The sequence below is a fragment of the Legionella cardiaca genome (assembly GCF_029026145.1).
Taxonomy (GTDB): Bacteria; Pseudomonadota; Gammaproteobacteria; order Legionellales; family Legionellaceae; genus Tatlockia; species Tatlockia cardiaca.
In genome coordinates this window covers 2,350,757-2,408,427 of record NZ_CP119078.1, presented here as the reverse complement: position 1 = coordinate 2,408,427, position 57,671 = coordinate 2,350,757, and the positions used below count along the sequence as shown (strand labels likewise).

The window sequence follows — 57,671 nt, the reverse complement described above, 5'->3', positions numbered from 1 at the left end:
TGATGAATATACAGAGCTGATGGAAGATGCCGCAAAAAAACCTGAACCCGATGAAGAATCACTCGAGCAGATTAGAAAACAAGCTGCAGCAGCTAAGGTAGGAGAATTAGCCCATTTTGCTTATGGAGCGATTAAGGCAACATGGAGTTATGGTGCAATAACGGAAGATGATCTAGGAAGCGGTACCTATAATGAACATATGGCGGAAATGCATAGTGATGAGGTAGAAGAAAGAGCAAGAGAGCAAAGTGCATTACTTGCTGCCAAGTCAGGAGCCTCTATGACGACAATTAAAGCCATGAAGCAAGCGCTTTGTGAAATGCGCCAAGAACACTCAACAACTCCTGAAGATGAACCACCTAGACCGCCACAGCTTGTTTAATAGCTTATTAGTTAAGTCCACACAGGTTTAGCATTTTTCGCGTTTAGGGGAAAATAACTCCTTGATTTTTACCGTGAGTGGTGTCCAGATCATATTGTTTATCCCAGATATTATGGCGATGGAGAATGTCACTCGCCGTTTTGTCAATGGCTTCTTTTAAAGCCTGACAAGTTGGCATAGGAGATATTTTAGATAAGGCAGCATCGATTTCTTCTGCTGCTTTTATACCATTCACCTCATGTTCTTGCTCATGATTCTCTAGAGCAATGAGATAGGTATTCCACTTTGCTTTTAATACTGGCGAAGCAGAATCTTGATTGAGCCATTGTGGTAAAAGCATCGTAATGTTAACAGTTACATTGGCTGCTGTCAGATAACAGGGGTTTTGTGTTGGATTATTATAATGCCAGGTATATTGCCAATTAATATGCCAGGTGGTTTTTGCATCAAAATGGGCGCCATAAACAATTGGTCCCAGACTATTCATTTGTTGGCGTAATTCTTCCGCTGTTATTCCATTAATAGAATAGAATGTTTTTGATTTAAAAATTGCTGGTGTTGAGAAGCCCGTAGTGGCTGAAAAAAATAATAGAAAACAGCTGCAGTAAATGATTTGTCTTATTGGCATAGTTTTCCAAATCAGTAAGAATTTATCACCGCATAATATAATCTATTCTTCACGTGGTGAGCGGCTCATTAAATTAATGGTAGCTTGAGCAGGGCTAATCGTTCCGTCTAAAACAGCTTGCACTTGTGAACAAATCGGCATCTCCACTTGTAACTGTTCTGCAAGTAAACAAACTTGAGCTGCATTATGTTTCCCTTCTACAACCTGACCTATTTGTTTTTCTGCCGTTAAAGAGTCAATTCCTTGACCTAAATATAAGCCAAAGCGCCGATTTCGTGATTGATTATCAGTACAGGTTAAGACCAAGTCGCCAATACCTGCAAGACCCATAAAGGTTTCTTCCTTTGCGCCCATCTTTATTCCCAAACGACTCATCTCTGCCAAACCACGAGTAATTAACGCGGCTTTGGCGTTGGCACCATACCCTAAACCATCACTTATACCACAAGCGATAGCTAATACATTTTTTATCGCGCCGCATACCTGAACACCAATAACGTCATTACTTAAGTAAACGCGTATGTTATTAGCGTGCAATAGCGATTGCATGGATTTTTGATAATCTAAATTATTAGAGGCAAGCGTCAGGGCAGTGGGTAGAAAGTTCGCTACCTCACGAGCAAAAGAGGGACCTGAAATAACTCCAATTGGAAAAGATTCTCCAAAGCGTTCAGCAACTAATTGACTTGGTAGCTTAAGGGTAATGGGATCAATGCCTTTGGTTAACCATGCCAAGCCGTGAATAGGTTTTGTAATTTTAGAAAGTAAGTTTGCGAAAGCATGAGAAGGGACTGCAATAATTACTTCAGTTGCCTGCTTCAAACATTGATCGAGTTCGACAACAGGAGTAAGTGATGCTGGAAAAATAACCTCTGGTAAATAGCGTTGATTGCAATGTTGATTAATCATTTCGCTAACATGCTGTGGGTTATGTCCCCACAGCATGACAGGATTGCCACAGTTGGCCAGATGAACCGCGACTGCAGTACCCCAGGAACCGGCACCCAAAATGGCAATCTTTTTATTCATAGTATCTTAGTGTGCTGTTTCAGTTTGATCTTTTGCAGCTTTTTGCTTTTCTTCCATTTGTTGCGCGTAAAGAGCATCAAAATTAATTGGCGCCAATACTAGTTGAGGGAAACTACCTCGGATGACTTGAGAAGTAATCGCTTCACGAGCATAAGGGAAAAGAATATTTGGACAAAAGCTATTCAGCAGATGATCAAGTTGTTCTTTAGAGGGAATTTGAATAGTAAAAATACCAGCCTGTTTAATTTCAATTAAAAATGCAGTTGTATTATTATTTTTGACTGTTGCAGTGACTGTAAGGACAACTTCATAAACATCTTTTTCTAATTGAGAATGTTGTGTACCTATATCCAACGATAATTCAGGTTCCCATTGTTGTTGAAAAATAGCTGGTGTATTAGGTGCTTCGAAAGATGAATCCTTCATGTAAATGCGCTGGATCATAAATTGCGCTTCTTGTTGCTGCACAGTGCTTGATTGTTCGGTCATTGCTTTTTATCCTCGTAAAAGTTTATCTAAATGCCCTGCTTTATCCAGTGCATACATATCATCACAACCCCCAATATGTTGGCCGTTTATGAAAATTTGTGGCACTGTACGTCTCCCGCTTTTTGTAATCATTTCTTCGCGCCTCATGGGCTCATCGTCGACACGAATGTCTGTATAGGTAACGCCTTTTTTATCTAACAGGTCGCGTGCCCGTGTACAATAGGGACAATATGCGGTGCTGTACATGATTACTTCAGCCATATCCTTCTTCCTTTCGTTATTTTCCTTTAACAATAGGTAAATCAGCAGTTTGCCATGCAGTAATTCCACCGGCTAAAACAAGCGGTTGTAAAAAACCATTCTCTCGTAATTTAGCGGCCAGTTGGGCTGATTGCAAACCCCGTGCACAAACTAAGATAATTGGTTTTGTTTTATATTTATCCATACGTTGTGCTTCAAAATCTTCAGCATTGGCACGGATAGCATCGATAATATGACCCTTGCGAAAAGCTTCGGCATCTCGCAAATCAATGACTATTGCTTCTTCATGGTTAATTAAATTAACAGCAGCTTGAGGGGATAATTCTTTAGCTTGCTTTTTTTGCGATTGAATTTCATTAATAAAAATTAAAAGCAAAACAATTAGTAATGCAAGCCAAAGTGCCCAATGATTTATAATAAATTGCCCTAGCTGCCCCATATCTTATCCAATTATAGCTGTGAATTGGCGAATTATCCTAAGAATGTTGTTCTAAAGCAAGTAATCCTCCAACCCTTAATAGGTTCGTTTGATAAAGAAAAATTTTAAAAAGCCGTTAGCTTTTATTGAATGATTCTCATATTTGTTCATGAATAAATCAGTTTGCTTATATTTATTGATCTACGGTTAATTTAAGCCTAGAATGGGGGCGTCTTGGTTATACAACAGGGTATAAAAAATGAAAAAAATTGGCTCTAGTGTAATTTTGGCTGTCGTGTTAGTAAGTGGGTGTGCATCAATTAAATTAGACCCTCAGGCCACACGTGTTATCGCCTCTCCTAATCCAGCTCCTCAGGGATGTAAATACCTGGGACAGGTAGTTGGTAATCAAGGTAACTTCTTCACGGGTGATTGGACTTCAAATAAAAATCTCGAAGAAGGCGCCATGAATGATTTAAAAAATAAAGCAAGTAGATTAGGAGCCAATTATATTCAATTAATTACCACACGTGCTGGAAACACAGGCTCAATGAGTGGTTTTGATGGCAATATGAGTGGTCATATGGCACAAACCAACGTGACTAATCTTGGAAATGCTTACCTTTGCCCGCCAAAGTCGATTGGTCTCTAATCAAAAAACGAATTGTTGAAGATGTTTCGTTAGCAATGAGTTAACGATACATCTTCTTTTATCTAGATAATTATTCTTCCCCTAATTTTATTCTTAATGTATTAGTAAAAATAATTGTGAAATATGCTACCACACTGCCATCCAGTTCTTTATACAATAATTTCGGGAAAATTAACTGTTTTTGAAATAATTCGTATTAAAAAACATAAAGGATTTTATTTTGCATAATAGGTTTCAGCAGGTTATTTTAATTAATTTTTTAAATAATAGTGGAGCTTTAGCAGACTTTGCCGATATAGAGAATAACCTAAAATAGGGAGCGGCAGTATGCTTACTGTCTATTTCAATAAAAAAGGGCTTGTTTCGCAAAAATTGAAAAAAAAAGACTTGAACTTAATTAAGGAAGCCCTATGGATAGACTTGATTTCTCCTACTAAAAGCGAAGAAAAAGCGCTTGCGAAGGCTTTTAATCTGAACCTCCCAACACGCGAAGAAATGCAATCAATTGCCTTATCAAGTCGACTGTATAAAAAAAATGAAACGTTGTTTATGACCGCTACCATGATTGCTGATTCAGAGTCCCGGCAACCGCTTCATGAACCGGTAACCTTCATTTTAACTCAAGGAAAGCTAATTACTTTACGATACATTGAGCCGCAGGCATTCCCCCAATTTATTTCAGAAATAACAAAGTATGATTTAGAACATGACAATGCCAATATTCTTTTCATTGAACTGCTGGAAGCAATTATCGACAGACTTACTGATCATTTGGAACTGGTTGGTAATGAACTTGATGAGGTTTCTAAAAAAATATTTGGCCAAGGATATCTGACTAAAAAGGCTAGTAAAATTAATTATCAAACAGTGGTACGGACAATTGGACTACACGCTGACCTTAACAATAAAGTTCGTGATAGTTTAATAACATTCAGCCGTTTGGTAAGGTTTTTTACTCAACTTATTATTGAAACAGATCCCCAAGAGGAAAAAAAAATAAGAATAGAAACGATTGCCAAAGATATCGATGCTTTAAGCGATTATGCGGCATTTCTTGCTAGTAAGGTAAGTTTTTTACTGGATGCAACACTAGGATTAATTAGTATTGATCAGAGCACAATTATAAAAATATTCTCTGTTGCTGCAGTAATTTTTTTGCCACCGACGTTAATTGCAAGCATCTATGGTATGAATTTTAAATTTATGCCAGAGCTTTCCTGGAAGTGGGGGTATTTATTAGCAATAATTTTCATGATTTTTTCTGCCGTCTTTTCCTATAAATTTTTTAAATATAAAAAATGGTTATAGGAAATAGACTTGATATGAAAGTACATTCTCCAGGTTTCAAATTAACTACCTAGTGCTGCGCTTAAGTATTGTTCGCTGTTAGATGGCCATAAAAGTGACACTCTTTCTAAGGCGTGTTCCCTCTCTATAGATAAAGAGGTAGTTTTGGTATGAATGGCCCAATAAGCCAGCATCTTCATTGCTTGCGTATCGAAAATATTTGCATGCTCCGTTGCTAAATGGGCATAGAGATTAATTTCATCGATAAGCTCGCTTATCACTTCAACTTTAATATCAAAGTTATGAGGAATCCTGAAAGGTAGATCTTGTTTGTACCAATGCATTAATAAAGGTAACTTGGAAAGATCGCCAGCAAAGACGCTTTTCTGTAAAGAGGTTACGGTCTCTTGCATAATCGGTTTTAATATTGCCATGTTTTCTAAACTGGCATTAATTAGCAATCTTTCATCATCAGTTACCTCGATGCGAATGTCATTTTTTCCAGTTCTTCCAATGGCTTTTTCTAAATTTGTCATTTCTTCTTTTCGGAGATCGAAAACAGGTTTTGTGTTTGCATTAATATAATCCATAATGAAGTTATTAATTATTTCCTCTTCCGAGAGATAATTCTCTTTCCTATTCTGTAACATCGTAAAAAATTTAGGGGAAGATATTAAGGTCGCATCTTGTCGTACAACCTTCACATCAATGATGGCTTTTAAGAAGAAAGTTTCTATAAATTGCTTAACTGTAGGTTCATCGTGATGCCAGAAAATCAGTTTAAGCGTTGAGTTAGTATCCAGAATACGATGCAATGTTCTTTCTAACTGCCTCGTTAAAGGAAGAAAGGATAAATCAATGGTGGTATTTGTTTGCAAATAAGATTTCATCATTATAAGCATATCGACTGCATAAGGCGAAAGCGATAAATCCAAGAAATTACTTTTCACAAATTTGGCAAATTTTCCTCTTTTAATTTCTTCCTCAGATAGATGTTGATAAGAAAAAAAGTTATGACTATTGGAGGAGGAGGAAAGTTGATTTTCTTTGTATCCAAGACGCTTAATCATGCTTGCGGTAACAAGTGGCTCTCCTACGCCGCCACCTATTAAATAATCCACCTTACTTGCTGAGGCTAACATCAATACCTCTGCTGCTTGAAATCCATCTTTTAAAACAAGACGAGTTAGTGAGCCAGAGAGAGTTAATATGATTGGCCAATCGGAGCATAGCCATCCTTTCGCTGTGGCGGTAGCGATAATCTGATCGATTTCCAACAAATTGCCCTGAAAAAATTGACAGCTCCCAGAATAGCCTTCCTGACAAGCTGCAACATTAGTGGTATTAAAATCAAAGCCCATTATATTAACCGGTATTGCTAATTCGGCTTTAAATCTGTTTTCCATTTTTTTTACAAGTTGGCCATCACCACAACCGCCATCAATAATATTTAATCCTTTGTATTTAGTTTCTTGAGTAATCCCCACAATGCGAGACATGATTTTTTCGTGTAACTCAGAATAGTATTGTGTTGGATTTGTTTGTTGCTGTTGATAGTAAATTCTCATTGAATGGTCTTGCCAATTTAAAGACCGTTGATTCATTCTTAAAAAAGTTTGGATGCTATTAGAACAATGCAGTGTAAAATGACCCCGTACTTCTTCTATTTTTTCAGGAGCAATTGATTGTACTGATTTGCTGCCATCTTGATAGGTGATACAACAGGCTCCGTTAGCAGGAAGAGGGCTCTTATCAAGAAAAAATTTTTTTGCTGTTGGCTGATAAAGCAATCTTAGCTTTGTAACTTGTTTGCCATTGAGCAAAAAGCTGGTTGAGCTGGGATCAATTTTAACATCAAAATAAGAAAACGAATCTGGAAAAGGATAGAGAAATGAGTCTTTTCTTTCTGGAAGCAAAGCTTGGTTGAGTAGTTTTTCAAATTCTTTCACGTGGACTCACCTTCAACTAAAATGGCCTAAGTTAATAACAAATAAATTGGCTATTAATAGTACAGTTTTATTATTAAGAAAATCTTAAACTAACACCGGAAACAGGAGCGTTATAGAGTATAAGCTATAGGCCAAATCCTCTCACTGCTCTTAAAAAAATCAATGCCTGAATTTCGGCTACGTCAATTTAATTGACTTGCTATAGTTGAATTAATACACAAAAATTAGATGATCTCTTATGTTTACTACTGAAGTGAAAGGTGATTTTTATCAGGCTTTACTTGATAAAAATACAAATTACGATGGCGTTTTTTATGTTGGCGTTAAAACGACAGGTGTTTTTTGTCGGCCATCTTGTCCCGCTAGAAAGCCGAAATTTGAGCATTGTGAGTTTTATCGCACGGCTCAAGAAGCATTATTAGCCTCCTATCGTCCCTGTAAGCGATGTAATCCACTCTCTCATCCAAATCAAGTATCCGAGACCGTGCGTGCACTGGTTGAAGCCGTTGAATTAAATCCAGCAAAACGATGGCGAGATTGTGATTTTGATGCTTTAGCGATTGATGCCTCAACGGCACGGCGCCAGTTTAAAAAACGTTTTGGCATGACCTTTGTTGAATATGCGCGCGCGAGACGTTTAGGGTTGGCGTTGCAACAAATTCGTCAAGGGGAGTCCATTATCGAAGCGCAACTGGATGCTGGATTTGAATCAAGTAGCGGATTTCGTGATGCATTCACAAAAATCATGGGTGCACCTCCATCTTCCACTCAAAAACAACATCAAGTCTTGAAAGCGGCCTGGTTAGATACCTGTCTTGGCCCTATGCTGGCCATTGCAAATGATGATGCTTTGCATCTTTTAGAGTTTATTGATCGTCGCGGACTTGAACGCGAGGTGGATCGCTTAAGGCAGCGTTTAAAAGCGACAATTATTCCCGGAACAACGAAACCTATTGCTTTAATCGAGCAGGAATTAAAAGCCTATTTTGCAGGCACACTGCAACAGTTCAAAACCCCTTTATTTTTTCTGGGAAGTCCTTTTCAAAAAAGCGTCTGGGAGGCCTTATGTCGTATTCCTTACGGTGAAACGCGCAGTTATGTGGAGCAGGCGACAGTGGTGGGTCGTCCCACTGCTTATAGGGCAGTGGCCAATGCAAATGGTGCCAATCAACTTGCTATTGTAGTTCCGTGTCACCGCATTATTAACAGTAATGGTGAATTAGGTGGTTACGGGGGTGGTCTCGCACGTAAGCACTGGTTAATTAGTCATGAAAAGCAACATAAGGCCTAAGAGTATGCGTTAATTTGATCCCCAATTTTTCAGCATTGCCAGAACAAATTTTTTGTAATGTTTTATCAGCTATCGGCAGCTACGAGTGAAATCCATGCTTTGATTGAGATCTTCATAAGGATGCTCTGTTGCTCCGATAAAAAGACTGAATAGTAAAACAATTGATAGCAATGATATAGGAGTATCCCTGTGCAATGATCCCCTACGTGACTTCTTACCCTGGCATTTTTGTTTAGCTAAAGCCAAGTGAGGCAAGCTGTCTTGAAAGCAATCTTACTATTGCGAGTCTGCGATATCGCCAGTCTATTTATAATTTTCTAAAACGACTTTTTTTCCTTGCCATAATGTGCGATCACCCCATAAATGCGAGCGCCAGGCATTAAATTCCACGACATTTTTCGCATTCATCATGAGATTAATATCAGGACTTACATTTTTTAAATACCATTTAAATGTTTGGCGTGCTTCCTCATCTTCTGGAGAAATCTCAAACATCAATTTCTCGTGTCCAAATTTTTCAATCAGCGAGAAAATAACATCGCTGCGCCAATTTTTCGAATCCTCTATTCCTTCGGTGATTCCTTCCGATTCAACCATCAGCATGGCAGCGCCGGCTTCAAAAAAACGCTCACCTTCTTCAATTAAATGGGCTAATGTTTTTGTTGATTTTATCTTTTCCTTATAATGGATTTCTTTTGTTCCACCGCCAACGCCGCTCATAATGGTAATTTCAGGCTTAGCCTTTAAACCTAACTGTTCAATTTTTTTGACAATTTTAATCTGATCCTGAAGCTTAAAATCATTGGGATGGGCAAACATGCCACTGGATACCTCAACGACATCAAATCCTAATTCTTTTGTTTCATTAAGATAGCGATCAAGATTGTTACTATCCTGAATTACAATACGCTCTATAAATCCTCCCGTATTCACATAAACTTGATGTTCATGAGCAAGATTAATAAATGATTTTATTGTTGTTGCATCAAGTAGGGCTTGGGTGCCTCCGGCAAATTTAAAGCCGTCGATATAATAGCCCCAGGTAGTTAACAATTCTTTTAGTTGACCAAGAGTAAATGCTTCATAATACGGACCACGAATTTCAATGAGGCCAGTTTGACGTGGCTTAGGAGGAAGTTGTTGTAAATCGACAAATGCAAATGCTCTTTGAAAGTGTGGGCTATCCATTGCAGCTCTCCTGATAAATAATCGTTAGCTTACCGTGTTAATTCTTGTCCTCAGGTAACACAAGATTGGATTTGTTAATTTTTGCTATTGAAGTCGCACCCGTTAGTGCCATGGCAATACGTATTTCATTGGCAAAAATAGTAAGGAGATTTTCAACTCCTGCCTGACCTTGAGCCGCTAAAGCATAAATCATCGAGCGCCCTAATAAAACGGCTTTAGCCCCTAGAGCTAACATACGTACGACATCAAGCCCAGAGCGGACACCTGAATCAACCAAAACGGTTAGTTCATTTCCTACGACATCGGCAATGATAGGAAGGGCTTTGGCTGTGGATAGCACACCATCTAACTGACGTCCGCCATGATTAGAAACAATGATACCGTCTGCCCCAAATTTTATGGCATCCCTGGCATCCTCAGGATCTAAAATTCCTTTCAATATCATTGGACCTTTCCAGAAATCGCGAATCCATTCAAGATCTGTCCAACTGATTGATGGATCAAAATTTTTAGTCAACCAACCGATATAATTTTCTAAGCCAATGGTTTTTTTTAAATATTTTGAAATGTTCCCAAGATTATGGGGTCTGCCCATCAGGCCAACTTTAAAAGCCCACGAGGGTTTGCACATCGCTTGTAACAGTCGCCTTGGCATTCTGAATGGTCCTGACATCCCTGAGTGCGCATCACGATAACGTGCACCGGGTAAAGGCATATCCACTGTAAATACCAGATTTTTAACACCAACAGCTTGTGCTCTCTCAAGCATACTCTTCATAAAACCACGATCTTTGAGTACATAAAGTTGAAACCAAATAGATTGGGGGCTTTGCTCGGTTACTTCTTCTAACGAACAGACGGAAACGGTGGATAGTGTAAAAGGGATTTTTTTATTTGCAGCAGCCTTTGCAGCTTGAACCTCTCCACGACGTGCATACATGCCTGTAATCCCGACAGGCGCTAATATAACTGGCATGGCCAGTTTTTCTCCAAACAGTTCTGTCTCGAGATTTAAGCTGTCTATTTTTCTTAAAACACGTTGTTTTAATGTTATTTCGGCTAAATCGCTTATATTGGTTTTAAGTGTATGTTCAGCGTATGAACCACCATCGATGTAGTCAAATAAAAACCTTGGAAGCTTACGTTTTGCAATATCACGGTAGTCAGAAGCTGCGGAAATGATCATTACTACACTCCAATGAATTTTTTATTAGAGCTCTTTCTAAATGCGATGCCACAGCGAATTCGGGAAGAGGTCTATTGCGGTTACTGAAGCAGTGTTAATTAATAAATCCATGGAGTCAATTTTTTTGCTAGCGGGAAGAGCCTCTGGCCATTTCTTGCAAACGTTGAATGCGATCATTAATAGGAGGGTGAGTAGAAAACAAGCTCGATAAGCGTTCACTGCTTAGTGGATTCACGATAAAAAGGTGGGCTGTTGTTGGATGTGCTTCTGCTTGTTGAAAATTCCCTTGTTGATTGGCCATTTCAAGTTTACCTAAGGCGCTAGCCAACCATAAAGGATGTCCGCATAGTTCGGCTCCTCCAACATCTGCCTCATATTCACGTGAACGAGAGACAGCCATTTGCACAAGACCAGCAGCCAAAGGTGCTAATAACATCATTAATAAGCCAGCTATCGGGTGAGGCCTGTCTTCTTCTGAGTTACCGCCAAATGCTGAAGTCCACATAAACATGTTGGCAAAACTGCTAATAGCTCCCGCTAATGTTGCTGCAATAACACTAATTAAGGTATCACGATGAGTGACATGAGACATTTCATGCGCTAAAACGCCCGTCAACTCCTCCCGCGTTAATCGGCTTAAGATACCCGTTGTTACAGCAATGCTCGCATGGCTGGGGTTACGTCCAGTAGCGAATGCATTTGGAGTAGGACTATCAACCACATAAACTTTCGGCATGGGAGTTTGAGCTTTTTGCGAAAGCTCTCTAATGATTTGATAAACTGGATGGTTTTCATCTAACGGTTGAGCATTATACATGCGTAAAACGATGGTGTCTGAAAACCAATAAGCACCAAAATTCATAATAAGAGTAAAGACAAGAGCAATCATTAGGCCGGTATGCCCGCCCAAAACATTACCAATAAAAAGAAATAAAGCAGTCAAGGCTGCTAATAAAACAAAAGTTTTTACATTATTCATGGTAATGTCCATTTTAAGATGCTCCTTTATAAAAAGTAGGAGCATCTTCTGTTAATTTCAAGCCCGTTTAAGCGCTTTGACTACTTCTGGCAAGGGTTGTCCCACCGCTGCTGAAGGAGATTTAATTGATAGAATGATGGCTAGCGTAGGAGCAATGTCAGTTGTACTTACCGGGTTAGTAATACGTTGCGCTTTAAATGCTGGATTGACAAATAACAAGGGGACGTAGCTATCGTATTGCCATGGTGTGCCATGGGCTACCCGTTCATCACTTTTATCAGCTAACGCCTGATAGGGAGGGGATACAAGATAAAGGTCACCAGAACGCTCAGGGAATGCCATTTTGTCGACTTTGGCACTTAACCAATCATGTTCTGTATTGGCTAGCGGCAAGGTATAAGCTTGAAAAATACCAGGTTGCTGACGCAGGGTCTCAGCTAAGTAACTGCTTACTTCATGAATTGATAATTGGTGTTCATTAATAATTTCATGATTAAGGTAAACATAGGGCAACGTAATGGCTTGCAGGGTGTTTTCTGGAAGCTTAAATTGTTTAGCCAGCGTTTGCTCGATAATCTTTTGCATTTGCGGGATCTTCAAAGAGTGATTTTCTTTGATGTTATGTGATGCAAGATAGATAGGGGAATCACTGACACCATGATCAGCAGTTAAAACAATTAAAACATTATCCAAACCTACTTGTTTATCAAGCGCTGCAAATAATTTTGCAAGCGTTTTATCAAGCCGTAACAAGTTGTCTTCTGATTCAAGGCTATTAGGACCAAATTGATGACCGATAGCGTCAACGGCAGAAAAACTTATTGCAAGATAATCAGTTTGTTTATCACTCGTCCCCAATTTTTCATTGGCTAATAGAGTCATAGCGAAATCAGCGGTTAACTCATCTGCAAAAGGACTCATCGACAGAAATTTGTTATAAGTTTTTGAATTGGGGGCGCCTAAATGGTGAGGGAATGAAGCGCCGTATTCCTGAAAACGATTTTTAAAGGTTGGAGCCTGAGCGTAGGTATAGCTGGCAAGTGGGGCACTTAAATTCCAGCTCTTATTTTTTGCTTCATATTGACTATTCCAGTTATTAACCCATTGTGGATAAGCAGAATAATAATGTTGGCTTGAAACAAAGCCGCCATTTTCTTTATCAAACCAAAATGCTTTTCCGGCATGGCCTGCCAAGGTGATTGCAGCACGATCTTTGAGAGAAACTGCAAAGGCGCGACCCGTTTGGGCGAGGACAATTTCATCACTTAAGGTTGAGGCTACCAGATTACGCGGCGAACGTCCTTCAACCGCTTTTTGCGAATGTTTGGTTGGTAAAATAGGGCTTTGTGAATCTTCAACACAATAAAGATTCTGTTTAGTCTTTCTGTCATACCAATCATTGTTCACAATACCATGTAGAGCAGGATAACTACCAGTGGCAATAGTAGCATGCCCAGCACAAGTGACCGTATTCGCATGGGGGTGATGCGCATTATGATAATCAATCCCATGATTGATTAGATAGTTAAAGCCATCAGAGCCAAATTTTTGTTGGTATTTATAAATTAAATCACCTCTTAGTTGATCGACAACAAGTTGTACAACTAATTTTGGCTGTTTTGGATTAGCAAAAATCAACGTGGATGAAAGAAGTAAGAGTAACGTCAATATTTTTTTCATGATGTTCTCGCAAAAAATAAACAATCGCATCCTAAAGTAGTTTGAGTGAGGGGTAAATAGAAATTTGATTATTGTTAGTCCATTTTGGGAGAATTAATGGGCAGAATGCACATTTTATCTTAGAGGTTTCAGATATTGTTTAATCAAATCAGTAGCTTGCAAATTGATTAATCCGTTTAAAGAAAATTCATGACGAATGACTTGAATTGGTTTACACTGATGAACGGTGAATGATTCCACCGCATAACCTATTAACGGAGTTAAGGAGAGTAAGATGGGTTTTACACTGACAGCTTATGATGAGATAAAAAAGAATTTTGATCGTAAACTTTTGAGCTTTTTAGGACATCATGAAGTAGCCGATGTTGAAAAACTACCAGTTCACAGACGAGGCTATGTTGAATTTGTACAACAAATAATTGTCCAATTGGATAAACTTCCTGCCAAATCAAGCGAAAAAGAAACGCGTGAGCAAGAAAGATTAAAGTCAATGATTTTATCTGGGGTCATGTACATCATTGCTGATGGTCTTTTACCAAGCAGCGGGAGCCTTCTTCGTGACGTCCTCATTGAGTCTATGGGTGTCCGAGATGAAGATAAGAAAAAGGATATTCAGGCAAATAAAGTGGATGCCAATAGTGCCGCCCGTATGACGTCAGAAGCAATGAAATTTTATACTTCCCTTGTATTCCCTCATGGAAACACTGAAAAAATGCTTGAAGTACACCCTTTCTCTAAAATAGAAGGAATGAGTTTATCAGCATTTGAAGTTAAAGCTATTGATATGGGTGCGGAAGCTCGTAAAAAAGTTCTCTCTGAAGGTCGTGCTGCGATTGAAAAAGAGGTATATGAGCGCGAACAAGCCAAAAAAGGCCCTTCATTATTTGCTAAAATGGGAAGTACAGTGGGTGGTTTGATTTGGAGTGCCAACACTAAGAAGAGTGAAGAAGAAGAGGATTATGTTGACGATCATGATTCTAAATTAACAACTAACTAACGTTTAGTGAAATTACACCCTGCATTACGCAGGGTGTTTCTCCTCAACCGGATAGCCAAACATTGTCCATTCCATGATGCCGCCATCCACTGAGTACACTTTTTTATAGCCCATCTCCAATAAACAATTGGCCGCGTAAAGTGAGCGAACGCCACCCTTACAATGAAGATAAATGGGGTGATTCAAATCAGAAATATGTGTGCTAATACGGTTTGGTAATTCATCTTTAGGGATGTGAATTGCATGTGGAATGCGTAGAATTTGCCATTCGGAAAGTTCTCTTACATCAATCAAGCATAATGCTGGGTCTGCATCCAATCTTTTTTTTAATTCCTGTACACTAATTGTTGGTATTTCGATTTCGTTCATAAGAATTCTCACGAATAGTAGGCCTTGTCAATGTTGAATGGTGAATAAACCAGTAAATGGTTGCCGTAATCACACCACCTATTAGTGTGGCAAACGCCCAAGTCGGGGCAGAAACAAGAGCAGGGCGCTGTCCAAGCTGATATAAATTTCCTGCATCTCTTGCTACGGCACCAGCAAATAAAACATGCAATAGTGCATTGATCAGTATTAATAAATATTGAAACGTTATGATTTGTCCCTGGTACTGTTGAACCAATTCATTGACCGTCATATCGCCTCCTGCAATTTCGATTGCCGCCATGATAGCAGAAAAAGAGCAGAAATAATTAAAAAGATGGCGAGTATTTGTAACGTAGTGGGTAGCTCTTTAAAGACAATAAATCCCCAAAATAAACCTGTTAATGCAACCATACCACCCGTCAAACTATAAAAAACAGGTCCAGCTAAACGTAATAAACTAAAAAAGAGTAAATAACCAATACTGGATAAAAATATTTCCAAAATAACAACTTGTTTTACTTTTGTTATAGGCCCTATGAGTGAGTAGAAGCTATGCTGCTGTATTACCAAAGGAAGGAGGAGTAAAGTTGAAGCCACAAGCATACCGCTTGCTGCTTGTAGTGCATTTAGTGGTTGTGGTTGCTTAGCCGTGATATAAATTGAACAAAGAGCAAAGGCAAACGGACTGAGGAAGGCTAAAATAGCCCAGCTAGAGACTAAACCCTGGAATGTAGGGCTAATGATAAGAAAAATACCCAACATACCGACAAATAATGCAATCATACGCCATGTGTCAAAACGTTCTTGCTTAACGAGCAAGGCCATTGGATAAACCAATAAAGGGACTGTATTGACCAGAACAGCGAGTAAACCAGCTGGAAGATGACTGGCAATTAAATACATGTTTGTATTAGGAATCGCAATGCCAATCAGACCGCAGGTCAAAAAATAAGGCCAATACTGGGGGAGTAAGACGCTGTAATTGCCTGTTAGAAGACAAGTTAATGTTAACAGCATAGCAGGTCCCGCCGATTGCCAAAAAGAATAGCCGAATGCAGGAACACCATTTGTTATCGCGTATTTTGCCAGTGTGTAACCGGAACCCCAAATAAATCCTAATAATATAAGGACAAAGAGAGCCAGCGAGGTGCGTTTATTCATAGCAGGTTAGTCAAACTCCAAGTTAAGGGGATTATTTTATCATCGTTACTGGCAATATAAAAAATATGATTACTTCTGGCAGGATAAAATACCAATTGAGTTGATGAAGGGTATTTTGTCTTTCCCGCGTAGGCGGGAATCCATTTCTATAGCCAACTCATGTTGTATTTGGAACGATTTCCGCCAGCGCTGAAATGACAAAAACATACTCAAAGCATTATTTTTGCTTGTTATCGACAAGTTATAATGGTTTAAGTTTTTTGTATGGCATAACGAAAGAGGACTAAATTATCATGGAATACACTAAACAAATCCTTGCTATGTTAAGAGTAGGTGATTTTGCTCATCCTGGTGAAATTGAGGCAATTGATCTTGCATTATCCCCCATAATGAAAGATAGCGATGCTCATTTTCTTGACGTAGGATGTGGTTTGGGTGGTACTGCTCATTATGTACAAAAGCAAGGATGGGGGAAAGTAACAGGAATTGATATTGATGCAAATTTAATTGCCTATGCCCAATCGCATTATCCTGAGATTGAATTTTTATGTAATGACATTTTACAGCCAGATGGATTTGGGTATAAAAAGTTTCAATGCATTTATAGCTTCAGTGCTTTTTTTTGTTTTGCCTCTCAAAAACTTGCGCTAAAACGATTAGCACAATTTGCTGCATCCAATGGAATGCTTGTTTTGTTTGATTACTCAAAGCAGAATGAGGCTCGCATTGAAAGCCCGTTTCCCTGGTCAAAAACAGCCTCTCGGTTTAACCCAATTTGCTTGCCAGAATTAAAAAAGCAGTTGCGGACAACAGGATGGCAATTCAAAGAAAGTGTTGATCTTAGTCAACAATTTATCCATTGGTATATTTTGCTCCTACAGTCTTTTGAACAAAAGCGCGAAGCGGTTATTCAGCAGTTTGGTGAAGAACCCTGGAACATTCTCTATTCAGGTTTCCAGCAATTATTAAAGGATCTGAATGCTCAAAAAGTGGGTGGTATTGTGGTTTATGCACATCGAGCCCCCGTTTAATCCTATATCTTCCTATGTTTAGCTATAGATTTTTTGCAAAATAGATGGATTTTCTCTTGACCCTCACGTTGCGTGATAGAATAGACTCCAAAGAGGAGGGTAAGATGAAATATCATAGGATTAAAGATATTAGTCGAATGACGGCTTTAAGCATTCGTACTCTGCAGTATTATGATGATATTGGGTTACTCAAACCTGCACAACGTTCAGAGGCTGGTTATCGTCTTTATTCCGATAATGATTTAATTCGGTTACAACAGGTAGTGACTCTGAAGTTCTTAGGTTTTTCATTGACCTCCATCAAAGAAATTCTGGAGAGACCAGAATTTGCAGTGCTAGATTCGATGCGTTTACAAGCAGCAGCTTTAAAAGAAAAATCGCATCGCATCCATGAAGCAGCTGAACTGACGACGTATATTGCCAGCCAAATCGAGGCAGGACAGCCTATAAACTGGAATAGCACCCTACAGATTATCAATATTTTGGAGACTCATCGTATGAATGAAACATTGGAAAAAAAATATCAAACCAAACCTGAACAGTCTGAATTGGGGCAAGTATCCAGTTATGACCCTCATTATAATCCAGAACGCTTATTCGCCATTCCTCGTGCAGCCAAACGTAACGAGATTGGTGTTGATCCCAATCAGCTCCCTTTTTATGGTTTTGATTGTTGGAATCATTACGAAGTGTCTTGGCTCAACGAGAAAGGTAAACCCATGGTTGCGATTGCCGAGATTATTTATGATTGTGCTACGCCGTATTTAATTGAGTCGAAATCATTAAAACTGTATTTTAATTCGTTTAATAATTCTCGCTTTAACGATAGAGAAGTGGTCAGACAAACAGTAGAACGTGATTTAGCAGCCCGTTTAGGGGGAAATGTGCAAGTCAGAATACTCCCGCTGCAAGAAAAAGAATTGTCTATCATCCAATCCACTTTTACGGGTGAATGTATTGATGACATCGATACAACCTGTTCTGTTTATCTCGTGGAACCGAGTTATCTTTCTGTAGGCGAGAGTAAGGTAGAAGAAACCCTGTATTCTGATTTATTAAAATCCAATTGTCTGGTAACTAATCAGCCAGATTGGGGTAGTGTGCAAATTATGTATACTGGTAAACAAATTAATCGAGAAGGTTTGTTGAAATATATAGTCTCTTTCCGTAACCATAATGAATTTCATGAGCAATGTATTGAGCGAATCTTTGTGGATATCATGACGCGCTGCAAACCAGAAAAACTCACAGTCTACGGACGCTATACTCGACGTGGTGGTTTAGATATTAATCCTTACCGTTCAACGCATCATGTGGACCCGAGGGGATTAAATCACCGATTACCCAGGCAGTAGTGTAGTATAGATGAGAGACAGATATAAATTCATGTCATTCCCCGCAGACGGGAATGACATGACTGAGAGCAAAATATATTAGTCTTATTGCCCAGAATAAGAGCAAGATTTATTTAGCACCGCTCCAGCTATGCAGACGCTAGTTACTAACCCTATTGTTAATGCGGGTTTAAAAAAGCTAAAGTGGCTTTTTGTTTTTTCCGCTTCGTTTAACTTAGGCTCTTTTATCATGGTGGGACCGTTGGGTGGACTTGCGTTCACAATGACGCCTTTACGTGCTTTAATGAGTACCTTGGAGAATTGTATATCATCCTTTGTAGCTTCCATCACATAATCACCAGGTGGGACATTGATAAATGCAACACCACCATCTAATGATGTCTTTTTTAATGATCTAATAAAGGGATTTGTTTTGTGAATAATTGGAAACATACCGAAATAAAATGTTCTTGGCTTGACATTGGGTGACAGTGTTACTGTAACCCCCTCAATACCCTGTGGAATATCATCCATGGTGGTATTCGGTGGGGTAACGGTTGCCGCAACTTGACAAGCTTCTGAATCTTCGGTGCCGCCCATGGCGAATGAAAGAAGCTTATAAGCCATATTTGAGGGTACTTGAAAGGAAATATTTTTTAGATAGTTGTTATCATTTATTCCTTCTGGCGGCACTATAAAAGTTGCAGTTTGTGTTGTCTTATATCCCGACCAAAAAGAACCCGGTTTTTCAAAAATCAGGGTGATTGGTTCCCCAACAGGCCATTCGATGGGTCCGAATTTTCCGGCAGAATCTGTTTTAAATGTTAAATCTTTATTTTCAAGTACGCTTATTGTTGCATCAGGAATTGGTTGACCGGATATAAATGAACGGGCAAATCCAGATACTAATGCAGTATGACTTTTCATAATAAATGTCCTTATGAGTGTATAAATCCATATTCCTTGTAAAAGTTAACAACAATAGAATTGTAAATCTATTCAAATATTTCTGGAGTTTGCCATGGATCTCGTATGCAGTTGAGCAAAAATTAGGTTGTTGTTTAAATTTTATCCTTTATACTATGCAAATTTCTAATCATAGGGATGAGTAACAAGAGAAGGAGTACTCTAAAGTCAAAGAGGATAATATGCCAAATACTGCTCTCAAGAGTTTCCTGGACAGAATAAAAAAAACAGATGAGTCACATACAGAAGTAAAGCTTGTTTTAAAAACTAGCAAGCAAATTAAATCATTCTTAGCTGCTTTAAAGGATTCTGCCAATATTGGTGTTCAATCTATCACCGAGCTGGATCTTAGTAGAAGTGAATTAAACCAAGAGCAAATCATAGAATTAGTAGCGGTATTAAATACCTTGCCAACAATTCATACTTTACGTTTAGATCATAGCAAAATAACGGATGATTTTACTACGGAATTAGCAAAGCTAACTCATGTTCGCACGTTATCTTTAAAAAATAATTCATTAAATAGAAGACCCGCATTTAATGCAAACTTAGAAGCGCTTTATTTAGATAATAATACGCAAATTTCATCACGCCAGGTTTTATTTACTTTAGGTTTAAAAGCTGCGTCGCTAAAAAAGTTATCATTAAAAAATTGTGGTGTGACCGATGATGCTTTGCACTATTTAAAAGATTCTAAATTAAAGAATCTCACTTACCTCAATTTATATAAAAATAATATTACCAGCCAAGGCATGGAGTCTGTAGCTACTTTGCAAAATTTAGAGACGCTCAATATTAGCCTGAATGCTGGTGTTGGTGATGACGGTGTTAAAGCAATCCAGGATTTGGATAAATTAAGGACTCTTCGCGCAGACAGCTGTGGAATTGGTGTGACTGGACTTGCTCATCTCTCACAGATGAAACTTCATACTGTTGATCTCGGCTATAATCCAGGATTAAAGCAACCTTGGGATTTTGCCAACCTGAAACCAAACGATACAATTCACACATTAAAATTAAATTTCTGTAGCTTAAATGATAAGCATGCAACAGCATTGAGAGCCCAATTTAAAGCATTAACTCATTTTAATGGCGCAAATAATAACATGACTAAAGTGGGAGTTCTTGAATTACTGGCAAATCAAGCCCTTGTTACTTTAGATGTGAGTACGCAGCAACTCTATAGAAAGCCAGTGGTGACTTCAGGTAATAAAAGCTTCTTTTCGACTCAGAAAGTAAAAGTAGAAACCTTACGGAAAAAAGTCGTTATAGAATCAAAGGAACAGATAGAGCCTTTATTAATTGCCATTCGCAAAGCCCCTGCGTTAACAGCAATTCATTTGGAACATACAGGGCTTACCGATAAGATGCTATTGAGTTTGATACCAGAAAGAACTGAGCGTTTAAGAAAATTAAAAAAATTGAATGGCGAGTTTTGTAAAATCCAAAAGAAAAAATTAGAAGAGCAGATTGCACGTAAAAAGGAAGAAAAAAGGTTAGCACAAATTGAGATCATTGAGGTTTCTTCGCAAGTGCCAACACAAAGTTTAGTAGAACTAGGCCCGGATCCCGATAGCATCCCCAATGTGGCAACCTTAACTGCTTTATTAGCGGATAAGGATCAACTTATTGGTAAATTGCAAAAAGAGATTGAGCGATTGCAAGGAGAACTTGCTAAAGTTACCCAACACTCTGAAAGCTTAGAAAAACCAAAACATAAATCTAGCAACAGAGATAGACGACAAGTGATAATTCCAGCAATATTCCAGCAACAACCTAAGTCATCAGATACAAAAAGCAAAGGAAAAGAAGAAAAAGCTTCAGAAGCAACTTCTTCAAACCAACCAAACTAACCATCAAATCCCGAATTAGACGATGTTTAATTCGGGATTTTTTACAACCTTGAAAATAAAGCATTGAAAAAATTAAACCGGTCCATACTTTGCTTCTCATCGAACCTTAGGTTACCATCCTTTGATGATTTTTCGCAGGAGAGAGCATGCACGCGACCGATGTCCCAGTCCCTCATTTGATTACGGCACATTGTGGGCCTCTACACCATGTAGAAAAGATTATTTTAGAGAAAATAGCTCCTATCGAGGCATGGTTTAGAGAAAAGTGGCAGGAAACTCCTCCTTCCATTACTTCTTCAGTCGATTTGCGTCATGCTGGCTTTAAACTCGCTCCTGTCGATACCAATTTGTTTCCTGCAGGATTTAATAATCTCAATCCTGATTTTCTGCCCTTATGTGTTCAGGCGATTCAGTCAGTTATGGTGGATTCTATTCCCAATTGCATGAGAATTTTATTAATTCCTGAGAGCCATACACGTAACCAATTTTATTTACAAAGTCTCAGTATATTGCGAGATATTTTTGTCCAGGCAGGTTTTGAAGTGCGAATTGGAAGTCTGGATCCTGAAATTACACAACCCAGGGAGATCCCGTTTTCAGAAGAAGGGGCTTTGCGAATTGAACCGGTAAAACGTGAAGGTAATCGCGTGGTATTAGAGGATTATAATCCTTGCATAGTGTTATTAAATAATGACTTATCATCAGGGGTACCGGATATTTTGCAGCATTTAGAACAGCCAATTAAACCCACTGCAAAGTTAGGTTGGGCTACGAGACTCAAATCCAGTCATTTTCATTTTTTTAATGAAGTGGCTGACGAATTTGCCAAATTAGTTAATATGGATTCCTGGTTAATTAACCCTTATTTTACCGCTGTTGATGGTGTAGATTTTATGGCGCAAGAAGGGCTTGATAATCTGGCGATAGAGACTGATAAATTACTCGCTCAAATAAAAGACAAATATGCCACCTATAACATTACAGAGAAGCCTTTTGTGGTAGTTAAGGCTGATAATGGTACCTACGGTATGAGTGTCATGATGGTTCATGATGGTGAGGAATTAAGACAACTGAATCGCAAGCAGCGTACTCGAATGAATGCAAGCAAGGGGAGTCGTAAAGTCGAGCGAGTAATGATCCAGGAAGGTGTCTATACGTTTGAAACGATGCCCAATGGTGCTGTGGCTGAACCTGTGGTTTACATGATTGGTCAGTTTGTTGTAGGGGGATTTTACCGGGTTCATCAAGGGCGTGGTACTAATGAAAATCTTAATGCGCCTGGCATGCATTTTGAGCCTCTGGCATTTGCTCAAGCCTGTAATACCCCACGGAGGGATTTAGATGTTGTTGACTGTCCAAATCGTTTTTATGCCTATGGCGTTATTGCACGACTTGCAGCACTGGCTGCCGCAAGAGAAATTGCAGCAATTGGTGAATAGATAATTTTCTCTTGGCAGGAATGAAGCATAGGAGTTTTCATGAAACTTGCGGTATTGATGGATCCTTTACACCACTTGAAGCCTTATAAAGATACAACATTGGCCATGCTTAAGGCGGCTCAAGCTTTGGGATGGTCATGTTTTTATTTTACGCAAGCGGATTTATTTTGTCGGGAAGGCCTTGCCTATGCTCGTATGTCTACTATTTCTCTTGGTGATTTAGAAAGTAATGACTGGGCTAAAGTAGCAGAAATCGGTATACAACCTCTAAGTGACGTCGATATTATCCTGATGCGCAAAGATCCACCTTTTGATATGGAATATATTTATTCAACTTACGCATTAGAGTTGGCAGAAAAAGAAGGCGTTCTGGTCGCTAACAAACCGCAAAGTCTGCGGGATGCTAATGAAAAGTTTTTCACCTTAAATTTTCCTCAATGCTGTCCCCCAACTCTGGTTAGTCGTGATATAAAACAATTAAGGGCTTTTTGGCAAGAGCATAAAAATGTCATTTTTAAACCACTTGAAGGGATGGGGGGAAGTTCGGTTTTTCATGTCGATGAAAAGGCCCTTAATTTATCGGTTATTTTGGAAGTACTAACCAAGGGACAAACGATGAATATTATGGCACAACATTATATTCCAGAAATTGCTTCGTCAGGCGATAAGCGAATTCTGTTAATTAATGGTGAACCCGTCCCTTATGCACTAGCTCGTATCCCTGCAAAAGGAGAGCTACGCGGCAATCTTGCGGCAGGAGCGCGAGGCGAAGTGATACCTATTACTGCAAGGGATCGGTGGTTGTGTGAGCAAATTGCTCCTACTCTGAAAACAAAAGGACTTTATTTTGTGGGTATTGATGTCATTGGAGATTATTTAACTGAAATTAATGTCACAAGCCCCACATGCTTGCAAGAAATCGCGCAGGAGACAGGTTTAGAGATAGCGAAAGACTATTTAACTTGCTTGAAAACTTTAGCAAAAGAAAAAGCAAGGCATTAAACGGTAGAGATAGGTTGGGTTCTAAGGTTTGAATAGAGCGTGTAATGGAGAGGGGGCTTCAGCAATTGTTGCTTCAACTCGTTTAATATCGTCCTCTACTGGATAACCCAACTCTTGAAGTTTCTTCCAACAAACCAAAGAGTGTTCGAAGTCATAGTGTTTCGCATAACAAGGGTAACCATTCTTTAGAATGATATGAGGAATTCCTTTACTCAATTGAGTTGCCAAGGTGTATAAAGCCAGAGGCTCGGAGGAACTAGCTAATTGCTCTAATTGTTTAATGTAGGTTTTCAGATCCACTAAATTCATTATACGTTGGTTAATTGCAAACCATCTGTTGAAATAAAAGCTGTCATTATTTTTTAGGTAACCTAGCGATGGCAGCTGCTTCATAGACACATCTGTAAAACGCCGATAAAAGCGCGGAGAAAATTTTCTAAGCTCTGTGTTTGCGACTAACTCTGTTGCTAAATAATCATCTGGTTTTACTGAAATATGTACGGAAGAATTAAGGGGGGTATGAAAGAGTTCATGCAACCAAGGTTCTTGACCTGAAACGGTGACTGCTGTCAGGTTAGGTAATTTGGCAAGTAGAAGTCCTATTTCTCCAGGCTTAAAATGAGCTAAAGCCAACTCTATACTATGCACTTTTGCCAATACGTCATGTTGCTCCTTTTCACATCCCCTTAGAAGTTTTAATGGGTCTTGATGCATCGATAAATCGAGGTGATTATTCTTTATTTTAATAGCTTGCTCGAGATTGGGTGTTAAAATATAAAGTGGATCATGGCGATCTGGAATGGTTACAAACTCCGAATGAAGTCCAACTTTTTTAGCATGTCTTTGAGTAATTAACACTTCGGTTTCACCCACCATTACCATCATATTGACATTTCTGGTTTGAATAACTTTTAAAGCATCATAGGTTCCATTAAGCACTGCTCTTGTAACGGAACCACTAAAGGTTACAATCACATCACAAAGATTTTCAGGATTGTAATGGGAAATTATTTCTTCTAATGCCAAGGTATCGGCTATTTTAAAATGATAATCTTTTCCAGAAAAACGCTGATTTGCTTCTTCAATATTTTTTGAATTGGTATCAATACCCACTGCTTCAACATTATACCCCTCTTCTTTAAGAGCTGTGGCAGTAATATCCAGACAATCTCCCAGACCAGTGCCTGCATCAATTAAAAGAATTTTTCTTTTTGTAAATTTTTCCGGGTGCGTCTTAAGGCTTGTGATCACATTTTGAGCTATAAGGCGTCTTAACATTTTGTAGTCTTCTTCAATTCTGCCTGCATAGCTACTTTTATTGTATTCTTGCAGCTTATCCCATTCCTCTATTAATAATCCTTTAACCGATGGCCGTCCAAAGGCTGTTTCCATGTAAAGATGGTTGCTACGTAAAGCATTAAAGAAATCATCTGGATTAATGTTCTTTTCACGAAGATTTAGCGAACAGAGTGTTTTATTTTGATTCGAGTGGCTAATAATTGCATTTATTTCCGTCATCGTGGGTAATTTAATCAAGAGTTCTATTTTTTTGATGGGTGAGTTATAGCCTTCATAATTTCTCGGTGGATTTAAATTTAGTGTATATTGCACTATGCCTTGCTCTGCATTAAATAATTGGGAAAGAGCAATTTGATCATGCTCATTAGATAATGGTTTAAGTAATCCTAGAAGTACTCTAATAATTTCATCAGGAGCTTCATGTTTACTTCTGGCCATAACTAATCAGATTCAAGATTTGAATAGACTAAATTATAGCAATATTGTTTAAAAATTTCTATTAAACTGCAATTGTCGCCAGGCTTCAAAAAGAATAATGGCTACGGAATTTGATAAATTGAGGCTACGGCTATGAGGACACATTGGAATACGAATGGTTGTATATCTTTCTCTTAGATCTGCTGGCAAACCTCTTGTTTCGGGGCCAAAGAGCAGCAAGTCTTCATCCTGATAATTTATTTCGTGATAACCTTTACTTCCTTTTGTTGAACAGGCAAAGATCCGACGTTGTTGATTTGCTTCAATAAACTGTTGTTCATTGTCGTAATGAATGATATTGGCCCACTCATGGTAATCGAGGCCGGCCCGGCGCATCCTTTTATCATCCAGGTTAAAACCTAAAGGATGGATTAGATGCAACTGTGCGCCACTGTTAGCGCACAAGCGTATTATATTCCCGGTATTGGGGGGTATTTCTGGTTGATAAAGGGCAATATGTAGCATTGTTACAAATGCCCACTATTGAGATTTTTTGGTGGGGACAGAATCATCATCACCTTCATCATCATCAACGTAATCACCAAAATCTTCATGACCATCCTCGTCAACATAGAGATCGCCTGTTTCTTGCTGCTCTCCAGTGATGCGGAAATGGCGATGTTGCAAATAGGCATCGCGCATAAATGCATATTTATCCAAAGCTTCACCCATTAAAGCTTCCGATTCAAACATTTGTGAACGTAAATCTACATACCTTAAGCCAGCAAGACCCCAAACAATGGCGTCATTATTAATGTAAGCGTAAGGGCTTAATAAAGTATAATCAAAAACCATTCCCATGCCGTCGCGGATAGTACTAGGTCCTAAGAGTGGAATCACAATATAGGGCGATTTTTTATCTCCCCATTTAGCAAAGGTTAGTCCCATATCATTGTAATGAGGGGGAAGGCCAAAGTGTTTATCGGCTACATCAAAAATTCCAGCAATACCAAAGGTCGAATTAATCATAAAACGCCAACTGTCTTTAATAGCATAGCGCCATTCTGCTTGTAATAAATCATTAGCAACTGTAGGCAACATCGCGACATTATTGTAGGCATTGTTAATCCCACTACGTACGGGTGGCGGAACTATCACTTTATAAAATTTTGCAGTAGGTTTTAGAAGGGTAGCATCTACGGCCATATTAAAATTGTATACCTTACGATTAAGGCGTTCGTAAGGATCGGCCGGGTTAGAACCTTTAGTCATGCATGCAGAAAGCATCAAGGTGCTGATTAAGGTCGTAAGATTTACAATTAAACGCATGATTCTTCTAATATTTGATATACTGCATGAATTGATGTTACACCAGTTTAAGTGTATTGCAAACTGCATTTACTAACAGCGTTTAGAACTTAAGAATAAAGGTTACTGGGCCATCATTACAAAGATGAACTTGCATGTCTGCGCCAAATTGCCCACTGGCAACATGAGGATAATTATCATGGGCGAGTTCCAGAAGTTCTGCAAATAGGGCTTGTCCAGATGCAGGTGGTGCTGCTGAAGAAAAACTTGGACGTAACCCTTTTTTAGTATCGGCGACCAGTGTAAACTGTGGCACGAGTAATAAACCACCCTGCACATCTTTTAAGCTGAGATTCATTTTATCTTGGTTATCACTGAAAATGCGATAATTTAAAGCGCGTTCTAACATACGCTTTAAAGTTTGCTGATTGTCATCAATCTCAAAACCACAAAGAATTAATAATCCTTGGGAAATAGCGCCTACAATCTCGTTATTGATGCTTACATGGGCTTCACGAACACGCTGTATAACGGTCAACATACATCCAAATCCTGATGAGCAACTTCTTTGGTTACGGTAATTAATGCATCAATGAATCCTGCTTCGCGTTCTGAATGACCTGCATCACGTACAATGTTAAGATTTGAGGCAGGTAACATCTGGTAAAGATCCCAAGCGCCTGCAAGCGGGCAAATCATGTCGTAACGGCCATGAATGAGGTAAGTAGGCAAATGCCTTATCTTGTGGATATTATTAAGTACCTGATTTTCTTCAATAAAATAATGATGACTAATGTAATGGGATTCCAGTGTTGCTAATGCCAAGGCAAAATGGGGGAGGCTATACTGATCAATGACACTTAAATGGGGATGTAAACTACTACAACGTGCTTGCCATAACGCCCAATGCTTGGCAGCAGCCATACGCGCTAATTCATTATCTCCTTGTAAAGCCTGCGCATAATAGCGAGGCAAATTGTTTTGCTCATTTTCAGGGACAATACTAATAAAGTCTTGCCAGTAATCTGGAAACACAAGATTGGCGCCTTTGTGGTAGAACCAATCAATGTCTTTTTGTCTGCCTAAGAAAATTTGATACAGTAAAAGGGTACCGATTTGGTGTGGAAACTGTTGTGCATACAGTAGTGCTAAAAGAGCCCCCCAACCGCCCCCGAATAGTATAAAACGCGTGATACCTAAATAGTCGCGAATCGTATCGATATCATCAAGCAGGTCTTGGGTTGTATTGTGACGAAGTTCTGTATGAGGAGTTGAGTAGCCACAACCGCGCTGATCAAAAATGATAATGCGATAAACCTCTGGATCAAAAAAACGACGCAGATGAGCATTACTACAAGCACCAGGCCCCGCATGCAAAACTACAACAGGTTTTCCCTTTGGATTACCTATTTCTTCAATGTAAAGAACGTGCGGCTTGCTAACCGGTAACTCGTGACGCTTAAACGGCTTAATACTGGGGTAGAGAGAATGCATAAAAATGCTCGATTTTTTTAATTAATCTTATACTGTCAACCGCAATATGAAAAGCAGGCTTTTCAAGACGGTGATAAATAAAATTATTATTATTTAACTACTATTCATATTTTTTATCTGAAGTTATTTGATGACTTTCTTCATATTCTTTAACCCACCTTGTATCAGCGCTAGTTCGAATACTCTGAGAAGCGGCAAGATCATTTGATAATATCGCCTCATTGACTTGTAGAAACCGCAGGTATTCATCTTTCTCTCCTGCTTGCTCTAATCCATCACCATTAATTAATTCGTCCTCTGACAAGGGAGGAGAAAAATGATTTTTATTGAAAGAGATTAATTCAGGAGTTAGGGACGCTTTACAAATAAACGTTGCATTCACAGTCATTGGTGAGAATTGAGTAAATCTGCTTCTGTGGACATTGAGAGTGCTACAAAATTTTGTGATATCAACACATTCGGTCATAGTAAGATTCAATTTTTCTAAGGCAGGGATTAGCATGCGATAATTATGGCGATTCAGTTGCCCGCCTAAGAGATGAACTTCAAAGTCAAGTGATCCTGTTTTCTCCTGAAAGGCAGTTTTCAGATGGCTAATGTTGGCTAGGGCAACCTGTGGGGTAGCTAGAATCTGGCCATCCAAATGAGCTAATAACCGTAAAGAAGGATTTTCTTTGTCAATAAAGGCAAAGGCAATACACTCAGTCATGCCGCTTGTAACCAGCGTCGTTTCTGAGTCGGTGGTAATATAGAATTCTCCTTGAGAAACATAGCGATAATTAGGCATGGTCGCTCCTTTAAATAAGAAATCGGTAATTATGGAGTACATTTTTATTTTTAGCTTAAAATTCCTATTAACGATTAAGCATTCAAAGTTTTTGTCTTTGACTGCTAAATTTAAGATAATGAGCTTTAATTATATTTTAGTTGGGTTTTAAGACATGACGGCATTCCTCCAAGAGTTAAACGAAAAACAACGCGAAGCAGTTACAGCGCCTGTTGGAAATACCTTGGTTTTAGCCGGAGCCGGCAGTGGTAAAACCAGGGTGCTGGTTAGTCGCATCGCGTGGTTAATAGAACAAGAACAAATTTCCCCCCACGCCATTTTGGCGGTGACTTTTACTAATAAAGCAGCGGGGGAAATGAAAGCGCGTCTTAATACCATGTTAAAGACACCTTTAGTCGGATTATGGGTGGGAACCTTTCATGGATTATGTCATCGCTTGCTACGTCGTCACTATGAGGATGCCAGGTTACCAGTGCAATTTCATATTCTGGATAGCGACGATCAGGCAAGAGTTATTAAACGGGTAATTGCTTCTTTAAATTTGGATGAAGATCAATGGCCAGTGAAGCAGGCTCAAGCATTCATTAATAGTCAAAAAGACGAGGGTTTAAGACCTGCGCATGTGCATGTGATGCCTTATGGACCAACGCGAACCTTGGTTCAAATCTACAAAGCATACGAGCAGGCATGTCAAGCGGCAGGTGTTATTGATTTTGCCGAGTTATTGTTGCGCACGCATGAGTTATTGCGCGATAACCCTGAAATTTTGGCTCACTATCGTCACCGGTTTCAAGCGATTTTAGTTGATGAGTTCCAGGATACTAATACAATTCAGTATGCTTGGATTCGTTTATTAGCAGGTGAACACACTTCGGTGATGGCTGTTGGTGATGATGATCAGTCAATTTATGGTTGGCGTGGGGCAAAGATTGAGAATATTCAGCAATTTTCCCAAGATTTTAAGAATACGCAGATTATTCGCCTGGAACAAAATTATCGCTCTACCTCAACAATTTTAGATGCAGCCAATGCTCTGATTACTAATAATAATTCGCGAATGGGTAAAAATTTGTGGACTGCAGGGAATTCTGGCGAAAAAATTGTTGTGTATAGTGCATTTAACGAATTAGATGAAGCACGCTTCTTAAGCGAACGGATCATGATGGAAATTAATAATGGTCGTAGCGCTGATGAAGTCGCTATTCTTTATCGTTCCAATGCCCAGTCTCGTGTTATTGAAGAAGCTTTATTGCGTGCGGGTATTGCCTATCGCATCTATGGCGGCGTGCGTTTCTTTGAACGTGCGGAAGTAAAAGATACACTGGCTTATTTGCGATTACTTGCTAATCCTTATGATGATACGGCATTTGAACGTATTGTTAATTTTCCTACTCGAGGTATTGGCGAGAAAACGCTTGAAGAATTGCGTTATCTTGCCAAAACAGAGGATATTTCGTTATGGCAAGCAGCTCATTCTATTCTTCAGGCAGGTCAGTTACCTCAACGTGCCGCCATAGCATTGACGAAATTTATTGAACTTATTGAGAAATTACAAGCACACACTGCTTCCCAAGAGTTGGATGAGCAAATTGGTACGGTCATTGAGAGCAGTGGTTTGTATGCCCATTTTGCAAAAATCAAAGGTGATAAAGCTGAATCGCGCCTGGATAACTTACAAGAATTAGTCAATGCGGCTAAACAGTTTCGTTATGAACAGGAAATTGAAGAAGAAATGCCTCTGTTGGTTGCCTTTCTCGCTCATGCTTCCTTGGAGGCCGGTGAAATGCAGGCTGAAGAACATGAGCGTTCTGTGCATCTTATGACGCTCCATGCTGCAAAAGGATTAGAGTTTCCTTTAGTTTTCTTAGTAGGCATGGAAGAAGGTGTCTTTCCTGGTAAACAAAGCATAGAAGAACCGGGGCGCCTCGAAGAGGAACGCAGACTTTGTTATGTGGGTATGACTCGAGCAATGGAAAAATTAGTACTCTCTTTCGCAGAAGTTCGTCGACAGTATGGACGCGAGGAATATCATCGCCGCTCTCGCTTTCTGCGTGAGCTGCCTGAAGAGTTATTAGATGAAGTTCGAGTCAAGGCTCGTTTTCAAGCCCCGCTTTCTCCTAAAGCTATGTCGACAGTGGCTGCAGAAGAGGTGGGATTAAAACTTGGCCAAAATGTTAGTCATGCCAAATTTGGTCAAGGTGTCGTATTAGCTGTAGAAGGAAGTGGCGCCCACACTCGGGTACAAGTAAAATTTTCGGATCATGGTCCAAAATGGTTAGTTTTAGCTTATGCAAACTTAACAATTCTTGAAGATCATGCAGCTTTTTAAGCCGTAGCTGACTTATAAATGTTGAATTTAATTCAAGCTGGTGCTACGTTTCTGTTGGCGAAAAATCTTAGGGTTCTACTGGGTGATTTTTTATTGTTGTAAACGCCAGTAGCCTCAAAGTAACTTTTCTTAATTGATGATTTAGTCTAAAAGGGGAAGGGTGTGAAATTTACAAGTTTATTAACTGCAGGCGCATTGGCTACAGCAATGGCAGCACCACTTGCTATCGCTGCTAGTCCATCCAATACTTCAGACACGATGTCTGCTGCGCAAAAAAAAGAAATAGAGAAAGTAATTCATGATTATTTAGTTAATAATCCAGAAGTTTTATTAGAAGCTTCGCAAGCATTGCAACAAAAGCAACAGCAGGCAATGCAACAACAAGCTCAAGCAGCCATTAAAGAAAATGCAAACCAGTTATTTAATGATAGTTTGACCGTTGTCGGTAATCCAAAAGGTAATGTGACTTTGGTAGAGTTTTTTGACTATCAATGTATTCACTGCAAAAAGATGGCTTCTGTAATTAGCGACTTAATTAAGAAAAATAATAATTTGCGGGTTGTTTATAAAGAATTCCCCATTTTTGGTAAGAGCTCTGACATGGCTTCGCGAGCTGCTTTGGCTGCTGCCATGCAAGGTAAATACAAAGAGATGCATGAGGCTTTAATCAAGCAGGATAAGCGATTAAATGCTGATATCGTCATGAACACTGCAAAATCTCTCGGTTTGGATATGGCAAAATTAAAAACCGATATGGAAAGCAAAACTGTTACTGACGCTTTAGATGCGAATCGTCAACTTGCTGAAAAACTGCATTTAATGGGCACACCTGCCTTTATTATTGCGGCAACACCCGCAGGACAATTAAAAGAAGATACTACGCCTACTTTTATTCCTGGCGCAGCGAGTGAAGAATCATTGCAAGAACTTATTAAGAAAGCTGCCAGCAATTAAGAGCGGATCTGGATAGTCTTGGTGTGGTACTCCACACCAAGACTCAGCTTATTGTGAACAAACTTGAATAAATTATATCCGTTCACAATCATCATCCTGAGGAGTTTACAACGAAGGCTCCCCTGAATGTGGCATGATTTTTAGGTAAAATAGCTATGCCACATTCAGGGGATCCTTCGCTTCGCTCTGGATGACGTGGGTTGTGAACGGTTACTAAAATTTGTGTTATTCCCACGTAGGTGGGATGACACGACATTACAACATGATTTTGTCCCGTAAAATCGATGTATTTTCTTCATGTATAAACGAAAAGAGTGTTACTATCGGGCATTCAGCAGTATCGAGATAAGTATGACAAAGCCTAGCACATTTCAAGATATTATTTTAACTCTGCAGCAATTTTGGGCTGCCCAAGGTTGTGTAATACTACAACCCTTGGATATGGAAGTTGGAGCAGGCACTTTCCATCCAGCTACTTTTTTACGGGCCATAGGGCCTGAGCCCTGGTCAGCGGCCTATGTACAGCCTTCTCGTCGGCCTACAGATGGACGGTATGGTGAAAATCCAAATCGTGTACAACATTATTATCAATTTCAGGTGGTATTAAAACCATCGCCTCTCGATATTCAAGAAAAATATCTGGATTCTCTACGCGCATTGGGCGTGGATCCACTTGCTGATGATATCCGTTTTGTTGAAGACAACTGGGAATCACCAACGTTAGGTGCCTGGGGATTAGGTTGGGAAGTTTGGCAAAATGGTATGGAAGTATCCCAATTTACTTATTTCCAGCAAGTGGGTGGATTGGTTTGTAAGCCTGTTACAGGCGAACTCACCTATGGTCTTGAACGCATTGCCATGTTTGTTCTCGGAGTTGATAATCTGTTTGAGCTTCCCTGGAGCAAGACAGCGCAGGGAATAGTTACTTATGGTGATGTCTTTCACCAGAATGAAGTTGAAATGTCGGCTTATAATTTTGAGCATGCTAATGTCGATGTCTTATTTAAGCATTTCGATTATTACGAAGCAGAAGCACAAAAATTGGTTGCCTTGAATCTTCCTTTACCCGCTTACGAAATGGTTATGAAAGCGTCCCATGCATTTAATTTATTAGATGCAAGGCGTGCTATTTCCGTTACAGAACGGCAACGATTTATTCTTCGAGTACGCCAGTTATCCAGGGCGGTGGCGCAAGCTTATTATGATGCGCGTGAAGCGCTAGGTTTTCCTATGCAAAGGGTGTGTGATGGCAAATGATTTTTTATTCGAATTAGGCTGTGAAGAGCTTCCTTCTGGTGCAGTATGGCCTTTAGCAGAAGCGTTAACTGATAATCTTCTTACGGCCTTAGATAAGGCACAAATCGGTTATGGTGAAGTTAACTCTTTTGCTACACCTAGACGACTGGCTGTTTTAATTACAAACCTCCAGGAAGAGCAGCCCGCACAAACATTATCGCGACGAGGACCCGCTTTGGCTGCCGCTTATGGTGTCGATGGTCAGCCTACCCCGGCATTACTTGGTTTTGCGAAATCTTGTGGTGTGACAATCGCAGATTTAGCAATTAATACCACGGATAAAGGTGAATGGTTAGTTTATGAGTCTCGAAGTGAAGGAGCAAAAACTAAAGAACTATTACCTGGGTTAATTAATCAAGCTATTAGTGGTTTACCCATTGCTAAACCCATGCGATGGGGTGATGGCGAAGCAGAGTTTGCGCGTCCTATCCATTGGGCTGTTTTGTTATTAGGTCAGGAATTGATTAATTGTAAAATTTTAGATGTACAAACCGGGCGATTAACTTATGGCCATCGTTTTCATCATCCTCATGCACTTGAGATTATCAAACCTCAAGATTATAGTGCCTTGCTGCAACAAGCATTTGTAATTGCTGATTTCTCAGCTCGACGAGAAATGATTATCAGGCAAGTTAAACAGCTTGCTGCAAAACATGATGCGCAAGCAATCATGCCAGAAAGTTTACTGGATGAGGTCACATCAATTGTCGAATGGCCCGAAGCGTTAATTGCCAATTTTGAGCAGGAGTTTCTACAAGTCCCCGCTGAAGCATTAATCGCTTCTATGCAATCTCATCAAAAATGTTTTGCTTTGCAGGATAAATCAGGAAAATTACTGCCGCATTTCATTACTGTGGCAAATATAAAAAGCTCCAATCCACAACAAGTAGCGACTGGAAATGAGAAAGTAATGCGTGCAAGACTAAGTGACGCTGCATTCTTCTTCCATCAAGATCAAAAAATACCCTTAAGTCATCATATTCCTGCAACTGATAAAGTGATTTTCCAGGCTAAATTAGGTACTTTGAGGGATAAAACGGATCGTGTTCAAGAGTTGATGGAAACATTATGTATTCCTCTTAATCTAGATAAGCAACAAGCCAGCCGCGCTGCTCAATTATCTAAATGTGATCTAATGACAGGTATGGTGGGTGAGTTTCCGGAATTACAAGGATTAATGGGCTATTACTATGCTCTTCATGATGGTGAAACGTCAGAAGTAGCAGTCGCTTTGAACGAGCAATATATGCCGCGATTTGCTGCCGATCAATTACCTTCCTCTCCTCTGGGTTTGGCAATGTCCTTAGCAGATAGACTTGATACCTTGGTGGGGATTTTTGCGATTGGACAAAAACCGTCTGGAGTGAAAGACCCATTTAAATTGCGCCGTCATGCTTTGGCTGTAGCCCGTTTATTAATTTCGACCTCTGCTAGACTTAATTTATCCGAGCTTATCGCCGAAGCAGTCGCAAGCTATGGTGATAAATTACCAGGTGATAAAGCAGCTATAGTTGAATTACAACCTTTTATCATTGAACGAATGCAATCTTATTACCATAATCAAAACATCAGCATCGATCTTTTCCAGGCTGTTCGTGCTCGCCAGGAAAATTGGCTGTATGATTTTGACAAACGAGTTACTGCTTTAGCTGAATTTGTGTTATTGCCAGAAGCAACCGTGTTGTCTGCTGCCTGTAAACGCGTTAATAATTTATTACAGCAGGTAGAGAGTGCAGCAAACCAACGTTCTATTGACGAAACTCTGCTTCAAGAGGGGGCTGAAAAATCGCTCTTTACTCATTTGTGTAGAACAGAAGAGGCAGTTAAACCACTCTATGGCGTGGCGGACTATAAAACCATTCTTACGGAACTTGCCAGATTGCGAGAGCCGGTGGATGCTTTTTTTGAGCATGTGATGGTTATGGTTGAAGAACAGGCAATCAAGAATAATCGATTGCAACTTTTGGCTCGTCTGCAAACGTTATTGCAAAGCGTTGCTGACATTTCTCTGTTGCAGTTGAATCAATGAATAAGATCATCTTGTTAGATAGGGATGGCGTAATTAACCAGGATTCCCTGCATTATATTAAATCCGTTGAGGAATTTATTTTTTTGCCAGGGAGTATTGAAGCTATTGCCTATCTAACAAAAGCAGGTTATCGCATTGGGGTTGCAACCAATCAATCAGGCGTTTCACGTGGTTTGTATAGTGAAACAGAGCTGGCAGCAATTCACAGAAAATTATTGAACGACGTACGTGCGGCTGGAGGAGAAATCGAAGCGATTGAATATTGTACTCATATGCCTGATGCTGGGTGTACATGTCGAAAGCCGCAACCAGGAATGTTGCGTGCACTTGCAGAACATTTGAATTGCTCTTTAGCAGGCGTTCCTTTTGTTGGTGACCGGGTATCAGATATTCAGGCTGCTGAGGCTGCTGGAGCCGCACCAATGGTGGTTCTTTCACCTATGACTGATCGGGTAGGTCTGCAAGCTTATGCTCATGTCCCAGTGTTTCATTCATTAATGGACTGCGTGACTTTTTTATTATCGAAAAATGACTAACGATATAGCTATTGCCTATGAAGGAGAAGAGCAATTTGAGCGTGCAAAAGAGCTTGCTCAAATCTTAACATTACCAATAGATAATCAGGCTAAACAGCAGCTGCTAGTCAAGGCAGATAGATTGGTGCTGAAGATTGATGATTTTACCCCACTCTATGCAGATTTTACGCTATCAACTTGGCAAAAGCGTCGCGACGCAGGAAAAAAACAAGGTTTGGTGCGTGCCTGTAAACCCACTCAGGGTATACGTATTGTTGATGCTACAGCGGGATGGGGGCGCGACGCAGCGGTACTCGCGAGTTTTGGTGCTGAAGTTATTATGTTAGAACGACAACCAATTTTGGCCACGTTGTTAGCAGATGCCTTAAGTTGTCGCGATGAGCATTCCAAGAAACTGATGAATCTTAAGTTGTATTTAATCGATTCTTATGATTTTTTGCAGAATTTATTACCCTCTGAGTATCCTGACGTTATTTATATTGATCCCATGCACCCCGAACGACAAAAAAGTGCACTGGTGAAAAAGGATATGCAAGTATTACAGCAGTTAATTGCAAGAGATGATAAGGTGCTCGATCTCCTGACACTTGCCAAAACAAAAGTGCAGAGACGAGTTGTTGTAAAATGGCCTCAAAGTCTTTCTGCTCTTCTAAACCCTGATACTACAATTCCAGGAAAAACTGTGCGTTTTGATATTTATTTTCCTGAATGAGTTATTGGATAGGAAGGAAGTAATATCAGATTACTGAAACTCCTCGCAGGCATTCAGTATAAATATTGGGGTAGTTATAAATAAAGCAGTTGGACGGTTGGGCTGCTATACCAAAAGCAAACAGTATTTGTTAGATTAGATTAAATCAAATTCGTCTAATTCTTCTCGTAGACGTTTTTCTTCAAAAAGCTCTTCAATTCGTCGGCGTCTTTCCAGTTTTGTGCTTAATCCGGATTCACTAACTTCCTGGTTATCAACGTGTTCGTCAATTTCTGCTTCAAAATCCTCAAAGCGGCGAATGGTCATGACTATCTCCCTATACAAAGTTTAATCCATAACAACGTAAGATTGTTGCGCTTATGCAACAATAACATTTTTACCCTAAAAGAAAGGGGAAATGTCAGCAGATTTTCAATTCTTTCAAAATAACAGAATTCCACTGTTATTAACAGTGGAATTGTTAGCTAAAAGTTTGCTGAGGTGTATTAGTATCGGTGAGATCTACAGGAGGAGTAGGTGGTTGACGCAGATCTTGCAACTCTTTTTTATATTTGTTCAAGTCCGCACCTTTAGGTTCTTGAGCTTCTTTTTCCCTTTCTGCCTTCATAGCTTTGGCCACTTCCTTAACACGGCCGTAACGGTGTGGTTCGCCATCAAATAAACCAGGTGTTTTCTTACCTTCCTTATCGGCAACTTCTTCTAATTTTCTTTCAACACCATTAACTTTAACGGTAATTTTACTTGGTTCAAAACCGGCATTAACACAAGCTTCGTACATACGGCGAGCGTATTCATCGGCTTCTTTTTCATCTTTATAGTCTACGTTAATTACGACATCATCATGTCCGCAGGCTTTACAAGCTTCTGCCAAACTTTGAAAATCATAATCCACGTTTTGATGACGACTATTATAATATTTAGCACCTTCAAACGACAAACCTTTAGGAAGTTGTAAATGCATGGTGCCATCTTCGCCTATATCAATTTTTCTTCCGGTAATGGTTTTCAAGATGGGTAGATCAGCGACATTAACACCGCGGAGATCAATATTATTCTTATCGGGTTGGAGGCTCAATTGTAAAGGCTGAGGCGGCAAATTAAGTTCTGCTTTTTTCTTCTCGGCTAAGGCGTTGATTGCATCCCGAAATTCTTTATCATTGGTTTGACGCATTGCAGCAATGAAAGCAATACGATCTTTTTCTTTTTGATGAAGAGAATGAATATCATTAATACTTTTATTAAAGCTATCTTCAAACTGTTTGAGTTGTTCGGCATTTGATTTATCTAAAGCGCTCAGCATTTCTTTTTTGACTCGTCCCAGTTGCGTGTCATCTGTCAAGTTCATACTGGCTTTTAATTCATCGGTAAAGGATGAGTCAGTAAACAAATCTTCAATCTGCTGCTTGGCTTGTGCTTGATGTGCTTTAATTGCATCCACAGCGTCTGCTTTGGCTACATGGAGAATACCGCGAAGATTTCTCGGGTCAATCGTTGGTGGAACTTCTGCGAGGGCCGCATTAATTTTTTGAATATCCTCATTAAACTGCTTTAAAGCACCCGTTAGTTGGGGCGTGTCCACAAGAGCGGTTTGTATTTGGTTTCTAACTGCTGAAACGTGAGGATTAGTGGTATCTTTTAACTTGTCCCAAGGTCCTGTGAGTATAGGTTTAGTCACATCTTTACTTGAATCGGGTTTTCCCTGGGCATCTTTCCCCGGAATAGTTTGGGTGAGATTAAGAAAATCATCAATACCGCGCAAACGATTTTCTTGATACTTATCAAAACCATCCGTTCCGGTTAAACCTTTACTGAGGTTAACGCTTTGTAAATATCTTTCGTAAAATTCTTTACGTTTTTCAAGAGTAAAGTATTTGTCTAATTCCTTAGTCGTGCTAAGCATGCGAAAAAGAGGTTGATTAAAGAGGCCCATAACTATTCCTGCTAAAACCTAATAGATTTCAGTATAGCATCAAAAAGCTTAACTTATAATTAAGCATTTGATGCTTTGAATGTTTACCAGGCAGGAATGGCCGCATCACCAAAAAGCTCTTTCGCCTTGGTTTTAACGGCTTGTGAGTTCATCGCTTTAACAAACTCTTCAAGCTGGGGCTTTTTCGTGCTATCGCGACGAATGACTATTAAATTCGCATAGGGAGAATCTTTATTTTCAATATAAATGGCATCGCGAGAAGGGCTAAGGCCTGCAGGAATTGCAAATGTTGTATTAATGACTGCTGCATCCACATCTGTCAATACTCTAGGTAACTGGGCTGCGTCCAATTCTTTGATATTTAAACGCTTAGGATTAGTGGCAATATCGGCAACTGAAACGGCAGTATTATTATTTTTTAGAGTGATTAAACCTGCTTTTTTCAAGAGTAGCAGGGCGCGTGCTTCATTACTGGGATCATTGGGTATTGCAATTGTTGCATTGTTGGGTAATTGCGCGACTGATTTAAATTTATTGGAATAAATCCCCGCAGGATATACGAAAGTTTTACCGATTGCCTCCAGATTATAACCGTGGGCTTTCATTGCTGCCTGCAGATAAGGTAGATGCTGATAAATATTGGCATCTAAACTGCCATCGTCTAAAGCTTCATTGGGCAAATTATAGTCATTAAATTCTACAATTTTTATGTCTAGCCCGTATTCTTTTAAAGCGACCTCTTTAGCTACTTCGACTAAGTCAGTTTCAGGTCCTGCAATAGTACCTATTGTTAAAGTGTTCGGAGAAGGTTTATTACAAGCAACCAAACTAAATATTAAAACTAACAGACTGAAAATACGCATTAACTCTCATCTCCTTTGTTGTATTACCTTGTTTAATTATGAGTAAAATGACGAGCAAGGCGATCGCCCCACATTTGTAGTAATTGTACAATGACCACCAACACAATGACTGTTGCTAACATGACACTTACATTAAAGCGCTGGTAACCATAACGAATTGCCAAATCACCCAAACCACCACCACCTACGGTGCCGGCCATGGCAGAATAATTTACTAGGGTAATTGCTGTAACCGTAATGGCCTGAATTAAGGAAGGGAATGCTTCTGGCAACAAAATGAAACGGATCATTTGCCAAGTGTTGGCTCCCATAGAAAATCCAGTTTCAATTAATCCATTTGGGAGAGCTTGATAAATATTATCAACCAGACGGGCAAAGAAAGGTGTGGCACCTAAGGTAAGCGGAACCATAGCTGCATGAATGCCGATGGAGGTACCTACGATCAGGCGTGTAAAAGGAATTAATGCAACTAACAAGATAATAAAAGGGATGGAGCGACTAAAATTGATAAATCCCGAAATAAAACGACTCAGCATTGGGTGAGGCTTAATTTTTGTACTACTAAAAAGAAGCGTTCCTAAAGGTAAGCCCAGTAAAGTCGCAAATAGGGTACTGACGATAACCATATAGAGAGTTTCGCCACTAGCAACTAATAAATCATAAAGCATCGTCAGTGACATACCCTAAAATCTCCACGGTTAAATTAGACTCTTCACAGCGTTTGATAAATAAATTTAATAAATCGCTATCTGCCACTAGTTCAACAATTAGTACCCCACAGGTAATCATGTCAAAACGATCAATGTTGGCTAACAAAATATTAATATCCAGATGAAGCTCACGACTGGCTTTACTAATGAAAGGAACTGTTGCATTTTCTCCTTGGAAGAATAAACGTAACAGGGGCTTGTTATTGGGTACGTTTGATAAAGAGTTACTTAGACATGCGGGTAACTGCGGACTCAATTGCGCATATAACATGCTTCTGGCTTGACTTTCTTTGTTATTGAATGCACCGGCTAAAGATGTTGTTTCAATAATTGCTCCTGCTTCCATAAGTGCTAATCGATGGCAAATTCGTTTAACTACATCCATTTCATGTGTGATTAAGACAATCGTTATTCCATAGAGAGTACTAATTTTCTTCAGTAACTCCAGAATGGAATTGGTTGTTTCAGGATCAAGGGCAGAGGTCGCTTCATCACAAAGTAGTATTTTGGGAGAACAACTTAGTGCACGTGCTATAGCAACGCGTTGTTTCTGGCCACCACTAAGTTGATGTGGGTAAAAGTTGGTTTTATCTTGCAACTCAACCAAGGGTAATAATTCTTCAATTTTATTTTTAATGGCAACTTCCGATATGCCTTGTATGCGCATAGGAAGTGCAATGTTGTCATAGACAGTTTTAGAATTTAAAAGATTAAAATGCTGGAAAATCATTGCCATTTTATGGCGAGCAATACGCAATCCCGCAACAGAGAGGGCTGTAAGATCTTCATTATCAATAATTACTTCACCACTATCAGGACGCTCTAATAAATTAATAGCTCGTAATAAGGTGGATTTGCCTGCACCACTTCTGCCAATAATGCCAAAAATCTCACCTTCTTGGATAAAAAGATTAACATTCCGTAAAGCAACAGTATTTCCATAGGATTTATTTAATCCATTCAATTCAATCATTATATAAACCTAAGATGACAGCATGCGGGGCAAAAGAAGGAAGGAAAACCCGCTTTAGCCGTATTTACAATAGTAAGACTATTGAGCGCCCGCAAGCTGAAGTTCAAATCGGCGCAAGTAGGGCATAGTATCTTAAATTTGGAATAAAAGAAACTGCTATAGGCAGACTTTAATTTTAAAAAGTTAAAATTCTGTAAAGTTTTTTTCCTATGTTAACTATAATGAAATCTAACTTTACAAATTATACATATTGTGTAATTTTGGCTTAATAAACTAGTGCTATAGTCAATAGATCTATCCAATACGGTATTAATGCGAGATGTTATGAAAAGGGCAATTGATTTACAACAAATGAAGCAACTTCAGACTAAGCATAATAATGTAACCAAGCAAATTAAAAAAGAATATCAGCATTTACTTCAAGAGTTTAAAAAAGTGGTGAATACGCCACCATCTATTCATGAATTGGATAAAAACCCCGAACAAAAGCAAGCAATGTTATATGAAAAGGTCGCCCTAGAGAAAAAAGATAAAGACCAATTAAGTATAACAGACAAAAATAGGTTGGCTTATCTGGAGGAATTATTCAAAAACTATCAATTAGATAAGCTAAGAGAGGATAATCGTCGCGCTAATAAAATTGAAAAATTGGTATTACGCTTTGGTGATAAGGTATTAAACAAATGGACTTTATTGCAAAGAGAGTTAAAAGAAGCAGACATAGAATTGACAGCGCTACCTGATTTTGTAAAAAAAGAAGATTTGGAACTTATTTATCGTGTAGCGCCAGCATTTTCCGAGAAGTTGGTTATCTCTAATCTTTGGTTGCAACGGCTAATTGGCGAAAAAACACCTTTAGAAAGCCGCTCGGAATTTAAAGAAAGAATTCAGGCATTTAGAAAAGTAATTGCTGAGCATCCAGAATGTGAGATCTTACTTCCTGCCTTGGATAAATTTGAGAAAGACATATTAAAAGATTTCAATACCTATACGCAGGAATTAAATCTTAGTACAAAGCTCTTAAAATCATTACAAACCATTGCTAATGCTGCTAATGATAATTTTCAAATAGCAGCTCAGAACGTTTTTGGGCAATTGGAAAGCATTGGATTGAGGCAAATCGATAGGGAAGAAAAAAGATTTAAAACAGAGGATACTACTTATAAAAGCAAAACAAATCAACGAGACCAACGAAACGTGCTCCTTGCTCATATGAATAAATTTCAGCAGTTTTTGCCTCTTCAAGAAAAGCTGCAATTTCTTGATCGCGTACTAAAGAGTCAGCAACCTGCTGATTTTACGGGGCAAGATGCCGAAATGCTAAAAGAACAACGTGAAGAAGATCGGGAAACCTTTGCTCCTTTATTTAAGAATAAAAAGTTTATAAAAAAATTATCAGAGCTTTATACCTCTCTGGAGAATGTTGAAGCTTCAAGAGTGAAATACCTGGAAGTTGAGAAAAAGGCTGCGAGACCATCAGGTAAGCGCCCTTTGGAAGCTGATTCAACTAATTACTCAGAAGTCCCATGTATAAAACGTAAAGTAGTAGCTAAGAGAGCCAATATTCATACATTTTTCTCTGAAGAGACAGGAAAGGAATCTGAGCAAGGAGCAAAGATGACAGTTGAAACTCCTAAGAGCAGTCTTTAATACAGTTTTTAAGATGAGATTTTTATAAATATAAAAAGGCCAGAACTCTGGCCTTTTTTATTACTTGAAATACATCGAGTCTTTAATAACCTGCTATTGACGTATGTAGGCAATATCATGCTCTAAAAGTTGTCCTTTTTCATCGGAGTATGAAGATTGAGCTCTACTGTTATAGGATAACTCGGAACGTAATTGAGAAAATAAATCAAAGCTACCCCCAAAAAGCGCAGAATATTGAGTTGTTTGAGGTCGAGCTGTGTGGACATTTTGAGAAGCTCGAGAAGCCATAGCGGGTTTCGGTGTTGATGCTGGTCTTCCTGAGCGTATGGGTGTTGAGGGAAAAAAGGAATGTAAATTCTGAGTAGGATATTGTTCTACTTCAAGCTGTAATTTGATTCGCTGTAAACTTAAGACAAACTTTGTAAAATAATCTTCTTTTTCGACAATATAGGGAAAAGAATGACAACAACGCGATAGCCTAAAAAAATTAATCATTTCATCTACTAAAGGAATGGAGTTGTGATAGTAGGCAAGGTCTGCAATAAAATCGAAATTAACCTTCAGACTAAAATCAAGCTGCCTTAATTGCTGTTTCTCTAAGCCCTTTATTTCACTCGTAATCAGATCTTGCCAAGTGGGATGAGGTAGTCCAAGGATCTTTAGTCTGCTAGTTGTTGCAAAAAAGGGCAAAAAGTAACTATTCAAGATTCCTTTGTCTTCGACATTTTTACTGTAGATGAGACTCAGGCTAAATAAATCACGGGCGAAGTCAACAAAACTAACGGAAGCATTAGCCTTGGGGCCGTATTTTTCATGCATTTTTTGCACGATTCCTAAGACCAATTCAAAAGGTAAAATTTCCTGATACTCGCATTTATTTTGCAATCTGCTAAAAACCAATCTGGCTAAACCCTTACCATATTTATTCTCAATTTTCTGAATTAAATGGTTGAAAGAAGTGATAACAGGTATTTTTTTAAGGTTGGGGAAAATGGTAACTTGGATAAGCCAATCGATAACACGAGCATCTATGGGAATGTTTCGGGTGACTATTTTATCAAGATTATCCAAAAAACGGACGCCCGGATATTGATCTGTTAGATGTAATTTTGTTAAAAAACTGGCAAGATCGTTAATAAACCTTAGAGCTTCTTTTTGTTCTTCTACTTTCACTTTTATAAGTAGAGAATGAAGCATTTTTTCATACCACATTTGTGTCCTTTAGAAACAAAAAAGACGATTAATCTAACATAATTAATATTAAGGTATCATTAAGTAAATTATCTTTACATGATGGTGAGGACAGAACAAAACACCTGTCATGTCGGCGTAGCAGCATGACAGATTCTAAATGGAACAAAAAATTTGCTATAGTGGCATCACAGATCTGGGTTATATAGGTCCTTTGGTGGGTTTCGGGTTATATTTTAATCGTTTAATTCCTGTCGATTTTTAAAGAAATCCAAGGCTTCGGGATTGGCTAAGGATTGGAGATTATTAATTGTTTCGCCATGAACTATCTGGCGAACAGCAATTTCAACCACCTTGCCACTAATTGTTCTAGGAATATCAGGTACTTGCAAAATTTTTGCAGGTACATGGCGTGGAGAAGCATTATGACGAATAGTTTGACGAATGTTATTTTCGATAGTCTCATTAAGTTGTAAGCTTTCTCTTAACTTAACAAACAAGATAACGCGAACATCGTCTTGCCAGTCTTGGCCAATAACAACACTATCTAATACTTCTGGAATTTTTTCTACCTGGCGATAAATTTCCGCAGTGCCGATCCGAACACCTCCAGGATTTAATACTGCATCTGAGCGTCCATAGATGATTAAACCATTGTGTGGAGTAATTTCGGCGAAGTCACCGTGAGCCCAGACATTATCAAAACGTTCAAAGTAGGCGTGTTTATAGGCTTTTTTATCGATATCCCTCCAAAAACAGACCGGCATTGAGGGAAATGGCTTTGTACATACCAGCTCACCTCTTTCAGAGCGAACAGGTTGCCCTTCTTCGTTAAATACATTTACGGCCATACCAAGACCTAAACATTGTAGCTCACCACGGTACACAGGTAAGAGAGGATTTCCTAAGGCAAAGCAGGAAACAATATCTGTGCCGCCTGAAATGGAACTGAGTTGCACGTTAGGTTTTATTTGTTCATAAACAAAATCATAATTCTTTGGTAAAAGAGGAGAGCCTGTGGATAAAATTGCTCGTAAACTCTTTAGTGAAAATTGATAACGAGGGCTGGCTCCTGCTTTCTCCACGCTGGAAATAAATTTGGCGCTGGTGCCAAAAACCGTAATTTTTTCCTCTTCAATCAATTGAAATAACCGATTAGCATCAGGATAGGCCGGTGCTCCTTCATAAAGGGTTAAAGTAGCGCCTAAAGCTAAAACAGTCACCATCCAATTCCACATCATCCAGCCACAGGTGGTGTAGAAAAAAAGATTATCATGGCTGCGAATATCGGTGTGTAAACCCAGTTCCTTCATGTGCTGTAGCAATGTCCCACCGGCTCCATGAACTATACATTTGGGCTTGCCTGTCGTTCCTGAAGAAAAAAGAATATAAATAGGATGCGAAAAGGGCATGCTTTTAAATTGACACATTGTGGCTGGCTTCACAAAATTTTCCCAATCTGTAGCATTGGCTAAGGTGTTAAATTTATTTTTACTGTGAATGATTGGGCAAATGACTACTCTTTCCAGTGTAGGCATAGCTGCAGAAATTTCTGAAATTTTAGCGATGCCATCATGTTTTTTACCCAAATATTGATGACCATCACAGGCGAAAAGCACTTTTGGTTCAATTTGACCTAACCTGTCGATGGCTGCTTGCGCACCAAAATCCGGGGAGCAGGAAGACCAGATAGCCCCTAAAGAGGTGGTCGCCAACATGGCAATGATGGTGTAAGAAACATTGGGCATAATCGCTGCAACGCGATCCCCGGCAACTACGCCTGCTTCTTTCAAGCCTGCAGCACAAGAGGCAACTTCTTGATGCAATTGTTTATAAGTAAGTGTTCGTCGTTCACCATTCTCATTTACACTCACTAAAGCTGGGTGATCGTCATGACGACTTAATAGTTTTTCGGCAAAATTAAATGTAGCCCCAGAAAACCACTCAGCATCTATCATCCGCTTGTAGTTGTTGAGAATTTCCGTAGCAGGTGTATCGAAAGTTAGCTTAAAATAATCACAGAGTGTTTGCCAAAAATGTGTGGGTTTCTGAGTGGACCATTCATGCAACTGCTGATAGTCCGTAAACTTTTGCTGATACTTCTCACCGGCAAAATGCATAAATTCCCACATTCTGCTCGCCTTAGGTTCGTTAGGTTGCCATACCAAAGTGCTCATCTTATTTTTTCCTTAAAAACCGCGAATTTTGGATAGAATCCTTTAAAATCTCTGCTGAATCAATGATTAGTTACTAAATGCTACTGATGACTTAAAATTTTAACCTGGATGTCCAAATTGATCGGCAGTTCGAGTCAAAATTTAAGTCTATCAGTTCGGCTTAAAATCAAGTTGCCGGTTGTTGTTGAGTAATGCAATGAATGCCGCCACCACCAGCAAAAACGTCTAAGGCGTCAATTTGAGAAATAGAATACGTCGGAAAAAGTTGCGTAAAAAGCTCATAGGCAGCTTTATCTTGTTTAGGATGACCAAAAGCTGGCATGACAATTCCCTTATTGGCTAAATAAAAATTAATATAGGACAAGGTTAGTCGTTCACCATGAAGATAAGTTGCAGGTGGCTGTTCTACTGTAAACACTTCAAGTGCTCGACCTTTGGCATCCGTAGCTGATTTTAATATTTCCAAATTTTCATGCAGTGTTTGATAATTGGCATCCTCTTTATCATGAGTAATTAATGCCAAGACTTTCCCTGGACCAATAAAACAGGCAATTTCATCAATGTGTCCGTCCGTTTCATCTCCAAGTAACCCCTTATTTAACCAAATAACCTTTTCAGTATTCAGATAATTATTAAGATAAGTCTCAATTTCGCTTTGGGATAGTTGGGGATTACGATTGGGATTTAATAGGCATTCGCGACTGGTTAGAACAGTACCTTCACCGTCAACATGAAATGATCCACCTTCCATGACCAGAGGCGCATGAAAATAGTGGGCTTTTGTTTTTTCGATCACCGCAGCAGCAATCTTATTATCCAAGGCGCAATCGGCATAATTACCGCCCCAGGCGTTATGAATCCAATCAATTCCGGCTAATTCATTTTGCGCATTAATTAAAAAAGTGGGACCTGTGTCTCGAGTCCAGGAGTCATTCAGTTCCAAAGTCATCAGCTCAATTTTTTCACCGCAGAGTTGACGAGCTAACGCTTCTTCGCCTGGATGAACTAACATGATGACAGGCTCATAGTGAGCGATAGCTTGCGCCACATGAGCATAAGCAAGTCGTGCACGGTCAAGACCAATAAAAGACCAGGTTTCTGGATGACGAGGCCAAGCCATCCAGCAGGCAGCATGTGGATACCATTCGGGAGGCATTTTGAAACCGGCTTGTTTAGGTGTAAGCATAGTGATCCTTTATTTATTACTATCAAGATAAGTTAATTGGCTAAAAATACTTCGCAATTCATTGAGATAACTTTGAATCTTTTCATTGGGTAATTCTGCTTGAATCAATTGTTTCTCATAAGATAAGAGCAGTCTTTTAGTATCAAAATGCGCATAATTTAATGCATTCGTTACCGTATCACCGCTAATAAGATCGGTAATTTCAAATTGACCGTTTGCAAGTAGTTTTACGTCCAATGAATTGGTATCACCAAATAAATTATGTAAATTCCCTAAAATCTCCTGATAAGCCCCTACTAAAAAGAAAGCAAGTGCATAGGGTTGTTGTGGGTTATATGGGGGCAGCATCAATGTCGTATTAATTGCATCACTCCCGGTGTATTTTTTAATAGTTCCATCCGAATCACAGGTTAAATCCTGGAGGATGCTATGCATGCTAGGTTTTTCATTTAAATGAGAAATAGGTGCTACAGGAAATATCTGCCCTATGGCCCAAGCATCTGGCAAGGATTGGAAAAAAGAAAGATTACAAAATATTTTTGCAGCCATGCGCTCATTAATCGTATTAAGCAATTCTTTATCACCAGGATTTGTTTCATCTAATTGTTCTTCTATAACAAAACAAATGGCGGTAAAAAGTTGTTCGACTTTTGCTTTTTCCTGGAGACTTATGACACCATGTTTGAATAACGAATTCGCTTCATCGAGTGCTAATGACGCATAGTTGTATATTTCACTCGGTGAGTTTTCTGCCATAGTTTGATAAGTATTCCAAATATCGCGAATGACATGTGATTCATCAGGTTCAATAGAAGGCAATTCACGTGTTTTTTTGATTAATTCAACATCCGTGATATTCGTTACTAAAACGGCGTGATGGGCTGTTAGCGCGCGACCTGATTCAGAAATTAAATTAGGCTCTGGCATATTCGCTTCTTCACAGAGGGGGCGAAGTGCTAAAAGAATATTAGTTGCATATTCTTTAATGGAATAATTCATTGAGCAATCCGAAGTAGAATGAGTGCCTTCATAATCCACGCCCAAACCACCGCCGACGTCAATGGTGTTAATAGGGGCTTGTAAATGTCGTAATTCAACATAGTAGCGAGCCACTTCTTGCATGCAATGGCGAATGTCGCGAATATTGGCTATTTGCGAACCTAAATGGCAATGCATTAGTTGCAGGCAATCTAAATAATTACTTGCTTTCAATTGTTTCACTAAATCAAGAACCTGCTCAGCGTTTAAGCCAAATTTGGATTTAGCTCCACCGGTATTTTCCCATTTACCTGCTCCTTTCGTGACCAAACGAATACGAACACCAATTTTTGGTCTTATATCCAGACGAGCAGATTCTTTAAGAATAATGTCTAATTCAGAGCGTTTTTCTATAACAATAAATACCTCATGCCCCATCTGCTGAGCAATCAATGCGGTACGAATATAAGAGCTATCCTTATAACCATTACAAACAATGGTTGAAGGAGTTTGACCAAGCAAACCAATGACTGCCATCAGTTCAGGTTTACTGCCTGCTTCAAGTCCAACGGAATATTTAGGTGCTTTTAAAAGTTCACGAACAACACTTGATTCCTGATTCACTTTAATTGGATAAACGAGTTTATATGTGCCACGATAATCGTTTTCGGCAATTGCTTCTGCAAATGCTTCGTTAAGTTTGACAACCCTGTCATGAAGAATATCAGTAAAACGGATTAAAAGAGGTAACTGTAACCCTGCCCGGCTAGCCGCATTGACAATGTTTTGTAATTCTACCCCAACGCTGTCTGAATTTTTGCTAACTTCAATATTACCTCGTGGGTTGATGGTAAAATACCCTTCGCCCCAATGGGCAATATTGTATAAGTTCTCATTGGATAAAGCTTTATTGATCATTAGGGGGTTTCCAAATTAGGTTGATGGGGCTTTAGTAATTCGTGATAGGTTTCAGGTTGCCGTTGTCTCGCAAAGGGGAATAATCGTCCCCAGAGTGCTCGTTGATTAAAATCCAGTTCAGCAACTAAAACCGCAGGTTTATCGCGAGGCGCTTGCGCTAAAATTTCACCCATAGGTGTGCTGATAAAGCTACTGCCATAAAATTCAAGACCATCTTCACAGCCAATACGGTTAACTGCCACAATAAACGTGTTTGCCATAATGCCCTGAGCCACCATCACTTTTTGCCACATCGGTTGGCTGTCAAAACCAGGTGCGGTGGGTTCACCACCAATGGCGGTAGGATAGACAAGAACCTCCGCTCCTTTTAAGCCGTAAATACGCGATAATTCTGGAAACCATTGATCATAACAGGTTGGTAAGCCAAATTGATGTCCGGCCAAGGTATGAATGGGGTAATTAGAATCTCCAGGCTGGAAATAATAATCTTCATGGTATTTTTCCCCACTTGGTATATGTTGTTTGCGGGTAATAGCAACCAATTCTCCCAGCTCATTAAATGCAACAGCAGTATTAAATCCAGCTTTTTCAAACAGAGAAGCGGTAATTGTTACTTTTGCAGTTTTTGCCATCATGCTGACAAAGCGTGCGGTTGGGCCTGTATGAATGTCTTCTTTATATGGGGTACCGTCAACGTCATGTCGCGTACAGAAATAAGGTGATAATGTGAGCTCTTGCAAACATACCATTTGTGCACCTTGCTCGGCTGCAGATAAAATACCTGCTGCAAGGCGATCTTGATGTTCCTCGGGATTCTCGGTCCATTTTTCCTGCACCAAGCCAATTTTAAATTTATTCATTGTCATCTTTTTTACCTATACGAAAAATGTGGTTAAAGATATCACTATTGCTAGAAATCAAGAATAGTAGATTTGGAGAAAAATATAGGCAAATATTCTTTATTTTTTCGTAGTTCAAGAAAAGATTTAAAAATACAGATAAATTATTACCGAAATAAATTATTGCCCATAATCTAAGCCAGATTATGGGCAATATAAGATGAATTCTCTATTTAAGAAAATTCTTAAACTAGTATCATTGATAAGTTGGTGTTTCTATAGACAATACAGTGACTTGCTCCACTTTTTCTTCTTTTGGAGAAAAGAGGCTGTGGCAAATAAGTTGATGTAATTTTTTTCCTTCATTTTTTGAGTCTGTTAAAAATTCCTTGATTATCTCTTTTTGTGTTTTAATTTTTACATCCGCACACAGTTTTTTATGTTCTCTATCATGCTCGGTTAAAAAGAATTTGTCCTCTGCAGTCAAGTCAGATTTGGGTTCAATTATCGCTTTGTCTGCAAGTGCACCAAGAGTGGATTTAATCTCCTCAAGGTTAGCTTCTTTTCTTTTTTTCATCAGTATTTTTTCTTGAGCTTGATGTGCTTTTGTAAAAGTTGCTTTTTCGTGTAGGTCTGCTTGTTGCAATTTTTCTAAAGCGTCTCTGCTGGAATTTGATTTAGCGTTATATTGAGATATTGTCTCTACAAGTGCGTTTAGTTCTTGCTCCTGCAGTTTATCAACATTATCGGTAGCTTTGTCGAGATCTACCGGCATTTTTGACCTTGTTAATACATCGAATAGGGTTTTAAAAGTTGCCCCTATCAAAAGGCTTATTGGTAGTAATGCGGTATGAGCAATCCAGGTTATAAATGCAAGTTGGGCCCATTCATCAGGATTAACATAGCCTTTTTTTAAAGTACCAAGCATATTCCGACCTTGGAGGAAGAATATTTCTTTAAGTGTCATAAACTAATCCTTAATTTTGTTTGGATAGATTATAAACGTAAAAAATTAATACAATATTAAGAAGGGAATAATTGTTTAAGATACCCTCTTTGCAGGAAACAATTTTTGCTTGGGAACCCAGCAAAAGAAGATAGTAGAGGGTTATATAATTAACTTATGAAAAAAAGAAAACACGATAGAAAACGGCTTAATTCCAAATTTGCTGGCCTTATTTTAATTACACTAATTGTGGTGGGAGTTGTCGTGACTTTTGGCTTAATACCCAGAATTCCGCAATGGTCGAGCTATCATCATTTTTCGGATGTACGTCAATGGATTGGCATGCCAAATTTTTTGAATGTTGTTTCTAATTTGCTGTTTATTTTAATGGCTACGCTTGGATTTTATTCATTAGGTAGACAATGGCGGCAGAAAAATTTAACTAACAAAGAGCTTACTGTCTTTTTTATATTATTTACTGGAATTTTTTTAATAGGCTTCGGTTCTTCTTATTACCATTGGTCTCCTGATAATGCACGTCTAGTTTGGGATAGGCTTCCTATGACACTCATATTTATGTCATTACTATCATTAACCATAATGGAAAGAGTTAATTTTAATCTAGGATTTTGGCTTTTAATACCCTTGTTAGCTTGTGGAGTTTTCTCAGTATTGTATTGGTACTGGAGTGAAATTTCAGGACATGGGGATTTAAGATTATATGGCCTTGTTCAATTTTATTCTGTGGTATTGATTGTGGCCATTCTTATTCTCTTTCCAAAACCATATCCACCATTAAAAGCCTATTTATGGATAATTTTCTTCTATAGTTTAGCGAAGTTATGCGAACACCTTGATGTGGAAATTTATAATTTAGATGGCATTATCAGCGGCCATAGCTTGAAGCATATTTTCGCTGCAATGAGTACTTATGGTGCAGTGATGATGTTAAATAGTAAAAAAACTTCCGAATCTTGAGAGCAATTTAGTTATAAAAATTCAGCATGAAAATCATCTTCTGTCTGCGACAACAAGATCGGTCATGCTCGCGCGGGCATGACAATTTTTGTCTGGGACAAGCAAAAAAAACATTTGTTAATTATCAGATAATACTATCTTAATTTAGATCGTCTATTATTATATTTTATTGCGTTTTTATTGGTGAAATATGCCTTTTCCTTATCTGAAAATCGGGCAGCAAAAAATTGCTCCTTTTAAAAATACTAAAATTGACCCTTATGGTGCTTTTGCCAATACAACAAAACCTGGTCATAAACCTATTAAGCAAACGCTTATGGTCGATGGTGAGGAGCGCACCTTTCTTTGGCCTTCTTCTGAACATGCTTTTCATGCGCAAAAAATTCTTCATTTGAAAAATAAATTAAATGATCCTCATCATCCGGCTCAGGCTGTTTTGACAGATATGTTGGATGAAATTGAAAATACAAATGAAGAATATGACCCCCGTGGGCATTACGATACGTTAGTGACTAACTATATTGATCGTTTAAATAATGCTGGGCTTCGCCAAGAAAATAATGGCCAACTTCTTAATCATAAACATCAGTTCGATGCCCTTTGTGATGCGGATTATCATGTTAAATATAATCCAAACGGTAAAACAAAAGGCATTGATTTTATGCGCACGGTTGTCAAACTTAAGTTAGAGCAACATGATGATTTAAGAAAAACCGCCATGGCTTGTGCTGAAGAAGGGATTTTCCCTGTAGAAATTAGTCATAAGGATGATAATTGGGCTTCCGGTAAAGATGGCGCTGGCTTGAACATGTTGGGCATTATTATTTTGGAAGAAGCAAACGAACTGTTGCGTTCTCAAGGAAAAAAACCAGCTATTGATGATCCCTGGAAAGCTTATTCGGACTTAAAAAGAACTGTTGATTTATCGCACGATAAGATAGCACCTAAATTACAACCGGGGGCAGGCTGGGTTATCCCAAATGCGACGACTCATAATCGTTCTGCTGCTTCAGAGCCACCACGTCCAAACCTAATAGATAAAGGGGTTAATCAGCGTAATAAAGATCATTATTACTTAGACAGCAATACTGGGGTGACGATGGTAGTAAGACCTGATGGTCGTTACCATTTTAGTCAAAACAGGCAAACCGTAACAGTCTCCTCTGATTACGAACGAGCGATGAAGGGTGAGTATGATACCAAATTCAAGGGAGGCAGTCCTTCAAGTCACCGGACATTTGCAAGACCTGATATGCACCCTAATGGATCAAATGGCAAAGATCATTATTATCTAGACCGGAATACCGGAATAACCTTGGTGGTAAGACCTGATGGTTATCATTTTAGTAAAAATAAGCAAACCGTAACTGTTTCACCTGATTATGAACGAGCGATGAAGGGTGAATATGACGGCAGGTTCAATAGAGTCAATGGTTCAAGTCACCAAACATTTACAAGACCTGATATACAGGCTAATGGATCAAATGGTAAAGATCATTATTATCTAGATAGGAATACCGGAATAACCTTGGTAGTAAGACCTGATGGTTATCATTTTAGTAAAAATAAACAAACCGTAACTGTTCCACCTGACTATGAACGAGCGATGAAGAGTGAATATGACGCCAAATTCAATAGAGTCAATGGTTCAAGTCATCACGCTGCATCAACGCTAAAAATTAATTATAAAGGTACAAATGGCAGGGATCATTATTTTCTAGATGAAGGCAAAGGAGTTACTCTGGTTCAAAGGCCTGATGGATTTCATTTTTCACAAAACAGACAACCAGTTATTGTTGATTCTGGATATCAAAGTGAAATGATTAAAAAGGTAACTGAGTTAAAAAGTGAGTTAAAAAATATTTATAAACACAGCACTTTAAATGGTAATGGTCGCTCACATGCTGATCCAGCATCACTTGATGCTTTGGAGGTAAAGGGAGATTTTGAGAAAATTCAGGAATTAAAGCAGAAATATAAGGGAATCGTAGGGGATGCTTTAAAGACAAGTATATTATTGGATTTTAAGACGCAACTGGAAAAATGTGATAATAGGTTAGATTTGGAAAATAAAATAGAAGAAATTGAGAAGAGTCCTGCTTACCGTCTATTAGAAAAAGGACAAGGTAAAATGACACAACTTTTTGGTCTTAAAACAAGCTCTATCGATGCTCTTGAAAAACTTATTAGGGCTCGTCGCGATGAACTGCCAGATACAGGGAAAGGTTACAGCCCGTCATAATCTACAGATTTAAAGAAAAATGCCTCTTCAATGCCTAATCAATCTATGCAGTGTAGCTTGCCTACGCTGTCACTCTTAACTGGCAACAAACTCAATCTATTCACCCTTAATGAGGTAACAAGATTTTATCTATAATTTTTGAACAAAAAGATCATAAAAAATTCATTTAAAATCAATTAATTAATTCTTGAGCTATTAATAAAAAAATGCTTGCCGTTTTTAGTAAATTATTAATAATTTCTTAAGTTTTTGTTACTACAATGCAGTTAATTATTTTTAGGAGGAAAGTATGTCAAGAAAGAAGTTGGTGCTTTGGGAAAGTTATAGAGAAATTCGCAATGACTATTTACAAGATACCCCACTTGATGCGCTTTCACTTGAATTGCGAGACAGTTCGTTTTCTGAGCATGCCGTGTTTATGTATGCTGCAACAAAAATAAAAGAGTATATTTCGCAGGAAATAGAGCTTGTTGACTCCTCTCAAGAAACAATTAAGCAACAGTTTGTGCAAGACTATGAAACGTTGCTGAAAAGTTTTAACGATAAAGTCCAAAAGACAATTACGCAGTTTACCCCTGAAGAAGAAAAGAGGAAAATTGAACGCTGCTTCCTGGATGATGCCAAAGCAATGGTGAGAAAATACGAAGCTCATATTGAAAGTGAGCAAAGTTGGAAACCTTTTATAAAGAATGTCTTGCTATTATTATCTGCAATAGGGACTCTCCCGGCTTTATACTCCTTGGGGAATAGGTACGTTAATGGTTATTATCAATTTTTTGACAATAAAACCATTGATCCCAATCGAGTTCAAAAGACCCCTCTGCCTTCTCAAAGTGTAGAAATAAGCTTAAGTCAGCCTTGATTCGCTAACAAGGCATTAGCTACTTTTGATTGGTTCTTTTTTCCAAGTGCTTTGCAAATCATGTCGCCTGCAGCCACGATTTTAAAAATATCAACTCCTGTCTCTATACCCAGGCCATGCATGAGATAAAGGACATCTTCTGTGGCAACATTCCCCGTAGCGCCGCGCGCATAGGGGCAACCACCAAGTCCAGCAACAGCGCTATCAAAACGATCAACGCCACATTCCAGAGAGGAAAAAATATTGGCAATAGCTTGACCGTAGGTATCATGAAAGTGCATTGCTAATTGTGATAAAGGTAAAAATTTCAATACTTCATTAATAACAGCTTGTGTTTGACTTGGCGTTCCGACACCAATAGTATCTCCAAGGCAAATTTCATCTACCTCTAAGGCTAACAATTGGCGCGCTACTTCTGCAACTTGTTGTGGCGCTATTTTTCCCTCATAGGGGCATCCAAGAACACAAGAAATATAAGCCCTCACACGAATATGATGAGTTTTGGCTAAAGCAAGAACGGGTTTAAAACGTTTGATGCTTTCTGCAATTGAGCAATTAATGTTCCTTTGATTAAAGGATTCGCTTGCTGCTGTAAAAACGGCGATTTCTTTCGTTCCCACTTCAAGCGCTTTTAGCATACCTCTTTCATTAGGTACTAAAGCAGAAAAATGAATATGTTCAGGTTTCTTAATTGAAGAGAATACCACTTCATTATCGGCTAATTGTGGAATAGCCTTGGCTGAAACAAAACTCGTAACTTCAATGTCTTGCAGCCCACTTTGACTTAATAAATTGATTAATTCAATTTTAGTATCGGTAGCCACAAAAGAGGATTCATTTTGCAGCCCATCCCGTGGGCCTACTTCAACTATCGTAACTTTTTTCGGATAGTTCATGCCTTTCCCTAATCAGTTTTTAGGGCTAATAACTCAGCCCCTTCATTTACTTGTGAGCCAACGTCATAAAATAATTCAGCAAGTACCCCATCTTTGGGAGCATGAATCGTGTGCTCCATTTTCATGGCCTCTAAAACAATTAAGCTGTCACCTTCTTTAACATTATCACCAATATTTTTTAAAATGGCGACCACGGTTGCTGGCATAGGGGCTGTAAGTTGCCCTTTTTTTGTCGCTTGAGTATCTAGATTTTGCCAGCTAAAACGCTCAACTGCGATCAGGCCTTCTTTAAAATAGAAGGTAATAGTTTGCATTTGATTATCAACGAAGGCAAGTTGGGTTTGACGCCCATCATCAATGACAAGTTGGTCACCAAATTGCTGAGAGCGCAGATTGAATTCTTTTTCATCGAGAGTTAGCCTGAAAGAGTTAGGGCTAAGTGGAGTAATTTTGACTTCTTTCAGGTGCCCATCGACAAGATAACGCCGATACCAATAACTTGCTAAATGCATTTGCCAAGCAAAACTTTCTTGATATAGGGGATCTTGTTCTTGCTGTGTTAAAGCAAGATAGTCATAGCTGGCAGCCATTAATAAGGCCAATTCTTTGTCAGGAACTGGTAATATAATAGTTTCTTGCGATAGAAAATCAGTACTTAAATCCGCTTTTGCAAATCTTGGGTGTTTACAAATGGTTTGCAAGAAGGAAATGTTTGTTTTAACTCCGCCAATCGCATAATTTTCCAATGCCTTTTGCAAACGATGTAAAGCCTGCTCTCTCGTTTCACCCCAGGCAATCAGTTTGGCAATCATTGGATCATAATACATGGTAATTGTTGAATTGATGTCTACGCCGCTGTCGATTCGAATACCATCACCGTGAGGCAATTTTAAAAAATGTAGTTGGCCAATGGAAGGGATAAAACCTTGATGGGGATCTTCAGCATAAATGCGACATTCTATAGCATGGCCGTTGGCAATAATTTTATCTTGTGAATAAGGTAATGGTTCATTAGCAGCAATTTTTAACTGCCAGGTAACTAAATCAAAACCAGTTATCATTTCTGTTACTGGATGCTCGACTTGGAGACGGGTATTCATTTCCATGAAATAAAAATGCTCATTCCCGTCGACTAAAAATTCAACTGTGCCTGCTCCCCGATAGTTAATTGAACGAGCAACCTCACAGGCTGCTTCTGCTAAACCCTGGCGCATGGAATGTGACAAATTTGGAGCGGGTGCTTCTTCAATTATTTTTTGATGTCGACGTTGAATAGAGCAATCTCGTTCAAAAATATGCACTACGTGACCGTGATTGTCGGCCATTATTTGTACTTCTACATGACGGGGATTTAAAATGAGTTTTTCTATAAGCATGGTGTCATCAGCAAAACTTGCCATGGACTCGCGACGAGCACCGGCCAAAGCTTCTGCAAACTCCGCTTCTTTATGAACTGCACGCATTCCTTTTCCGCCCCCGCCGCTTGCAGCCTTTAATAAAATTGGGAAGCCAATGCGACGTGCTTCTATTAATAAACGCTCATCGGTTTGTTCACTTCCATGGTAGCCAGGGGTTAAGGGCACCGCAGTTTTTTCCAGCA

The 57,671-nt window shown here is 39.0% G+C and carries 53 protein-coding genes and 1 pseudogene (2 of these 54 running past the window's edge); 21 read left to right on the top strand and 33 right to left on the bottom strand.

Features of this window, described 5'->3' with window-relative positions:
* A protein-coding gene (locus PXX05_RS10270; RefSeq protein WP_275088137.1) for a hypothetical protein crosses the window boundary here: on the top strand, positions 1-382 show its 3' portion. Its footprint begins 374 nt before the window's first position; the window shows 382 of its 756 coding nt (coding positions 375-756); its start codon lies beyond the left edge, outside the window; it ends in the stop codon at positions 380-382.
* Positions 383-425: 43 nt separating this feature from the next.
* Here PXX05_RS10270 and PXX05_RS10265 read toward each other — a convergent pair whose 3' ends face one another.
* Genes PXX05_RS10265 through PXX05_RS10245 form a run of 5 tightly spaced genes read right to left on the bottom strand, consistent with a single transcriptional unit; the run spans position 426 to position 3,228 of the window.
* Complete coding sequence (locus PXX05_RS10265) at positions 426-1,010, bottom strand: DUF922 domain-containing Zn-dependent protease (RefSeq protein WP_275088136.1); 585 nt, start codon at positions 1,008-1,010, stop codon at positions 426-428.
* A 42-nt stretch (positions 1,011-1,052) separates the two neighbouring features.
* Complete coding sequence (locus PXX05_RS10260) at positions 1,053-2,039, bottom strand: NAD(P)H-dependent glycerol-3-phosphate dehydrogenase (protein ID WP_275088135.1); 987 nt, start codon at positions 2,037-2,039, stop codon at positions 1,053-1,055.
* A gap of 6 nt (positions 2,040-2,045) precedes the next feature.
* Positions 2,046-2,528, bottom strand: coding sequence for a protein-export chaperone SecB (gene secB / locus PXX05_RS10255; RefSeq protein ID WP_275088134.1), 483 nt, complete (start codon positions 2,526-2,528; stop codon positions 2,046-2,048).
* Positions 2,529-2,534: 6 nt separating this feature from the next.
* On the bottom strand, positions 2,535-2,789 hold the full coding sequence (gene grxC / locus PXX05_RS10250) for a glutaredoxin 3 (RefSeq protein ID WP_275088133.1): 255 nt from the start codon (positions 2,787-2,789) through the stop codon (positions 2,535-2,537).
* A 16-nt stretch (positions 2,790-2,805) separates the two neighbouring features.
* Positions 2,806-3,228 carry a rhodanese-like domain-containing protein gene (locus PXX05_RS10245; RefSeq protein WP_275088132.1) on the bottom strand — a complete coding sequence of 141 codons (423 nt, stop codon included), beginning with the start codon at positions 3,226-3,228 and terminating at the stop codon, positions 2,806-2,808.
* Between the two features lie 238 nt (positions 3,229-3,466).
* Between PXX05_RS10245 and PXX05_RS10240 the strand changes: the two genes are divergently transcribed.
* The gene (locus PXX05_RS10240; RefSeq protein WP_275088131.1) at positions 3,467-3,859 is read left to right on the top strand and encodes a DUF4156 domain-containing protein; all 393 of its coding nucleotides are present in this window, start codon (positions 3,467-3,469) and stop codon (positions 3,857-3,859) included.
* A gap of 327 nt (positions 3,860-4,186) precedes the next feature.
* Entirely contained in the window at positions 4,187-5,167 is a 981-nt protein-coding gene (locus PXX05_RS10235; protein ID WP_275088130.1) for a magnesium transporter CorA family protein, read from the top strand.
* Between the two features lie 41 nt (positions 5,168-5,208).
* Here the strand turns inward: PXX05_RS10235 and PXX05_RS10230 are convergent, their stop codons facing one another.
* A complete protein-coding gene (locus PXX05_RS10230) occupies positions 5,209-7,095 on the bottom strand; it encodes a hypothetical protein (protein ID WP_275088129.1) in 1,887 nt (628 codons plus the stop codon).
* Positions 7,096-7,333: 238 nt separating this feature from the next.
* Here PXX05_RS10230 and PXX05_RS10225 point away from each other — a divergent pair, with 238 nt between their 5' ends.
* Positions 7,334-8,386: a bifunctional transcriptional activator/DNA repair enzyme AdaA gene (locus tag PXX05_RS10225; protein WP_275088128.1), complete on the top strand. Its 1,053-nt coding sequence runs from the start codon at positions 7,334-7,336 to the stop codon at positions 8,384-8,386.
* Between the two features lie 303 nt (positions 8,387-8,689).
* On the opposite strand, the gene PXX05_RS10220 is transcribed toward PXX05_RS10225, so the two are convergent.
* The 4 genes from PXX05_RS10220 to PXX05_RS10205 form a co-directional block, all read right to left on the bottom strand.
* Positions 8,690-9,574, bottom strand: coding sequence for a phosphosulfolactate synthase (locus PXX05_RS10220; RefSeq protein ID WP_275088127.1), 885 nt, complete (start codon positions 9,572-9,574; stop codon positions 8,690-8,692).
* Between the two features lie 37 nt (positions 9,575-9,611).
* Complete coding sequence (gene lldD, locus PXX05_RS10215) at positions 9,612-10,760, bottom strand: FMN-dependent L-lactate dehydrogenase LldD (protein ID WP_275088126.1); 1,149 nt, start codon at positions 10,758-10,760, stop codon at positions 9,612-9,614.
* A 127-nt stretch (positions 10,761-10,887) separates the two neighbouring features.
* Complete coding sequence (htpX, locus tag PXX05_RS10210; protein WP_275088125.1) at positions 10,888-11,739, bottom strand: zinc metalloprotease HtpX; 852 nt, start codon at positions 11,737-11,739, stop codon at positions 10,888-10,890.
* A 57-nt stretch (positions 11,740-11,796) separates the two neighbouring features.
* Positions 11,797-13,419 carry an alkaline phosphatase family protein gene (locus tag PXX05_RS10205; RefSeq protein WP_275088124.1) on the bottom strand — a complete coding sequence of 541 codons (1,623 nt, stop codon included), beginning with the start codon at positions 13,417-13,419 and terminating at the stop codon, positions 11,797-11,799.
* Between the two features lie 274 nt (positions 13,420-13,693).
* On the opposite strand from PXX05_RS10205, the gene PXX05_RS10200 reads away from it, so the two are divergent.
* Positions 13,694-14,416, top strand: a complete 723-nt coding sequence (locus PXX05_RS10200) for a hypothetical protein (protein ID WP_275088123.1) — start codon at positions 13,694-13,696, stop codon at positions 14,414-14,416.
* 24 nt (positions 14,417-14,440) lie between these two features.
* Here PXX05_RS10200 and PXX05_RS10195 read toward each other — a convergent pair whose 3' ends face one another.
* From PXX05_RS10195 to PXX05_RS10185, 3 genes are read right to left on the bottom strand one after another with little or no spacing between them, the layout of a single operon-like run.
* Positions 14,441-14,785: a rhodanese-like domain-containing protein gene (locus PXX05_RS10195; protein WP_275088122.1), complete on the bottom strand. Its 345-nt coding sequence runs from the start codon at positions 14,783-14,785 to the stop codon at positions 14,441-14,443.
* A complete protein-coding gene (locus PXX05_RS10190; RefSeq protein WP_275088121.1) occupies positions 14,757-15,056 on the bottom strand; it encodes a hypothetical protein in 300 nt (99 codons plus the stop codon). The genes PXX05_RS10195 and PXX05_RS10190 overlap by 29 nt, the downstream gene beginning before the upstream one ends.
* Positions 15,053-15,946, bottom strand: coding sequence for a DMT family transporter (locus PXX05_RS10185; protein WP_275088120.1), 894 nt, complete (start codon positions 15,944-15,946; stop codon positions 15,053-15,055). Before PXX05_RS10185 ends, PXX05_RS10190 begins: the two co-directional genes overlap by 4 nt.
* Before the next feature lie 293 nt (positions 15,947-16,239).
* Here PXX05_RS10185 and PXX05_RS10180 point away from each other — a divergent pair, with 293 nt between their 5' ends.
* From PXX05_RS10180 to queF, 3 genes and pseudogenes are all read left to right on the top strand, one after another.
* Entirely contained in the window at positions 16,240-16,977 is a 738-nt protein-coding gene (locus PXX05_RS10180; protein ID WP_275088119.1) for a methyltransferase domain-containing protein, read from the top strand.
* A gap of 44 nt (positions 16,978-17,021) precedes the next feature.
* A pseudogene (locus tag PXX05_RS15095) lies at positions 17,022-17,234 on the top strand (MerR family DNA-binding transcriptional regulator); the annotation flags it as partial.
* Between the two features lie 240 nt (positions 17,235-17,474).
* Positions 17,475-18,332, top strand: coding sequence for an NADPH-dependent 7-cyano-7-deazaguanine reductase QueF (gene queF, locus PXX05_RS10175; RefSeq protein ID WP_338034439.1), 858 nt, complete (start codon positions 17,475-17,477; stop codon positions 18,330-18,332).
* Between the two features lie 84 nt (positions 18,333-18,416).
* On the opposite strand, the gene PXX05_RS10170 is transcribed toward queF, so the two are convergent.
* Complete coding sequence (locus PXX05_RS10170) at positions 18,417-19,238, bottom strand: carboxypeptidase regulatory-like domain-containing protein (RefSeq protein ID WP_275088117.1); 822 nt, start codon at positions 19,236-19,238, stop codon at positions 18,417-18,419.
* A gap of 221 nt (positions 19,239-19,459) precedes the next feature.
* Here PXX05_RS10170 and PXX05_RS10165 point away from each other — a divergent pair, with 221 nt between their 5' ends.
* The 3 genes from PXX05_RS10165 to gshB all read left to right on the top strand — a co-directional run bounded on the left by PXX05_RS10165 (position 19,460) and on the right by gshB (position 23,571).
* A complete protein-coding gene (locus PXX05_RS10165; protein WP_275088116.1) occupies positions 19,460-21,130 on the top strand; it encodes a leucine-rich repeat domain-containing protein in 1,671 nt (556 codons plus the stop codon).
* Positions 21,131-21,276: 146 nt separating this feature from the next.
* The gene (gshA, locus tag PXX05_RS10160; RefSeq protein WP_275088115.1) at positions 21,277-22,569 is read left to right on the top strand and encodes a glutamate--cysteine ligase; all 1,293 of its coding nucleotides are present in this window, start codon (positions 21,277-21,279) and stop codon (positions 22,567-22,569) included.
* Between the two features lie 39 nt (positions 22,570-22,608).
* Complete coding sequence (gene gshB, locus PXX05_RS10155) at positions 22,609-23,571, top strand: glutathione synthase (protein WP_275088114.1); 963 nt, start codon at positions 22,609-22,611, stop codon at positions 23,569-23,571.
* 21 nt (positions 23,572-23,592) lie between these two features.
* On the opposite strand, the gene PXX05_RS10150 is transcribed toward gshB, so the two are convergent.
* The 6 genes from PXX05_RS10150 to PXX05_RS10125 all read right to left on the bottom strand — a co-directional run bounded on the left by PXX05_RS10150 (position 23,593) and on the right by PXX05_RS10125 (position 28,876).
* Complete coding sequence (locus PXX05_RS10150) at positions 23,593-25,308, bottom strand: class I SAM-dependent methyltransferase (RefSeq protein ID WP_275088113.1); 1,716 nt, start codon at positions 25,306-25,308, stop codon at positions 23,593-23,595.
* A 48-nt stretch (positions 25,309-25,356) separates the two neighbouring features.
* Positions 25,357-25,812 (bottom strand): tRNA (uridine(34)/cytosine(34)/5-carboxymethylaminomethyluridine(34)-2'-O)-methyltransferase TrmL, encoded by a 456-nt coding sequence (trmL, locus tag PXX05_RS10145; RefSeq protein WP_275088112.1) that lies wholly within the window; start codon positions 25,810-25,812, stop codon positions 25,357-25,359.
* A 15-nt stretch (positions 25,813-25,827) separates the two neighbouring features.
* Positions 25,828-26,616, bottom strand: a complete 789-nt coding sequence (locus tag PXX05_RS10140; protein ID WP_275088111.1) for an MlaA family lipoprotein — start codon at positions 26,614-26,616, stop codon at positions 25,828-25,830.
* A gap of 82 nt (positions 26,617-26,698) precedes the next feature.
* On the bottom strand, positions 26,699-27,136 hold the full coding sequence (gene dtd / locus PXX05_RS10135; RefSeq protein WP_275088110.1) for a D-aminoacyl-tRNA deacylase: 438 nt from the start codon (positions 27,134-27,136) through the stop codon (positions 26,699-26,701).
* Complete coding sequence (gene pip, locus PXX05_RS10130) at positions 27,130-28,089, bottom strand: prolyl aminopeptidase (RefSeq protein WP_275088109.1); 960 nt, start codon at positions 28,087-28,089, stop codon at positions 27,130-27,132. The genes dtd and pip overlap by 7 nt, the downstream gene beginning before the upstream one ends.
* 100 nt (positions 28,090-28,189) lie before the next feature.
* Positions 28,190-28,876 carry a hypothetical protein gene (locus tag PXX05_RS10125; RefSeq protein WP_275088108.1) on the bottom strand — a complete coding sequence of 229 codons (687 nt, stop codon included), beginning with the start codon at positions 28,874-28,876 and terminating at the stop codon, positions 28,190-28,192.
* Between the two features lie 154 nt (positions 28,877-29,030).
* Between PXX05_RS10125 and uvrD the strand changes: the two genes are divergently transcribed.
* The 6 genes from uvrD to PXX05_RS10095 all read left to right on the top strand — a co-directional run bounded on the left by uvrD (position 29,031) and on the right by PXX05_RS10095 (position 36,732).
* Complete coding sequence (gene uvrD / locus PXX05_RS10120; protein ID WP_275088107.1) at positions 29,031-31,205, top strand: DNA helicase II; 2,175 nt, start codon at positions 29,031-29,033, stop codon at positions 31,203-31,205.
* A 162-nt stretch (positions 31,206-31,367) separates the two neighbouring features.
* A complete protein-coding gene (locus PXX05_RS10115) occupies positions 31,368-32,159 on the top strand; it encodes a DsbA family protein (protein WP_275088106.1) in 792 nt (263 codons plus the stop codon).
* Between the two features lie 351 nt (positions 32,160-32,510).
* Positions 32,511-33,416 carry a glycine--tRNA ligase subunit alpha gene (gene glyQ / locus PXX05_RS10110; protein ID WP_275088105.1) on the top strand — a complete coding sequence of 302 codons (906 nt, stop codon included), beginning with the start codon at positions 32,511-32,513 and terminating at the stop codon, positions 33,414-33,416.
* A complete protein-coding gene (gene glyS, locus PXX05_RS10105) occupies positions 33,406-35,484 on the top strand; it encodes a glycine--tRNA ligase subunit beta (protein WP_275088104.1) in 2,079 nt (692 codons plus the stop codon). Before glyQ ends, glyS begins: the two co-directional genes overlap by 11 nt.
* The gene (gmhB, locus tag PXX05_RS10100; RefSeq protein WP_275088103.1) at positions 35,481-36,020 is read left to right on the top strand and encodes a D-glycero-beta-D-manno-heptose 1,7-bisphosphate 7-phosphatase; all 540 of its coding nucleotides are present in this window, start codon (positions 35,481-35,483) and stop codon (positions 36,018-36,020) included. The genes glyS and gmhB overlap by 4 nt, the downstream gene beginning before the upstream one ends.
* Complete coding sequence (locus tag PXX05_RS10095; RefSeq protein ID WP_275088102.1) at positions 36,013-36,732, top strand: class I SAM-dependent methyltransferase; 720 nt, start codon at positions 36,013-36,015, stop codon at positions 36,730-36,732. Before gmhB ends, PXX05_RS10095 begins: the two co-directional genes overlap by 8 nt.
* A 135-nt stretch (positions 36,733-36,867) precedes the next feature.
* Here the strand turns inward: PXX05_RS10095 and PXX05_RS10090 are convergent, their stop codons facing one another.
* From PXX05_RS10090 to PXX05_RS10070, 5 genes are all read right to left on the bottom strand, one after another.
* On the bottom strand, positions 36,868-37,038 hold the full coding sequence (locus tag PXX05_RS10090) for a PA3496 family putative envelope integrity protein (protein WP_275088101.1): 171 nt from the start codon (positions 37,036-37,038) through the stop codon (positions 36,868-36,870).
* Between the two features lie 154 nt (positions 37,039-37,192).
* Complete coding sequence (locus PXX05_RS10085) at positions 37,193-38,662, bottom strand: hypothetical protein (protein WP_275088100.1); 1,470 nt, start codon at positions 38,660-38,662, stop codon at positions 37,193-37,195.
* 83 nt (positions 38,663-38,745) lie between these two features.
* Positions 38,746-39,525 carry a MetQ/NlpA family ABC transporter substrate-binding protein gene (locus PXX05_RS10080; protein WP_275088099.1) on the bottom strand — a complete coding sequence of 260 codons (780 nt, stop codon included), beginning with the start codon at positions 39,523-39,525 and terminating at the stop codon, positions 38,746-38,748.
* Between the two features lie 32 nt (positions 39,526-39,557).
* On the bottom strand, positions 39,558-40,205 hold the full coding sequence (locus PXX05_RS10075) for a methionine ABC transporter permease (protein ID WP_275088098.1): 648 nt from the start codon (positions 40,203-40,205) through the stop codon (positions 39,558-39,560).
* Complete coding sequence (locus tag PXX05_RS10070) at positions 40,183-41,208, bottom strand: ATP-binding cassette domain-containing protein (RefSeq protein ID WP_275088097.1); 1,026 nt, start codon at positions 41,206-41,208, stop codon at positions 40,183-40,185. The genes PXX05_RS10075 and PXX05_RS10070 overlap by 23 nt, the downstream gene beginning before the upstream one ends.
* Positions 41,209-41,532: 324 nt before the next feature.
* Between PXX05_RS10070 and PXX05_RS10065 the strand changes: the two genes are divergently transcribed.
* Complete coding sequence (locus PXX05_RS10065) at positions 41,533-42,858, top strand: hypothetical protein (protein ID WP_275088096.1); 1,326 nt, start codon at positions 41,533-41,535, stop codon at positions 42,856-42,858.
* A gap of 93 nt (positions 42,859-42,951) precedes the next feature.
* Here the strand turns inward: PXX05_RS10065 and PXX05_RS10060 are convergent, their stop codons facing one another.
* The 6 genes from PXX05_RS10060 to PXX05_RS10035 form a co-directional block, all read right to left on the bottom strand.
* Positions 42,952-44,070, bottom strand: a complete 1,119-nt coding sequence (locus PXX05_RS10060) for a hypothetical protein (RefSeq protein ID WP_275088095.1) — start codon at positions 44,068-44,070, stop codon at positions 42,952-42,954.
* A gap of 215 nt (positions 44,071-44,285) precedes the next feature.
* Positions 44,286-46,226 (bottom strand): acetoacetate--CoA ligase, encoded by a 1,941-nt coding sequence (locus PXX05_RS10055; RefSeq protein WP_275088094.1) that lies wholly within the window; start codon positions 46,224-46,226, stop codon positions 44,286-44,288.
* Between the two features lie 166 nt (positions 46,227-46,392).
* Entirely contained in the window at positions 46,393-47,412 is a 1,020-nt protein-coding gene (locus PXX05_RS10050) for an agmatine deiminase family protein (RefSeq protein WP_275088093.1), read from the bottom strand.
* A 9-nt stretch (positions 47,413-47,421) separates the two neighbouring features.
* A complete protein-coding gene (gene speA, locus PXX05_RS10045) occupies positions 47,422-49,308 on the bottom strand; it encodes a biosynthetic arginine decarboxylase (RefSeq protein ID WP_275088092.1) in 1,887 nt (628 codons plus the stop codon).
* Positions 49,308-50,174, bottom strand: a complete 867-nt coding sequence (locus PXX05_RS10040) for a carbon-nitrogen hydrolase (protein ID WP_275088091.1) — start codon at positions 50,172-50,174, stop codon at positions 49,308-49,310. Before PXX05_RS10040 ends, speA begins: the two co-directional genes overlap by 1 nt.
* A 229-nt stretch (positions 50,175-50,403) precedes the next feature.
* Positions 50,404-51,114: a hypothetical protein gene (locus tag PXX05_RS10035; protein WP_275088090.1), complete on the bottom strand. Its 711-nt coding sequence runs from the start codon at positions 51,112-51,114 to the stop codon at positions 50,404-50,406.
* A gap of 156 nt (positions 51,115-51,270) precedes the next feature.
* Between PXX05_RS10035 and PXX05_RS10030 the strand changes: the two genes are divergently transcribed.
* The 3 genes from PXX05_RS10030 (at position 51,271) to PXX05_RS10020 (ending at position 55,175) form a co-directional block, all read left to right on the top strand.
* Positions 51,271-52,071, top strand: a complete 801-nt coding sequence (locus PXX05_RS10030; RefSeq protein WP_275088089.1) for a ceramidase domain-containing protein — start codon at positions 51,271-51,273, stop codon at positions 52,069-52,071.
* A 190-nt stretch (positions 52,072-52,261) separates the two neighbouring features.
* Entirely contained in the window at positions 52,262-54,313 is a 2,052-nt protein-coding gene (locus PXX05_RS10025) for a hypothetical protein (protein WP_275088088.1), read from the top strand.
* Positions 54,314-54,602: 289 nt separating this feature from the next.
* A complete protein-coding gene (locus PXX05_RS10020) occupies positions 54,603-55,175 on the top strand; it encodes a hypothetical protein (protein ID WP_275088087.1) in 573 nt (190 codons plus the stop codon).
* Here PXX05_RS10020 and PXX05_RS10015 read toward each other — a convergent pair.
* Together PXX05_RS10015 and PXX05_RS10010 are read right to left on the bottom strand one after the other, a co-directional pair.
* The gene (locus PXX05_RS10015; protein ID WP_275088086.1) at positions 55,166-56,071 is read right to left on the bottom strand and encodes a hydroxymethylglutaryl-CoA lyase; all 906 of its coding nucleotides are present in this window, start codon (positions 56,069-56,071) and stop codon (positions 55,166-55,168) included. The two genes, PXX05_RS10020 and PXX05_RS10015, sit on opposite strands and share 10 nt — an antisense overlap.
* An 8-nt stretch (positions 56,072-56,079) precedes the next feature.
* Positions 56,080-57,671, bottom strand: the 3' portion of a protein-coding gene (locus tag PXX05_RS10010; protein ID WP_275088085.1) for an acetyl-CoA carboxylase biotin carboxylase subunit. Its footprint extends 364 nt past the window's final position; the window shows 1,592 of its 1,956 coding nt (coding positions 365-1,956); the start codon falls outside the window, past its right edge; the stop codon is at positions 56,080-56,082.

Coding starts and splice junctions, on each gene's coding strand:
- PXX05_RS10030 (WP_275088089.1), top strand. CDS start 51,271: ATGAAAAAAAGAAAACACGATAGAAAACGGCTTAATTCCAAATTTGCT.
- PXX05_RS10225 (WP_275088128.1), top strand. CDS start 7,334: ATGTTTACTACTGAAGTGAAAGGTGATTTTTATCAGGCTTTACTTGAT.
- dtd (WP_275088110.1), bottom strand. CDS start 27,136: ATGTTGACCGTTATACAGCGTGTTCGTGAAGCCCATGTAAGCATCAAT.
- PXX05_RS10190 (WP_275088121.1), bottom strand. CDS start 15,056: ATGACGGTCAATGAATTGGTTCAACAGTACCAGGGACAAATCATAACG.
- PXX05_RS10060 (WP_275088095.1), bottom strand. CDS start 44,070: ATGTGGTATGAAAAAATGCTTCATTCTCTACTTATAAAAGTGAAAGTA.
- gmhB (WP_275088103.1), top strand. CDS start 35,481: ATGAATAAGATCATCTTGTTAGATAGGGATGGCGTAATTAACCAGGAT.
- PXX05_RS10070 (WP_275088097.1), bottom strand. CDS start 41,208: ATGATTGAATTGAATGGATTAAATAAATCCTATGGAAATACTGTTGCT.
- grxC (WP_275088133.1), bottom strand. CDS start 2,789: ATGGCTGAAGTAATCATGTACAGCACCGCATATTGTCCCTATTGTACA.
- PXX05_RS10095 (WP_275088102.1), top strand. CDS start 36,013: ATGACTAACGATATAGCTATTGCCTATGAAGGAGAAGAGCAATTTGAG.
- PXX05_RS10245 (WP_275088132.1), bottom strand. CDS start 3,228: ATGGGGCAGCTAGGGCAATTTATTATAAATCATTGGGCACTTTGGCTT.
- glyQ (WP_275088105.1), top strand. CDS start 32,511: ATGACAAAGCCTAGCACATTTCAAGATATTATTTTAACTCTGCAGCAA.
- PXX05_RS10055 (WP_275088094.1), bottom strand. CDS start 46,226: ATGAGCACTTTGGTATGGCAACCTAACGAACCTAAGGCGAGCAGAATG.
- pip (WP_275088109.1), bottom strand. CDS start 28,089: ATGCATTCTCTCTACCCCAGTATTAAGCCGTTTAAGCGTCACGAGTTA.
- queF (WP_338034439.1), top strand. CDS start 17,475: ATGAATGAAACATTGGAAAAAAAATATCAAACCAAACCTGAACAGTCT.
- PXX05_RS10140 (WP_275088111.1), bottom strand. CDS start 26,616: ATGCGTTTAATTGTAAATCTTACGACCTTAATCAGCACCTTGATGCTT.
- PXX05_RS10220 (WP_275088127.1), bottom strand. CDS start 9,574: ATGGATAGCCCACACTTTCAAAGAGCATTTGCATTTGTCGATTTACAA.
- PXX05_RS10265 (WP_275088136.1), bottom strand. CDS start 1,010: ATGCCAATAAGACAAATCATTTACTGCAGCTGTTTTCTATTATTTTTT.
- PXX05_RS10025 (WP_275088088.1), top strand. CDS start 52,262: ATGCCTTTTCCTTATCTGAAAATCGGGCAGCAAAAAATTGCTCCTTTT.
- uvrD (WP_275088107.1), top strand. CDS start 29,031: ATGACGGCATTCCTCCAAGAGTTAAACGAAAAACAACGCGAAGCAGTT.
- PXX05_RS10185 (WP_275088120.1), bottom strand. CDS start 15,946: ATGAATAAACGCACCTCGCTGGCTCTCTTTGTCCTTATATTATTAGGA.
- PXX05_RS10235 (WP_275088130.1), top strand. CDS start 4,187: ATGCTTACTGTCTATTTCAATAAAAAAGGGCTTGTTTCGCAAAAATTG.
- PXX05_RS10090 (WP_275088101.1), bottom strand. CDS start 37,038: ATGACCATTCGCCGCTTTGAGGATTTTGAAGCAGAAATTGACGAACAC.
- PXX05_RS10065 (WP_275088096.1), top strand. CDS start 41,533: ATGAAAAGGGCAATTGATTTACAACAAATGAAGCAACTTCAGACTAAG.
- speA (WP_275088092.1), bottom strand. CDS start 49,308: ATGATCAATAAAGCTTTATCCAATGAGAACTTATACAATATTGCCCAT.
- PXX05_RS10200 (WP_275088123.1), top strand. CDS start 13,694: ATGGGTTTTACACTGACAGCTTATGATGAGATAAAAAAGAATTTTGAT.
- PXX05_RS10085 (WP_275088100.1), bottom strand. CDS start 38,662: ATGGGCCTCTTTAATCAACCTCTTTTTCGCATGCTTAGCACGACTAAG.
- PXX05_RS10205 (WP_275088124.1), bottom strand. CDS start 13,419: ATGAAAAAAATATTGACGTTACTCTTACTTCTTTCATCCACGTTGATT.
- PXX05_RS10150 (WP_275088113.1), bottom strand. CDS start 25,308: ATGGCCAGAAGTAAACATGAAGCTCCTGATGAAATTATTAGAGTACTT.
- PXX05_RS10125 (WP_275088108.1), bottom strand. CDS start 28,876: ATGCCTAATTATCGCTATGTTTCTCAAGGAGAATTCTATATTACCACC.
- PXX05_RS10020 (WP_275088087.1), top strand. CDS start 54,603: ATGTCAAGAAAGAAGTTGGTGCTTTGGGAAAGTTATAGAGAAATTCGC.
- PXX05_RS10180 (WP_275088119.1), top strand. CDS start 16,240: ATGGAATACACTAAACAAATCCTTGCTATGTTAAGAGTAGGTGATTTT.
- trmL (WP_275088112.1), bottom strand. CDS start 25,812: ATGCTACATATTGCCCTTTATCAACCAGAAATACCCCCCAATACCGGG.
- PXX05_RS10035 (WP_275088090.1), bottom strand. CDS start 51,114: ATGACACTTAAAGAAATATTCTTCCTCCAAGGTCGGAATATGCTTGGT.
- glyS (WP_275088104.1), top strand. CDS start 33,406: ATGGCAAATGATTTTTTATTCGAATTAGGCTGTGAAGAGCTTCCTTCT.
- PXX05_RS10075 (WP_275088098.1), bottom strand. CDS start 40,205: ATGTCACTGACGATGCTTTATGATTTATTAGTTGCTAGTGGCGAAACT.
- PXX05_RS10015 (WP_275088086.1), bottom strand. CDS start 56,071: ATGAACTATCCGAAAAAAGTTACGATAGTTGAAGTAGGCCCACGGGAT.
- PXX05_RS10195 (WP_275088122.1), bottom strand. CDS start 14,785: ATGAACGAAATCGAAATACCAACAATTAGTGTACAGGAATTAAAAAAA.
- gshB (WP_275088114.1), top strand. CDS start 22,609: ATGAAACTTGCGGTATTGATGGATCCTTTACACCACTTGAAGCCTTAT.
- PXX05_RS10260 (WP_275088135.1), bottom strand. CDS start 2,039: ATGAATAAAAAGATTGCCATTTTGGGTGCCGGTTCCTGGGGTACTGCA.
- gshA (WP_275088115.1), top strand. CDS start 21,277: ATGCACGCGACCGATGTCCCAGTCCCTCATTTGATTACGGCACATTGT.
- secB (WP_275088134.1), bottom strand. CDS start 2,528: ATGACCGAACAATCAAGCACTGTGCAGCAACAAGAAGCGCAATTTATG.
- htpX (WP_275088125.1), bottom strand. CDS start 11,739: ATGAATAATGTAAAAACTTTTGTTTTATTAGCAGCCTTGACTGCTTTA.
- PXX05_RS10170 (WP_275088117.1), bottom strand. CDS start 19,238: ATGAAAAGTCATACTGCATTAGTATCTGGATTTGCCCGTTCATTTATA.
- lldD (WP_275088126.1), bottom strand. CDS start 10,760: ATGATCATTTCCGCAGCTTCTGACTACCGTGATATTGCAAAACGTAAG.
- PXX05_RS10240 (WP_275088131.1), top strand. CDS start 3,467: ATGAAAAAAATTGGCTCTAGTGTAATTTTGGCTGTCGTGTTAGTAAGT.
- PXX05_RS10040 (WP_275088091.1), bottom strand. CDS start 50,174: ATGACAATGAATAAATTTAAAATTGGCTTGGTGCAGGAAAAATGGACC.
- PXX05_RS10050 (WP_275088093.1), bottom strand. CDS start 47,412: ATGCTTACACCTAAACAAGCCGGTTTCAAAATGCCTCCCGAATGGTAT.
- PXX05_RS10080 (WP_275088099.1), bottom strand. CDS start 39,525: ATGCGTATTTTCAGTCTGTTAGTTTTAATATTTAGTTTGGTTGCTTGT.
- PXX05_RS10165 (WP_275088116.1), top strand. CDS start 19,460: ATGCCAAATACTGCTCTCAAGAGTTTCCTGGACAGAATAAAAAAAACA.